The organism is Microbacterium sp. NPDC089987 (assembly GCF_044748505.1).
GTDB lineage: Bacteria > Actinomycetota > Actinomycetes > Actinomycetales > Microbacteriaceae > Microbacterium.
In genome coordinates, this window is the sequence record NZ_JBIVGE010000002.1 from 391,223 (window position 1) to 446,957 (window position 55,735).

At 69.1% G+C, this 55,735-nt stretch carries 55 protein-coding genes, 1 tRNA gene and 1 pseudogene (2 of these 57 cut by a window edge); 39 read left to right on the plus strand and 18 right to left on the minus strand.

Translation table 11 applies throughout. The annotated features are described in order from the left end of the window. The 3 genes in view from ACIPV2_RS09580 to ACIPV2_RS09590 are tightly spaced (at most 58 nt apart) and all read left to right on the plus strand, a layout consistent with a single transcriptional unit that may run on beyond the window. Positions 1–723 carry the 3' portion of a thiamine pyrophosphate-dependent enzyme gene (locus tag ACIPV2_RS09580; protein WP_400840655.1) on the plus strand. Its footprint begins 405 nt before the window's first position, so the window shows 723 of its 1,128 coding nt (coding positions 406–1,128); its start codon lies beyond the left edge, outside the window; it ends in the stop codon at positions 721–723. Beyond that, the gene (locus tag ACIPV2_RS09585; protein ID WP_400840657.1) at positions 723–1,703 is read left to right on the plus strand and encodes an alpha-ketoacid dehydrogenase subunit beta; all 981 of its coding nucleotides are present in this window, start codon (positions 723–725) and stop codon (positions 1,701–1,703) included. The genes ACIPV2_RS09580 and ACIPV2_RS09585 overlap by 1 nt, the downstream gene beginning before the upstream one ends. Positions 1,704–1,761: 58 nt before the next feature. Further along, positions 1,762–3,117, plus strand: a complete 1,356-nt coding sequence (locus tag ACIPV2_RS09590) for a dihydrolipoamide acetyltransferase family protein (RefSeq protein WP_400840659.1) — start codon at positions 1,762–1,764, stop codon at positions 3,115–3,117. A 190-nt stretch (positions 3,118–3,307) separates the two neighbouring features. On the opposite strand, the gene ACIPV2_RS09595 is transcribed toward ACIPV2_RS09590, so the two are convergent. Continuing rightward, positions 3,308–4,528 (minus strand): ROK family protein, encoded by a 1,221-nt coding sequence (locus tag ACIPV2_RS09595; RefSeq protein ID WP_400840661.1) that lies wholly within the window; start codon positions 4,526–4,528, stop codon positions 3,308–3,310. 147 nt (positions 4,529–4,675) lie between these two features. Between ACIPV2_RS09595 and ACIPV2_RS09600 the strand changes: the two genes are divergently transcribed. The 12 genes from ACIPV2_RS09600 to ACIPV2_RS09655 all read left to right on the plus strand — a co-directional run bounded on the left by ACIPV2_RS09600 (position 4,676) and on the right by ACIPV2_RS09655 (position 16,866). Next, a complete protein-coding gene (locus ACIPV2_RS09600; protein ID WP_400841796.1) occupies positions 4,676–5,932 on the plus strand; it encodes an ABC transporter substrate-binding protein in 1,257 nt (418 codons plus the stop codon). Further along, complete coding sequence (locus ACIPV2_RS09605) at positions 5,929–6,837, plus strand: carbohydrate ABC transporter permease (protein ID WP_400840663.1); 909 nt, start codon at positions 5,929–5,931, stop codon at positions 6,835–6,837. The genes ACIPV2_RS09600 and ACIPV2_RS09605 overlap by 4 nt, the downstream gene beginning before the upstream one ends. Continuing rightward, the gene (locus tag ACIPV2_RS09610) at positions 6,837–7,739 is read left to right on the plus strand and encodes a carbohydrate ABC transporter permease (protein ID WP_400840665.1); all 903 of its coding nucleotides are present in this window, start codon (positions 6,837–6,839) and stop codon (positions 7,737–7,739) included. The genes ACIPV2_RS09605 and ACIPV2_RS09610 overlap by 1 nt, the downstream gene beginning before the upstream one ends. 83 nt (positions 7,740–7,822) lie before the next feature. Then, the gene (locus ACIPV2_RS09615) at positions 7,823–9,496 is read left to right on the plus strand and encodes a glycoside hydrolase family 13 protein (RefSeq protein ID WP_400840667.1); all 1,674 of its coding nucleotides are present in this window, start codon (positions 7,823–7,825) and stop codon (positions 9,494–9,496) included. A gap of 152 nt (positions 9,497–9,648) precedes the next feature. Then, positions 9,649–10,623 carry a metal ABC transporter solute-binding protein, Zn/Mn family gene (locus tag ACIPV2_RS09620; RefSeq protein ID WP_400840669.1) on the plus strand — a complete coding sequence of 325 codons (975 nt, stop codon included), beginning with the start codon at positions 9,649–9,651 and terminating at the stop codon, positions 10,621–10,623. An 11-nt stretch (positions 10,624–10,634) separates the two neighbouring features. Then, a complete protein-coding gene (locus tag ACIPV2_RS09625) occupies positions 10,635–11,486 on the plus strand; it encodes a metal ABC transporter ATP-binding protein (RefSeq protein ID WP_400840671.1) in 852 nt (283 codons plus the stop codon). Next, positions 11,483–12,343, plus strand: a complete 861-nt coding sequence (locus ACIPV2_RS09630) for a metal ABC transporter permease (protein WP_400840673.1) — start codon at positions 11,483–11,485, stop codon at positions 12,341–12,343. Before ACIPV2_RS09625 ends, ACIPV2_RS09630 begins: the two co-directional genes overlap by 4 nt. 50 nt (positions 12,344–12,393) lie before the next feature. Beyond that, on the plus strand, positions 12,394–12,810 hold the full coding sequence (locus ACIPV2_RS09635) for a Fur family transcriptional regulator (RefSeq protein WP_400840675.1): 417 nt from the start codon (positions 12,394–12,396) through the stop codon (positions 12,808–12,810). Then, positions 12,807–13,841: a permease gene (locus ACIPV2_RS09640; protein WP_400840677.1), complete on the plus strand. Its 1,035-nt coding sequence runs from the start codon at positions 12,807–12,809 to the stop codon at positions 13,839–13,841. The genes ACIPV2_RS09635 and ACIPV2_RS09640 overlap by 4 nt, the downstream gene beginning before the upstream one ends. Continuing rightward, positions 13,834–14,616: a TIGR03943 family putative permease subunit gene (locus ACIPV2_RS09645; RefSeq protein ID WP_400840679.1), complete on the plus strand. Its 783-nt coding sequence runs from the start codon at positions 13,834–13,836 to the stop codon at positions 14,614–14,616. Before ACIPV2_RS09640 ends, ACIPV2_RS09645 begins: the two co-directional genes overlap by 8 nt. Further along, positions 14,606–16,198 carry a hypothetical protein gene (locus ACIPV2_RS09650; RefSeq protein ID WP_400840681.1) on the plus strand — a complete coding sequence of 531 codons (1,593 nt, stop codon included), beginning with the start codon at positions 14,606–14,608 and terminating at the stop codon, positions 16,196–16,198. The genes ACIPV2_RS09645 and ACIPV2_RS09650 overlap by 11 nt, the downstream gene beginning before the upstream one ends. Continuing rightward, entirely contained in the window at positions 16,195–16,866 is a 672-nt protein-coding gene (locus ACIPV2_RS09655) for a DNA-3-methyladenine glycosylase (RefSeq protein WP_400840683.1), read from the plus strand. Before ACIPV2_RS09650 ends, ACIPV2_RS09655 begins: the two co-directional genes overlap by 4 nt. A gap of 63 nt (positions 16,867–16,929) precedes the next feature. Here ACIPV2_RS09655 and ACIPV2_RS09660 read toward each other — a convergent pair whose 3' ends face one another. Continuing rightward, positions 16,930–17,904 (minus strand): LacI family DNA-binding transcriptional regulator, encoded by a 975-nt coding sequence (locus tag ACIPV2_RS09660; RefSeq protein ID WP_400840686.1) that lies wholly within the window; start codon positions 17,902–17,904, stop codon positions 16,930–16,932. A gap of 16 nt (positions 17,905–17,920) precedes the next feature. Beyond that, on the minus strand, positions 17,921–19,129 hold the full coding sequence (locus ACIPV2_RS09665) for a Gfo/Idh/MocA family protein (protein ID WP_400840688.1): 1,209 nt from the start codon (positions 19,127–19,129) through the stop codon (positions 17,921–17,923). On the opposite strand from ACIPV2_RS09665, the gene ACIPV2_RS09670 reads away from it, so the two are divergent. The 7 genes from ACIPV2_RS09670 to ACIPV2_RS09700 all read left to right on the plus strand — a co-directional run bounded on the left by ACIPV2_RS09670 (position 19,116) and on the right by ACIPV2_RS09700 (position 23,966). After that, positions 19,116–19,232, plus strand: coding sequence for a hypothetical protein (locus tag ACIPV2_RS09670; RefSeq protein ID WP_400840690.1), 117 nt, complete (start codon positions 19,116–19,118; stop codon positions 19,230–19,232). The genes ACIPV2_RS09665 and ACIPV2_RS09670 overlap by 14 nt on opposite strands. A gap of 260 nt (positions 19,233–19,492) precedes the next feature. Beyond that, positions 19,493–19,729, plus strand: coding sequence for a 50S ribosomal protein L28 (rpmB, locus tag ACIPV2_RS09675; protein WP_071645079.1), 237 nt, complete (start codon positions 19,493–19,495; stop codon positions 19,727–19,729). Next, positions 19,729–19,899 (plus strand): 50S ribosomal protein L33, encoded by a 171-nt coding sequence (rpmG, locus tag ACIPV2_RS09680; RefSeq protein ID WP_045250846.1) that lies wholly within the window; start codon positions 19,729–19,731, stop codon positions 19,897–19,899. The genes rpmB and rpmG overlap by 1 nt, the downstream gene beginning before the upstream one ends. A 2-nt stretch (positions 19,900–19,901) precedes the next feature. Continuing rightward, entirely contained in the window at positions 19,902–20,207 is a 306-nt protein-coding gene (gene rpsN / locus ACIPV2_RS09685; RefSeq protein WP_101187557.1) for a 30S ribosomal protein S14, read from the plus strand. A 256-nt stretch (positions 20,208–20,463) separates the two neighbouring features. After that, on the plus strand, positions 20,464–21,291 hold the full coding sequence (locus tag ACIPV2_RS09690) for a DUF559 domain-containing protein (RefSeq protein ID WP_400840694.1): 828 nt from the start codon (positions 20,464–20,466) through the stop codon (positions 21,289–21,291). Positions 21,292–21,603: 312 nt separating this feature from the next. Next, positions 21,604–21,891 (plus strand): HU family DNA-binding protein, encoded by a 288-nt coding sequence (locus tag ACIPV2_RS09695; RefSeq protein ID WP_101187559.1) that lies wholly within the window; start codon positions 21,604–21,606, stop codon positions 21,889–21,891. 71 nt (positions 21,892–21,962) lie between these two features. Further along, positions 21,963–23,966 carry a cytochrome c oxidase assembly protein gene (locus ACIPV2_RS09700; protein ID WP_400840696.1) on the plus strand — a complete coding sequence of 668 codons (2,004 nt, stop codon included), beginning with the start codon at positions 21,963–21,965 and terminating at the stop codon, positions 23,964–23,966. 4 nt (positions 23,967–23,970) lie between these two features. Here ACIPV2_RS09700 and ACIPV2_RS09705 read toward each other — a convergent pair whose 3' ends face one another. Continuing rightward, entirely contained in the window at positions 23,971–25,071 is a 1,101-nt protein-coding gene (locus ACIPV2_RS09705) for a hypothetical protein (protein WP_400840698.1), read from the minus strand. Positions 25,072–25,139: 68 nt separating this feature from the next. On the opposite strand from ACIPV2_RS09705, the gene ACIPV2_RS09710 reads away from it, so the two are divergent. From ACIPV2_RS09710 to ACIPV2_RS09740, 7 genes are all read left to right on the plus strand, one after another. After that, positions 25,140–26,558 carry an ATP-dependent RecD-like DNA helicase gene (locus ACIPV2_RS09710; protein WP_400840700.1) on the plus strand — a complete coding sequence of 473 codons (1,419 nt, stop codon included), beginning with the start codon at positions 25,140–25,142 and terminating at the stop codon, positions 26,556–26,558. Positions 26,559–26,618: 60 nt separating this feature from the next. Then, the gene (locus ACIPV2_RS09715) at positions 26,619–27,905 is read left to right on the plus strand and encodes a serine hydrolase domain-containing protein (RefSeq protein ID WP_400840702.1); all 1,287 of its coding nucleotides are present in this window, start codon (positions 26,619–26,621) and stop codon (positions 27,903–27,905) included. Further along, the gene (locus ACIPV2_RS09720) at positions 27,902–28,810 is read left to right on the plus strand and encodes an EamA family transporter (protein WP_400840704.1); all 909 of its coding nucleotides are present in this window, start codon (positions 27,902–27,904) and stop codon (positions 28,808–28,810) included. The genes ACIPV2_RS09715 and ACIPV2_RS09720 overlap by 4 nt, the downstream gene beginning before the upstream one ends. A 12-nt stretch (positions 28,811–28,822) precedes the next feature. Beyond that, positions 28,823–29,410: a hypothetical protein gene (locus ACIPV2_RS09725; protein WP_400840706.1), complete on the plus strand. Its 588-nt coding sequence runs from the start codon at positions 28,823–28,825 to the stop codon at positions 29,408–29,410. Between the two features lie 88 nt (positions 29,411–29,498). Beyond that, entirely contained in the window at positions 29,499–30,074 is a 576-nt protein-coding gene (locus ACIPV2_RS09730; protein ID WP_400840709.1) for a copper resistance protein CopC, read from the plus strand. 97 nt (positions 30,075–30,171) lie between these two features. Beyond that, positions 30,172–31,188, plus strand: a complete 1,017-nt coding sequence (corA, locus tag ACIPV2_RS09735) for a magnesium/cobalt transporter CorA (RefSeq protein ID WP_400840711.1) — start codon at positions 30,172–30,174, stop codon at positions 31,186–31,188. A gap of 63 nt (positions 31,189–31,251) precedes the next feature. After that, entirely contained in the window at positions 31,252–32,448 is a 1,197-nt protein-coding gene (locus tag ACIPV2_RS09740; protein WP_400840714.1) for a MalY/PatB family protein, read from the plus strand. Positions 32,449–32,472: 24 nt separating this feature from the next. Here the strand turns inward: ACIPV2_RS09740 and ACIPV2_RS09745 are convergent, their stop codons facing one another. After that, positions 32,473–32,940 (minus strand): MarR family winged helix-turn-helix transcriptional regulator, encoded by a 468-nt coding sequence (locus tag ACIPV2_RS09745; protein ID WP_400840716.1) that lies wholly within the window; start codon positions 32,938–32,940, stop codon positions 32,473–32,475. 120 nt (positions 32,941–33,060) lie between these two features. Here ACIPV2_RS09745 and ACIPV2_RS09750 point away from each other — a divergent pair, with 120 nt between their 5' ends. Next, on the plus strand, positions 33,061–33,420 hold the full coding sequence (locus ACIPV2_RS09750) for a hypothetical protein (protein ID WP_101187568.1): 360 nt from the start codon (positions 33,061–33,063) through the stop codon (positions 33,418–33,420). Beyond that, positions 33,417–33,815, plus strand: coding sequence for a peptide ABC transporter permease (locus ACIPV2_RS09755; RefSeq protein ID WP_400840718.1), 399 nt, complete (start codon positions 33,417–33,419; stop codon positions 33,813–33,815). Before ACIPV2_RS09750 ends, ACIPV2_RS09755 begins: the two co-directional genes overlap by 4 nt. Positions 33,816–33,858: 43 nt before the next feature. Here ACIPV2_RS09755 and ACIPV2_RS09760 read toward each other — a convergent pair whose 3' ends face one another. The 3 genes from ACIPV2_RS09760 to ACIPV2_RS09770 all read right to left on the minus strand — a co-directional run bounded on the left by ACIPV2_RS09760 (position 33,859) and on the right by ACIPV2_RS09770 (position 37,591). Beyond that, entirely contained in the window at positions 33,859–34,116 is a 258-nt protein-coding gene (locus ACIPV2_RS09760) for a hypothetical protein (protein ID WP_400840720.1), read from the minus strand. A gap of 227 nt (positions 34,117–34,343) precedes the next feature. Next, the gene (gene ppsA, locus ACIPV2_RS09765; protein ID WP_400840722.1) at positions 34,344–36,728 is read right to left on the minus strand and encodes a phosphoenolpyruvate synthase; all 2,385 of its coding nucleotides are present in this window, start codon (positions 36,726–36,728) and stop codon (positions 34,344–34,346) included. Next, the gene (locus ACIPV2_RS09770; RefSeq protein ID WP_400840724.1) at positions 36,725–37,591 is read right to left on the minus strand and encodes a pyruvate, water dikinase regulatory protein; all 867 of its coding nucleotides are present in this window, start codon (positions 37,589–37,591) and stop codon (positions 36,725–36,727) included. The genes ppsA and ACIPV2_RS09770 overlap by 4 nt, the downstream gene beginning before the upstream one ends. 131 nt (positions 37,592–37,722) lie before the next feature. On the opposite strand from ACIPV2_RS09770, the gene ACIPV2_RS09775 reads away from it, so the two are divergent. Further along, positions 37,723–37,917: a hypothetical protein gene (locus tag ACIPV2_RS09775; protein WP_101187572.1), complete on the plus strand. Its 195-nt coding sequence runs from the start codon at positions 37,723–37,725 to the stop codon at positions 37,915–37,917. Positions 37,918–37,935: 18 nt separating this feature from the next. Here ACIPV2_RS09775 and murQ read toward each other — a convergent pair whose 3' ends face one another. The 4 genes from murQ to ACIPV2_RS09795 form a co-directional block, all read right to left on the minus strand. Further along, positions 37,936–38,871: an N-acetylmuramic acid 6-phosphate etherase gene (gene murQ, locus ACIPV2_RS09780; protein ID WP_400840728.1), complete on the minus strand. Its 936-nt coding sequence runs from the start codon at positions 38,869–38,871 to the stop codon at positions 37,936–37,938. Next, positions 38,861–39,760 carry an N-acetylglucosamine kinase gene (locus tag ACIPV2_RS09785; protein WP_400840730.1) on the minus strand — a complete coding sequence of 300 codons (900 nt, stop codon included), beginning with the start codon at positions 39,758–39,760 and terminating at the stop codon, positions 38,861–38,863. The genes murQ and ACIPV2_RS09785 overlap by 11 nt, the downstream gene beginning before the upstream one ends. A 42-nt stretch (positions 39,761–39,802) precedes the next feature. Beyond that, positions 39,803–39,876, minus strand: a tRNA-Gly gene (locus ACIPV2_RS09790). Positions 39,877–39,928: 52 nt separating this feature from the next. Continuing rightward, positions 39,929–40,474, minus strand: a complete 546-nt coding sequence (locus ACIPV2_RS09795; protein WP_400840732.1) for a 2'-5' RNA ligase family protein — start codon at positions 40,472–40,474, stop codon at positions 39,929–39,931. Between the two features lie 51 nt (positions 40,475–40,525). Here ACIPV2_RS09795 and dcd point away from each other — a divergent pair, with 51 nt between their 5' ends. The 3 genes from dcd to ACIPV2_RS09810 all read left to right on the plus strand — a co-directional run bounded on the left by dcd (position 40,526) and on the right by ACIPV2_RS09810 (position 43,379). Further along, on the plus strand, positions 40,526–41,131 hold the full coding sequence (dcd, locus tag ACIPV2_RS09800) for a dCTP deaminase (RefSeq protein WP_400840734.1): 606 nt from the start codon (positions 40,526–40,528) through the stop codon (positions 41,129–41,131). A gap of 1 nt (position 41,132) precedes the next feature. After that, on the plus strand, positions 41,133–41,621 hold the full coding sequence (locus ACIPV2_RS09805) for a hypothetical protein (protein WP_400840736.1): 489 nt from the start codon (positions 41,133–41,135) through the stop codon (positions 41,619–41,621). A 543-nt stretch (positions 41,622–42,164) separates the two neighbouring features. Further along, positions 42,165–43,379, plus strand: coding sequence for an NAD(P)/FAD-dependent oxidoreductase (locus ACIPV2_RS09810; RefSeq protein ID WP_400840738.1), 1,215 nt, complete (start codon positions 42,165–42,167; stop codon positions 43,377–43,379). Between the two features lie 7 nt (positions 43,380–43,386). On the opposite strand, the gene ACIPV2_RS09815 is transcribed toward ACIPV2_RS09810, so the two are convergent. Next, on the minus strand, positions 43,387–45,762 hold the full coding sequence (locus tag ACIPV2_RS09815; RefSeq protein WP_400840741.1) for a glycoside hydrolase family 65 protein: 2,376 nt from the start codon (positions 45,760–45,762) through the stop codon (positions 43,387–43,389). Positions 45,763–45,799: 37 nt separating this feature from the next. Next, positions 45,800–47,236, minus strand: a complete 1,437-nt coding sequence (locus ACIPV2_RS09820) for an MFS transporter (protein ID WP_400840743.1) — start codon at positions 47,234–47,236, stop codon at positions 45,800–45,802. A 119-nt stretch (positions 47,237–47,355) separates the two neighbouring features. Here ACIPV2_RS09820 and ACIPV2_RS09825 point away from each other — a divergent pair, with 119 nt between their 5' ends. From ACIPV2_RS09825 to ACIPV2_RS09840, 4 genes are all read left to right on the plus strand, one after another. Next, positions 47,356–48,627, plus strand: a complete 1,272-nt coding sequence (locus ACIPV2_RS09825; protein ID WP_400840745.1) for a DUF222 domain-containing protein — start codon at positions 47,356–47,358, stop codon at positions 48,625–48,627. Between the two features lie 150 nt (positions 48,628–48,777). Further along, positions 48,778–49,239: a DUF3817 domain-containing protein gene (locus tag ACIPV2_RS09830; protein ID WP_400840747.1), complete on the plus strand. Its 462-nt coding sequence runs from the start codon at positions 48,778–48,780 to the stop codon at positions 49,237–49,239. Between the two features lie 131 nt (positions 49,240–49,370). Further along, positions 49,371–51,134 carry a maltose alpha-D-glucosyltransferase gene (gene treS / locus ACIPV2_RS09835; RefSeq protein ID WP_400840749.1) on the plus strand — a complete coding sequence of 588 codons (1,764 nt, stop codon included), beginning with the start codon at positions 49,371–49,373 and terminating at the stop codon, positions 51,132–51,134. Beyond that, positions 51,131–52,567 carry a phosphotransferase gene (locus ACIPV2_RS09840; RefSeq protein ID WP_400840751.1) on the plus strand — a complete coding sequence of 479 codons (1,437 nt, stop codon included), beginning with the start codon at positions 51,131–51,133 and terminating at the stop codon, positions 52,565–52,567. The genes treS and ACIPV2_RS09840 overlap by 4 nt, the downstream gene beginning before the upstream one ends. 14 nt (positions 52,568–52,581) lie before the next feature. Here the strand turns inward: ACIPV2_RS09840 and ACIPV2_RS09845 are convergent, their stop codons facing one another. From ACIPV2_RS09845 to cobA, 4 genes and pseudogenes are all read right to left on the minus strand, one after another. After that, positions 52,582–53,502, minus strand: a complete 921-nt coding sequence (locus ACIPV2_RS09845) for an NAD(P)/FAD-dependent oxidoreductase (RefSeq protein WP_400840754.1) — start codon at positions 53,500–53,502, stop codon at positions 52,582–52,584. Between the two features lie 122 nt (positions 53,503–53,624). After that, positions 53,625–53,936: pseudogene (gene fdxA / locus ACIPV2_RS09850) on the minus strand (ferredoxin); the annotation flags it as partial. Further along, positions 53,933–55,429, minus strand: coding sequence for an FAD-dependent oxidoreductase (locus ACIPV2_RS09855; protein WP_400840756.1), 1,497 nt, complete (start codon positions 55,427–55,429; stop codon positions 53,933–53,935). The pseudogene fdxA and the gene ACIPV2_RS09855, both read right to left, overlap by 4 nt. Then, positions 55,426–55,735, minus strand: partial view of a uroporphyrinogen-III C-methyltransferase gene (gene cobA, locus ACIPV2_RS09860; protein WP_400840758.1) — the 3' portion only. The gene runs 620 nt beyond the window's last position; only the last 310 of its 930 coding nucleotides appear in the window; its start codon lies off the right edge, out of view — the gene reads right to left on this strand; its stop codon occupies positions 55,426–55,428. Before cobA ends, ACIPV2_RS09855 begins: the two co-directional genes overlap by 4 nt.

The window sequence follows — 55,735 nt, forward strand, 5'->3', positions numbered from 1 at the left end:
TACACGCTGGTGCTCGGATCGCAGACCCTGCACGCCGCCGGTTATGCGATGGGCCTCACCTTCGACGGCCGCACCGGCACCGGTGATGTCGAGCGCGACGAGGCCGTCGTCGTCTACTACGGAGACGGTGCCTCCAGTCAGGGCGATGTGCACGAGGCGATGGTCTTCGCCGCCAGCTACGACGCTCCCGTGCTGTTCTTCCTGCAGAACAACCACTGGGCCATCTCGGTGCCCGTCGAGACCCAGTCGAAGGTGCCGCTGGTCGGCCGTGGCGCGGGGTACGGCATCCCGTCGGTGCGCGTCGACGGCAACGACGTGCTCGCCAGCTACGCCGTCTCGCGCACCCTGCTCGACGAGTCGCGCAGCGGCCTCGGCCCGCGTGCGATCGAGGCGGTCACCTACCGCATGGGCGCGCACACGACCAGCGACGACCCCACCAAGTACCGCCACTCCGACGAGGAGCAGCAGTGGGCGCAGCGCGACCCGATCGCGCGCATGCGCGCGTTCCTCGAGGGTCGGGGCGCGCCGGCATCCCTGTTCGAGGAGACGGATGCCGAAGCGGCGGACGCCGCCGAAGACCTGCGCAGCCGCGCCGTCACCCTCACCTCACCCGAGCGGCCGCTGATCTTCGACCACGTGTACAGCGATCCGCACCCGCTGATGGTCGAGCAGAAGGCGTGGCTGAACGCGTACGAGGCCTCGTACGAAGGAGGGGCGCACTGATGACCATCGAGTCGATGCCCATGTCGAAGGCGCTCAACGCCGGTCTGCGCAAGGCGATGGAGGACGACCCGCGCGTGCTGCTGATGGGGGAGGACATCGGTCGCCTGGGCGGCGTCTTCCGCATCACCGAGCACCTGCAGCGCGACTTCGGCGCTCGCCGCGTGCTGGACACCCCGCTCGCCGAGTCCGGCATCGTCGGCACCGCGATCGGGCTCGCCATGGCGGGATTCCGACCGGTGGTCGAGATCCAGTTCGACGGCTTCGTGTTCCCCGCCTTCGACCAGATCACCTCGCAGCTGGCGAAGATCACGAACAGGCACGAGGGTGCGCTGTCGATGCCCATCGTCATCCGCATCCCGTACGGAGGGCACATCGGCGCCGTCGAGCACCACCAGGAGAGCCCGGAGGCGTACTTCAGCCACACTCCCGGCCTGCGGGTGGTCGCGCCGTCGACGTCGAACGACGCGTACTGGATGATCCAGGAGGCGATCCGCTCGAACGACCCGGTCATCTTCCTCGAGCCGAAGAGCCGCTACTGGCAGAAGGGCGAGGTCGAGCTCGAGGCATCCGCTCTGCCCCTGCATGCCTCGCGCGTGGTGCGCCGCGGCCGCGACGTGACCCTTGTGGGTCACGGCGCCATGGTCACCACGCTGCTGCAGGCGGCAGCCCTCGCCGAGGCCGAGGGCACCAGCTGCGAGGTCGTCGACGTGCGATCGCTCTCGCCGGTCGACTACGGCCCGATCCTCGACTCGGTGCGCTCCACCGGCCGCATGATCTATGCGCAGGAGGCGCCGGGTCACACCAGCGTCGGCAGCGAGATCGCCGCGACCGTCATGGAGCGTGCGTTCTATGCCCTCGAGGCGCCGGTGCTGCGGGTGTCGGGCTTCGATACGCCGTTCCCGCCCGCCAAGCTCGAGGGCACCTACCTGCCGGATGCCGACCGCATCCTCGAAGCCGTCGACCGCTCGCTCGCCTACTGACACAACCCGGTCGTTGAGCGAGCGCAGCGAGACGAAACGCACAGCCGAAGGAGTTCTCATGACCACCGAAACCTTCACCCTTCCCGACGTCGGCGAGGGCCTCACCGAAGCCGAGCTCGTCGCGTGGAAGGTCGCCCCCGGCGATGCCGTGGCGATCAACGACGTCATCTGCGAGATCGAGACCGCCAAGTCGCTGGTCGAGCTGCCCTCGCCGCATGCGGGTGTCGTCGGCGAGCTGCTGGTCGCCGAGGGCGTGACGGTGGAGGTCGGGTCGCCGATCATCACCTTCGTGTCCGAGTCCGAGGCGGCGGATGCGGGTGTCGCGGCGAACCCGAAGGATCCCGCTGCTCCGCCCGCGACGGACGAGGGCGGCGGTTCAGTGCTCGTCGGATATGGAACCGGGGGAGGGGCGACCTCGCGCCGGCGCACCTCTCGACAGGCTCAGGGACCGAGTGGCAGGGTTCAGGGACCGAGCGGACAGGGTCTGGTGCGCTCGTCGGTCGGCGTGATCGCGAAGCCGCCGATTCGCAAGCTCGCGCGTGACCTGAACGTCGAGCTCACCGAGGTCACGCCCACGGGCGCCGACGGCGAGGTCACCCGCGACGATGTCGTGAAGCACGCGGAGCAGGCGAGCGTGTTCCGCAACATCGAGACTCCGGCGTGGGGCGCGGTCCGCGAGGAGAAGCTGCCGGTCCAGCCGCAGGTCGATGACGGGCGCTCCGAGTCGATTCCGGTGAAGGGCGTGCGCAAGGCGACCTCGTCAGCGATGGTGCAGAGCGCGTACTCGGCGCCGCATGTGACGGTGTGGAAGGAGATCGACGCGACCCGCACGATGGATCTCGTGAAGCGTCTGAAGGCGTCGCCGGACTACGCCGACATCCGCGTCTCGCCGCTGCTGGTCATGGCCCGTGCGGTGATCTGGGCCGCTCGCCGCACCCCGATGGTCAACGCCGCCTGGGTCGACACCGACTCGGGCGCCGAGATCGCGGTGCGTCACTACGTGAACCTCGGCATCGCGGCCGCCACTCCCCGCGGGCTGCTGGTGCCGAACATCAAGGACGCGCAGGACCTGAGCATGAAGGACCTCGCCCGCGCGCTGAACCGCCTGACGCTCACGGCGCGCGAGGGCAAGACGAGCCCCGCCGACCAGCAGGGCGGCACCATCACGATCACGAACATCGGCGTCTTCGGCATGGACGCCGGCACTCCGATCATCAATCCCGGCGAGGCCGGTATCGTCGCCATGGGCACGATCGCCCAGAAGCCGTGGGTCGTCGATGGCGAGGTGCGCCCCCGCTGGGTCACGACGGTGTCGGGCTCGTTCGATCACCGCGTGATCGACGGCGACGGCATGAGCCGCTTCATCGCCGACGTCGCCTCGATCCTCGAAGAGCCCGCCCTGCTCGTGGACTGACGCACCCCGCTGGTGCGGGGTCACTTGCGTACGCGAGAGTCCCCGTTTCCGTACGTTCCTGACCGCGCACGCTCCGGCGCTGCTCCGCGGGGGTCGCCCGTGGCAGGTGCACGTGTGCGGGGTCAGAAACGCACGCCATCAGGGCTGTGTCCGCACCCAACTGGCCTCGCAGGCGCGTCGGTGCTCGACGTCACGCCCGGGCGGTGAGCCTGCGCTCCGCCAGCAGGGGCACGGCCCGCTCGCGCGCTGCGCGCCGCGCGGTCGCCACCGCGCCGAGCGAGACGACCTCCGCACCCAGCGACGACGCGAGCAGCTCGGGCGCGGGCAGGTGCAGCTGAGTGGGCAGCACGGTGCGCGCAGCGGCCAGCACGGGCTCGATGCTCTCGGCGATCGCCCCGCACACGATGACGCGGGCGGGGTCGTACATGCTGCCCAGCACCCCGACCACGCGAGCGAGCGTGTCGCCGAGCCGGCTGGCGACGAGCAGTGCGTGGGGATCACCGGCTGCGGCGAGCTCGAGCATCAGACGGGTGTCGATGCGGTCGGTGTCGACCAGGCGTCCCACCCGGCTACCGGCATCGATCTCGCCCGACTCCACGGCGGCCAGCAGCTGATGGTGCAGTGTCGGGCCGAGCCCGAAAGCACCTGCCACCCCGATGATGTGGTCGAACACGATCCCCTCGCCCACGCCGCCGTGCGCACCGTGCAGCAGGTGCCCGTCGACGACGACCCCGCCGCCGAAGCGCTCGCCCGCGAGCAGCGCGACGTAGTCGCGGCATCCGACGGCAGCGCCCAGGCTGCCCTCCGCGACGGCGGCGAGCACCGAGTCGTTCTTCACGTCGACGATGGGCGCCCACCCGTGGAGTGCTGCGGCCAGGCCGGGATTGGTTCTCTCCCAGAATCCCTCCGGATGCGGCGGCGAGACGCCGTCGCGGTTGACGGGAGCGGCGACGCCCGCGCAGATCGCCAGCAGATCCTCACGAGTCCGACCGGCATCGCGCAGCGCCTGCTGCAGCTGCTCGACGATGATCGCCCGGCGCTCGGCCGGGGTCTCCTCCGGATCGATCTCGGTGCGGCGCTCGGCGAGCGTCGTCTCGAGCGGGTCTGCGATCGTCACGGCCAGGTGCGTGTCGCCCGCGTCGATTCCCGCGACCACGCCGAGGTCGGGGGAGAGTGTGAAGCGTCGTGCCGGCCGCCCGGCGCGATACGCTCCGGCGGCTCTCGCGTTGGGCAGCTCCGTCAGGATCTCTGCGCTGACCAGCGTCGCCAGCGCCTCTATCGCGGTCGACCGGGTGATGGCGGTGGATGCCATGGCATCCGTCGCCGTGAACTCTCCTGCCGTCCAGGCATAGTCGAGGACTGCTCCGACACTGGCCCTGCCCGTGCCGAGGTCTGCGGGGATATCGCTCACAGCTCTTGACCTCGTCCCTTCCCTCTGAGAGAGTACCGGCAAGCGATTAAATCTAGTCACTAGATTTACTCTCCGGATGTTCAGATCGGAAGGACGACGGTGTCTGTGAAATCTTCCCGCGCGGTGCGCTTGGCGGCGAGCACCGCGATGCTCGCGCTGCTCGGCTCCGCCCTCGTCGGCTGCTCGTCAGACGGCCGCGAGACCATCCGCTTCACGTTCAGCAAACGCGAGGCGATCGAGTTCATGACGGACCTCGTCGCCGACTACAACGCGTCGCAGGACGACGTTCGCGTCGAGATCGACACCTCGGGTGTCGACGTCGTCTCCGCGAGCTTCGTGCGGGGCAACCCGCCCGACATCATGCTCGCCAACTACAACTACGAGGTCGCGCGGTTCGTGCAGCGCTGCGCGCTCAGCGACCTCGGCGGCACCGACGCCGCGAAGAACGTGCGCGACGACCTGCAGCCGCTCATGGCGCAGTACGGGTCGTGCGAGGGGCGCACCAGCGCACTGCCCTACTCGGTGATGGCCGCCTCGGTCATCTACAACAAGCAGATCTTCGCCGATCAGGGACTCGAAGTGCCGCGCACCTGGGACGAACTGCTGCAGGTGGGCGATCAGTTGAAAGAGGCCGGGATCACTCCGTTCTACGCGACGTTCAAAGACGACTGGACCGTGGGCCAGGGCTGGTACGACTACTCAGCCGGCGGGTCGCTCGACGTCATCGACTTCTTCGACGCGCTGGCGAAAGAGGGCGCCGAGGTCGGCCCCGATTCGAAGGTCTCGTTCGAGAAGGACTTCGCCGAGCCGATGGAGCGGATGCTGCAGCTCGCGCAGAACTACACGAACGACGACGCTCCCAGCCGCGGCTACGGCGATGGCAACCTCGCCTTCGCGAAGGGCGAGGCGGCCATGTACCTGCAGGGCCCGTGGGCGTTCAGCGAGATCGCCAAGACCTCGCCCGACCTGGAGCTCGGCACCTTCCCGCTTCCGATGACCGATGACCCCGACGACCTCGCTGTGCGCGTCAACATGGACCTCGCGGTGATGATCCCTGAGGAGTCAAGTCACAAGAAGGCTGCTCGGGACTTCCTCGAGTTCCTCTACGAGCCCGAGAACATCGAGTCCTACAACGCCTCCCAGCTGGGGTTCACCCCGCTCACGGATGCCCCGGCACCCGATGATCCACGCGTGGAGGGCATGATCGAGTACTACGACGAGGGCCGCATCTACCAGGGCCCGTCGGTGCTGGTGCCCCGCGTCATCCCGACCAACGGCTACGCGCAGTCCATGGTGCTCGGAGCCGAGCCGGCAGGCGTGCTGCGCACCATGGACGCCGACTGGGCTCGCATCGCCTTCCGCGCCCCGGCGCCCACCAGTCAGACGAAGGAGTCGGCAGAATGAGCACCTCGAACGTCGTCACCGCGGGCGACGGCACCCGCCGGCGCAGCTCGCGCCGTGTCGAGCCCATCTACTACTTCTTCCTCGTCCCCACCCTCGTGCTGTTCACTCTGGCGATCACCGTTCCCGGCGTGATCGGCATCTTCTTCAGCTTCACCGACTCGATCGGGCTCGGCGAGTGGAACTTCAACGGACTGACGAACTACATCGCCATGTTCAGCGACCCGGCGATCCTGCAGAGCTACCTGTTCACCTTCGGCTTCTCGATCGCGACGGTCATCCTCGTCAACATCACGGCGTTCCTGCTCGCGGTGGGGCTCACCTCGCGCATCCGGTTCAAGACCGGCCTGCGCACGATCTTCGTCATCCCGATGGTGATCTCGGGCATCATCATCGCGTACGTCTTCAACTTCCTGTTCTCGAACTCCATCCCTGCGGCGGGAGCTGCGACGGGCATCGAATGGCTGCAGACGAGTCTGCTCGCGAACCCCGACCTCGCGTGGGTCGCGATCGTCATCGTCACGGCGTGGCAGGCCATCCCCGGCACCATGCTCATCTACGTCGCCGGCCTGCTGTCCGTGCCGGGCGACGTGTACGAGGCGGCGTCGATCGACGGCGCGACCAAGTCTCAGCAGCTCACGCGCATCACTATTCCGCTGGTCGCGGGCTACGTGGTGATCAACATCATCCTCGGCTTCAAGGGCTTCCTGAACGCCTACGACATCATCGTCGGCCTCACCAACGGCGGACCCGGCACCTCCACCCGCAGCGTCGCGATGACGATCATCGCGGGCTTCAACGGCGGCGACTACGCCTACCAGATGGCCAACGCGACGATCTTCTTCATCGTCGCGGTGCTCATCTCCCTCCTCCAGCTCTCGCTGACGCGCGGAAGGAATGCGCTCTGATGACCACTCAGCCCGCCATCACCACGGCATCCACCACCGCCATCGTCCTCGGCCCGACCGGCCGCCGGCCCCGTCAGAAGATGGAGCGCGTCAACTGGTCGGGAACGATCATCCTCATCCTGTGCGCGGTCACCGTGCTGCTGCCGCTCTACGTCACGATCTCGATGGCGTTCAAGACCACCGGGCAGGCCGTCGACGGCAACGCGTTCTCGCTGCCGGCGCCGTTCAGCATCGACGGCTTCGTGCAGGCCTGGACCCTCACGAAGTTCCCGGTCGGTGCGGCCATCTCGATGCTCGTCACCGCAGGCACGGTGATCGCGACCATCGTGCTGGCGGCCTTCGCCTCCTACGCGATCGTGCGCAACTGGGACCGCCGGTTCTTCCGGTACTCCTTCTTCTACCTGCTCGCGGCGATGTTCATCCCGTTCCCGGTGGTGGCGCTGCCGCAGATCCAGCTGACCGGCCGGGTAGGGCTCGACAACCCTCTCGGCGTGATCATCCTCGCCACGATGTTCCAGCTCAGCTTCAGCGTGCTGCTGTTCACCGCGTTCCTGCGCTCGATCCCCATCGAGCTCGAGGAGAGCGCGCGCATCGACGGCGCGTCCACCTGGCAGACCTTCTGGAAGCTGATCTTCCCGCTGCTCGCGCCGATGAGCGCCACGGTCGGGATCTTCGCGTTCCTCTACGCCTGGAACGACTTCATGATGCCGTCGCTGATCATCTCGGACCCCAACCTGCAGACTCTTCCGGTGCGGCAGAACCTGTTCCAGAACCAGTTCAGCAACAACTACAACGTCGCCTTCGCCTCGTACCTCATGGCCATGGCACCCGCGATCGTCGCCTACCTGTTCACGCAGCGCTGGGTGATGGAGGGCGTCACGCAGGGCGCCGTCAAGGGCTGATGCTTCGGCAGGCTCAGCAACCCAGGGGGCAGGCTCAGCACCCCATGAGACCGACCACGACCACCCGCAAGACAAGGAGCTTCATGACCGACCCGTCCCTCGCCGAGCAGAACGCCATCGACCCCGCGGCCTGGTGGCGCCAGGCCGCCGTCTACCAGATCTACCCGCGCAGCTTCGCCGACGCCAACGGCGACGGGATCGGCGACATCGCCGGCATCCTCTCCCGTGTCGACTACCTGGCCGAGCTGAGCATCGATGCGGTCTGGCTCAGCCCCTTCTACCCCTCGGCGCTCGCCGACGGCGGCTACGACGTGGCCGACTACCGTGACGTCGACCCTCGCATCGGCACCCTCGAGGAGTTCGATCGGATGGTGACGGCGCTGCACGAGCGCGGCATCCACGTGATCGTCGACATCGTCCCGAACCACTCCTCCAACCTGCACGAATGGTTCCAGGAGGCGCTGTCCGCCGGACGCGGCTCGGCCGCCCGGGAACGGTACATCTTCCGCGAGGGCACCGGTCCCGACGGCAGCGAGCCGCCCACCGACTGGGTGTCGGTGTTCGGCGGGGGAGCCTGGGAGCGCGTGGAGGACGGGCAGTGGTACTTCCACCACTTCGCCGTCGAGCAGCCCGACCTGAACTGGTCGCACCCCGAGGTGCGCGCCGACTTCCTGAAGACGCTGCGGTTCTGGTCGGATCGCGGCGTCGACGGCTTCCGCATCGACGTCGCCCACATGCTCACCAAGGACCTCACCGAGCCGCTGCCCAGCCGCGCCGAGCTGGAGGCTATCGACACCACCACCGGGCAGCATCCCATCACCGATCGTGATGACGTGCACGAGGTGTACGCCGAATGGCGCCAGGTGTTCAACGAGTACGACCCGCCGCGCACCGCGGTCGCCGAGGCCTGGGTGCAGACGCCTGAGCGGCGAGCCCGATACGCCTCGGCGGAGGGTCTCGGTCAGGCGTTCAACTTCGATCTGCTGGAAGCCGACTTCGACGCCGAGCAGTTCCGCAGCCTCATCACGGTGAACCTCGCGCAGAGCGAGCTGACCGGCTCGTCGACGACGTGGGTGCTCTCGAACCACGACGTCACGCGGCACGCCACGCGCTACGGGCTGCCGCCGCTGAACGGCCGCCACGTCAAGCAGGGCACCGAGTGGGTGGCCGCGGGCGGCCCGGAAGACCAGCTCGACCGCGAGCAGGGACGCCGGCGCGCAGAGGCCGCCACCCTGCTGCTGCTCGGTCTGCCCGGCAGCACCTACCTCTACCAGGGGGAGGAGCTGGGCCTGCACGAGGTCGCCGACATCACGCCCGAGCAGCGTCAGGACCCCGCCTTCTTCCGTGGCGCGGAGTTCGACGGCCTCGGCCGCGACGGATGCCGGGTGCCGCTGCCGTGGAGCGCCGAGGGGTCGTCGTTCGGCTTCGGCTCCGACGGCGCCCACCTGCCCCAGCCGTCGTGGTTCGCCCAGTACGCGGTGGATGTGGAGGAGGCGGATCCGGCATCCACCCTCGCGCTCTACCGGAAGGCGCTCGGCCTGCGTCGTCAGCTGCAGACCGAGGAGAAGCTCGACTGGCGCGAGACGGGGCGCGCCGACGTGCTGCACTTCGTGCGCCCGAACGGCTGGCAGGTGGTGACGAACTTCGGCACGGAGCCGTTCGATCTCGGTGCCGACGCGGATGCCATGGTGCTGAGCAGCCAGCCGCTTCGCGATGGCGCCCTGCCGGCGGAGGCGACGGCCTGGCTGAAGGCCTGACGCGCACCGCAGCTGCGTGAGTGGTCAGAAACGTACGCGAACCGTCCCGTTCGCGTACGTTTCTGACCTCCGAGCGGCTCACGGCACGGCTTGGCGGCAGGCCGACCGTCGTCGAGTTGAGAATGGTTCTCATTAGCAATTAGAGTGGACGCATGCACAAGCGCCTCTCCGCCCTCGCCCTCGCCGCAGCATCTGCTCTCGTCCTCAGTGGATGCACGACTTCGGCCGATGACGGTGAGACCGGCGCACTGCGGGTGGTGGCCTCGACCAATGTCTACGGTCAGCTGGCGACCGAGATCGGCGGCGACCGGGTGGAGGTCACCAGCCTGATCGACTCCGCCGCGAAGGACCCCCACGGATACGAAGCCTCCGCCCGTGACCGTCTCGCTGTGCAGAAGGCCGACCTCGTGATCGAGAACGGCGGCGGCTACGACGCGTTCATGGACGAGCTGATCGACGGGTCGGATGCCGTCGTCATCACCGCCGCGGAGTTCTCCCATGATTATCCGGATGCCGTGGTCGACGACCACGACGAAGACGACGCGCACGACGAGCACGCGGACGACCACGCGGCCGACCACGACGGCCACTCGCACATCAACGGTTTCAACGAGCACGTCTGGTTCGACGTGCACACCGTGTCGCACGTCGCCGAGCAGATCGCGGCCGACCTCACCGAGCTCGACCCCGCGGGTAAGGCGCAGTACGTCGCCGCCGCGGAGAAGCTCGCCGGTGAGCTCGAGGCGATCGAGGGCGAACTCGACGCCCTGCACGCGACGCTCGAGGGCACGCCGGTATTCATCACCGAACCGCTGCCCGGCGCGCTCGCCGCGGCGGCGGGTCTCGACGACGTCGCACCCGAAGGCTTCGCATCCGCGGTCGAAGAGGGCAACGAAGTCGCCCCCGCGATCCTGCTCGAGTCGCTGTCGCTCGTCGAAGACGGCGGAGTGCGCGCGGTGCTCGCCAACGCGCAGACGGGCGGAGCCGAGACGAGCCGCATCGAAGACGCCGCGAAGGACGCGGGCATCCCGGTCATCACCTTCCACGAGCTGCTGAGCGCCGACCAGTCGTACGCTGAGTGGATGCGCTCCGCGATCTCCGACCTCGCCGCGGCTCTTCGCGGATGAGCGCGGCCCCGATGAGCGACGCCGGATCGAGCGTGCTCGAGATCCGCGGGGCGGCTCTGCATCGCTCGGGCCGCGAGCTGTGGTCGGGACTCGACCTCGATGTCGCGCCGGGGGAGTTCCTCGCCGTGCTCGGCCCATCCGGATCGGGCAAGACGACGCTGCTGCGCAGCATCCTGGGCCTGCAGCCCCTCTCGGCCGGAAGCATCCGGGTCGGGGGCGGCCTTCGACAGGCTCAGGCACCCAGAAGGGGCGACCGCCGGATCGGCTACGTGCCGCAGCAGCGACCGCTGCCCCCCGACACCAGCATGCGCGCACGCGACCTCGTCGCGCTCGGCGTGAACGGCAGCCGCTTCGGCCTGCCCATCCCGCACCGCGGCGATCGCGCGCGCGTGGACTCCCTGCTCGAGGGCGTCGGCGCCGCACACTACGCCGACCGCCCGGTCGGACTGCTCTCGGGCGGCGAGCAGCAGCGCCTGCGCGTCGGCCAGGCTCTCGCCGACGACCCCACGCTGCTGCTCTGCGACGAGCCGCTCTCGGGTCTCGACCTCGCCAACCAGCGCGGCATCACCGGCATCATCGACCGTCAGCGACGCCAGGGCGCCGGAGTGCTGTTCGTCACCCACGACGTCAATCCGATCCTGGGCCTCGTCGACCGCATCCTGTACATCGCCGGCGGCCGCTTCGTGCTCGGCACCCCAGACGAGGTGCTGCAGAGCCGCGTGCTCACCGAGCTGTACGGCACGGCCGTGTTCGTGCTGCGCGCCGGCGACCGGCTGGTGGTCGTCGGAGCGCCGGATGCCGAGGGCACGCACGCCCACGAGCACTCCGACGACGGCCCCTCGCACCAGGGAGCGCACGCATGAGGCCGCTGCTCGACTGGGGCGACGTCTTCTCGTTCCAGGACTACGGCGAGCTGCTCGCCCTGCTCTCGAACTCGCTCATCGCGGGCGCCGTCCTCGGCATCGTCGGCGGGCTGATCGGCGTCTTCGTCATGCAGCGCGATCTCGCCTTCGCCGTGCACGGTGTGAGCGAGCTGTCGTTCGCCGGCGCCGCGGCCGCGCTGCTGTTCGGCGGCAGCGTGGTCGTGGGCTCACTCGGCGGGGCGCTGGTGGCCGCGATCCTCATCGGCGTGCTGGGCGCGAAGGCGCGCGACCGCAACTCCATCGTGGGCGTGCTGATGCCGTTCGGGCTGGGCCTGGGCATCCTGTTCCTCTCACTCGTCGACGGGCGCACGGCCAACCGCTTCGGTCTGCTGACCGGTCAGATCGTGTCGGTCTCGAACCCGGATCTCGGCTGGCTGATCGGCATCTGCGCGGTCGTCCTGATCGGACTGCTGCTGATGTGGCATCCGCTGCGCTTCGACTCGCTCGACGCGGAATCCGCGGCGGCGCGCGGTGTGCCGGTGCGCGCGGTCAGCCTCGTCTTCATGGTGCTGCTCGGACTGATCGTCGCGGTGAGCGTGCACATCATCGGTGCGCTGCTGGTGATGGCTCTGCTGGTCACCCCGGCAGCGGCGGCGATGCGCCTGTCGAGCGGGCCGGTCGCGGTGCCGCTGCTGTCAGCGCTCTTCGGATTCACGGCTGCGGTCGGGGGCATCCTGCTCGCGCTCGCCGGAACGCTTCCGGTGAGCCCGTACATCACCACCATCTCGTTCCTGATCTATGCGGGCTGCTGGATCACGCAGCGGGTCAGGTCGCGGGTTCGCCGAGTGGGTCGCTAAGCGAGATACCCGCTGACCGCCTGCACAGGCGCCCGGCCTAGACTCGAGGCATGGCTCAGCGGAACACCTGGCAGCGCGAACGCGTGCGCGATGCGCTCGCCGACGCGCGCGGTTTCGTGAGCGCACAGTCGCTGCACGCCGAGCTGCGTCAGGCGAACACCGGCATCGGGCTCGCCACCGTGTACCGCGCGCTCGCCGGGCTCGCCGCCTCGGGTGAGGCGGACTCGCTGCAGAGCCCCGAGGGCGAGGCGCTCTACCGGGCCTGCTCGACGGAAGGGCACCACCACCACCTCATCTGCCGGTCATGCGGTCTGACCGTCGAGATCGAGGCGAAGGATGTCGAGCAGTGGGCTCAGCGCACGGCAACCCTGCACGGGTTCCGCGACGCTGAGCACGTCGTCGACATCTTCGGTCTCTGCGCCAGCTGCGCCAACAGGCAGGATGCCTCGCCCGAGGCGGCGCAGTGACATCCACGGCCACGCCGACGGTGCCGCACGCGCATCGCCAGCCGCCTCGTCGGGTGCCCACCGGGAAGGCCGTCGTGGCAGGCGCCGGTGTCGTCGCCGTGCTGGTGCTCATCGACCTGTTCGCGCCCGCGCTCTTCTCCGACGCCCTGCCCGCCCGCGCTCAGGACGGACTGACCCTCGCGCTCAGCGTGCTGATCGAGGCGCTGCCCTGGGTGATCCTCGGTGTCGTGCTGTCGATCGTCGTGCAGGTGTGGCTGCCGTCGGACGCCGTGCAGCGGTGGCTGCCGCGGAATCCGTGGGCGCGGCGCGCTGTGCTGTCGCTGCTGGGCATGTTCATCCCGGTCTGCGAGTGCGGCAACGTGCCCTTCGCCCGTGGGCTGATGATGCGCGGCCTGGCGCCGGCCGAGGCGATGACCTTCCTCATCGCCGCTCCGATCGTGAATCCCATCGTGATCCTCACCACCCATGCCGCGTTCGGCTGGGACGGCGGGATCCTCGTCGCGCGTCTGCTCGGCGGCTTCGTCATCGCGAATCTCATCGGGTGGATCTTCAGTCTGCGCCGCGACCAGCAGGCGCTGCTCACCGAGAGATTCGTCGACACCTGCGCGCACGTGGCGCATGAACCGGGCAGTCCCGCACGTCGCAGCCTCGTGCAGTTCCTCATCGAGCTGCGCGCCGTCATGCCGGCTCTCGTGATCGGATCCGCGCTCGCCGGCGCCGTCCAGGTGCTCGTGCCGCGGGACGTGCTGCTGGCGATCGGCTCGAACCCCGTGCTGTCGATCGTCGCCATGGTCGTGCTCGCGATGACCGTCGCGATCTGCTCGAACGTCGACGCCTTCTTCGCCCTGTCGTTCGCCTCGACCTTCTCATCGGGTGCGATCATCGCGTTCCTCATCGTCGGCCCGCTGGTCGATGTGAAGATGCTCGCGCTGCTGCGCACCACCTTCACCGGTCGCGTGCTGGCCGCCGTGGTCGGGGTGGTCGTGCTGTCGGCGTGCGTGATCGGAATCGGGGTGAACGTCCTTGGCTGAGATCGCGAGCGCACGACGCGACCTCTGGCGCGCTGTCGCCACCCGCTGGCTGGGCGTCGGCCTCGCCGTCATCATCTCGGTGGTCACGCTGGTGCTCGCCGTGACCGGCCGGCTCACCCTGTACATCAGCCCCGAGACGGTCTGGTTCGCGGGGGCCGCGGCCGTGCTCACGCTGGTCCTGGCCGTCTGGTCGTGCACCCTCCCGCTGGGCGCGGAGGGTGAGCACGACCACGCGCACGATGCACCGGATGCCCGGGCGCAACGTCGACGCCGGATGCAGACGGTCGCCGCGGTGAGCGGAGGAGTGATCGCCTCGGCGGTCGTGCTCGCGGGACTCGTGCTGCCTCCGGCCTCCCTCTCAGCGCAGATCGCGCTGTCGCGCGCCGGCGAATCGCCGACGCTGTTCGCCGGTGCCGATGACGTCACGCTGGGCGTCGCCGACACCACCAGCTTCGGAGTCGGCGACTGGTCGATGGCGTTCGCCAACTCCACCCGCCCCGAGAAGTACGACGGTGCGGCCGTCACCCTCACCGGCTTCGTCACCCCTGCGGAGGACGGCGACGTGAACCTCACCCGCATGGTGATCTCGCATTGCGTGATCGATGCTCAGCCGGCATCCGTCCCCATGAGCGGTGGCGGACTCGACGGCGACTACGAGACCGGGCAGTGGGTCGAGGTGACGGGCACCGTTCGCGCCGGCGACGGCGGCGCGCTGAGCATCGAGTCGGCGACGGTGAAGAGGATCGACGAGCCGAAGGACCCGTATGAGTACTGACGGTCCGGACGCCGGCGGCTCGGGCGAGCAGCCGCTCACCCGCGCCCAGCTGCGCGCGCTGCGAGCTGCGGAGACCCATGACGAAACGGAGGCCGCGCTCGAGGCGCCCCCCGCGCCGGACGCGCCCCCCGCGCCGGACGCGGCCCCCGCGCCGGACGCGGCCCCCGCCCTCGACGCCGCACCCCGCACTCCGGACCCCGCGGCCGCGCCACCGCGCGAGCGCCGGTTCACCCTCACTCTGCTGTCGGTCCTCGGCATCCTGACGCTGGTCGCCGGTGCACTCGCGGTCGTCAGTCTCGTGCAGGGGCCCCGTCTCAGTCAGGTGCAGGTCGATCCCGCACAGGCGATCGAGGCATCCGGCAGCAGACTCATCCTCACCGCCAACCAGAGCCTCGACGCCGTCGACGCGGAACAGATCTCCGTCGAGCCGGCCGTGCCGTTCACGGTGGATGCCAGCGGACGCAGCATCGGCATCCGATTCACCGTTCCGCTGCACGACGACACGACCTACCGGGTCGCCGTCGCCGGTGTCACCGCCTCCGGCGGGGGCACCGAAGCCGACCTCGAGACGAGCTTCCGCACGCCCGCGTCGAGCATCATGCTGCTGCAGCGCTCGGCCGACGGCGCCGACAAGATCTTCCTCTCCGACCTGAGCGGCGAGAAGGCCGCGCCGGTGTTCGAGCATCCGCGCATCAGCGACTACCGCGCCACGAGCGACGTGCTCGTCGTCGCGGTCGAGGAAGAGGAGGGCTCGCATCTGCTCGTGATGAACCGCGACGGCTCCGATCAGCGCGAGCTGCCGCTGCCGGGCGAGGGGTACGTCTCGTCGGTGCAGGTGTCCGACCGCGCCGGCCTGGTCGGCTACAGCTACTCCGACCGCGATCTCACCGAGACGACCGGCCGCGCGAGCGTGCTCGTGACCCAGGCTCTCAGCGGCACGGACGAGCCGCGCATCGTGCAGATCGATGGCAAGGACGCGAATGTCGCCGAGTGGCGCTTCGTGCCCGATTCGACATCGCTGCTGTTCATCGACTTCAACGGCTCGCTCACGGTCGAGGACCCCACCGGCGACGCAGGAGCGCAGCCCATGGGCACCGCGGCGAGCATCCTCGGTGTGAACCGCGGCACGTACACCGCGCTCATCGAGCGCGCCGACGGCAGCTTCGTCGTGCTCGACCTCACCGACGGCGCCGAGCAGCCGCTGCCGGCTTCCGACCCCGACTACGGCGACGCTGTCGGCATCGAGGCGTTCCCCGGCGGCACCCTGCGGCACGTCGTGCAGCGCGATGAACTCGGCATGCCGACCGGCCAGGCGGTCGTGCGGGTCGACGACCAGGGCGTTGCCTCCATGATCGCGGAGGTGAGCGGCGAGGACTCGATCCTGCAGACCTGCGTGTCACCGAGCGGCCAGTACGCCGCCGTCACCATCGCCCCCGACCTCGCGAGCAACGACTACGACGACCTGCTGCTGCCACTTCCCGTCACCCTGCACACCAGCCTCATCGACCTCGTCGGCGATCGCGAGCTGCCCACCCTGAGCGGCTTCGACATCTCGTGGTGCCGCACGGCTCCGCTGCCATGACGATCGACCGCGAAGACCTGCTCGGGCTGCCGATCGACGTGGCCCCGCGCCTGCTCGGCGCCGAGCTGCGGACGATCGTCGCCGGCGTCGAGACAGCCCTGCGCATCACCGAGGTCGAGGCGTACCACGGTCGTGGCACGGGCGATGTGCCCGACCCCGGCTCGCACGCGCGCATGGGCCCGACAGCGCGCAACGCCACGATGTGGGGCGAACCCGGGCACCTGTACGTGTACCTCAGCCATGGCATCCACTCGTGCATCAACGTCGTCTGCGGGCCGGAGGGAACGGCCGGCGGGGTGCTGCTGCGCGCCGGCGAGATGGTCGATGGAGTGGATGCTGCGGCGCACCGCCGCGGCATCGCGACCCCGCTCTCGCGCATCGCGCTGCGTGACCTCGCCCGGGGGCCGGGGCGGCTCGGACAGGCGCTCGGTCTGCGTCACGCGCTGCACGACGGCATCGACTTCGTCTCGGGCGAGGAGCAGAACGGCGCCATCGCACGGCTGACCTGGGGTGAGCCGGTGGCCGGAGTCTCAGCCGGCCCGCGCGTCGGAGTCGCAGGAACGGCGGGCACGATGGCGTTTCCCTGGCGGTTCTGGATCACCGGCGACCCGACCGTGTCGCCGTTCCGCTGGGGGCGCGGCGCTCGCGAGGCGGCCGAGCAGGGCTGAGCCTCGGCAGGGGCGAGACCGGGCAGGGGGCGACCGAGGGGAGGGCGTCCCGTCGTGGGTCCGTCAGACGACGGTGCACCCGCAGGACTCGCGCACCCGCAGCTCTGTGGAGAACTCATGGTGGCGGCGCTGGTCGCCTGCCTTGAGCAGGATGCTCACCGCTGCATGCGCCATCTCCTCCAGCGGCTGCACGGCCGTCGTCAGGCGCGGCCACACGAAATCGGCCGAGACGGTGCCGTCGAACGACGCGACGGCGATGTCGTGAGGCACCCGCACGCCGTGCTGACCGAAGGCGGCGAGCATGCCGATCGCGATCTGGTCCGATGCCGCCATCACCGCGCGCGGTCGACGTGGACCCCGCATCAGCTGCATCCCTGCCTCATAGCCGCCCTGATGGGTGAACGGCACGTGCACGAGCGGCCCGAGCGGCAGCCCGGCAGCGCTCAGCGCATCGCGCCAGCCCCGCTCACGCTCGTCGTACCGTGCGGCGCTTCCCGCGAACGCGATATCGCGGTAGCCGTGGCCGATGAGATGCGCGGCCGCACCGCGGGCCCCGACGGCGAAGTCCACTCCGACACTGTGCAGACCGTCCGTCTCGCCGAATTGGCCGATCACGACAGTGGGGATGCCGAGCGCCTCGACCAGTGACTGCTCGCGCGCGGTCAGCACGTCGGCGATGATCAGACCGCCGATCTGGCGCGAGACGAGATCGCGGATCTGCTCGGAGGTCGACACCTGCTCGCGGTCGGAGTTCACGATCAGCAGCGAGCGGCCGTTGTCGGCACTGGCCTGATCGAGGGCATGGCAGAGCTCGGCGAAGAACGGGCTGCGATTGTCATGCACGAGCAGGCCGAACATGTCGGCGGAGCCCATCGACAGCGCCCGTGCCGCCGCGTTCGGGCGGTAGCCGAGCACGCGCACCGCGTCGAGCACTCGTTCCCGGGTGAGCGGCGCGACCGCCTTCGGCCCGTCGTTGAGCACGTAGCTGACGACGGCGGTGCTCACCCCGGCGTAGCGGGCGACGTCAGCCCGGGTCACAGACCGCGGTCGGCGGTCAGCGTGCATGCGGTTGTCCCATATCGGGAATCATAAGCCGCTCGCCGCCTCGACGCGCGGACTCGTGCGCCATCACGCCGGGAAGCGTGAACCTCGCCGCTTGCCAGGCGTTCACCGGCGGCAGGGTCTGATCGGTCACCGCGCGCACGAAGTCGTCCACGAGGAAGTGGTGGCTGCCCTCGTGCCCGTTCGGCAGCTTCTGCAGCTCAGCCGGGATGCGCGCGCGCTCCTGCTCATGGATCGCCGCGTACCCCGAGATGAAGGCGTCGCGCAGCGCCGGTGCGACCGTCGACAGGGCGGGGTCGTCGGCGGATGCCGAGGGATCGGTGTCGATGAGGTGCGAGATGTCCTCGACGCCCTGACGGGTCTGCCAGACGGTGGTGCGGGCGAGCTGCTCGAACGAGCCCTCGGTCCCGAACCAGCGGAAGCGCGACTCGCGCAGGTGCGTCGGGTAGCCCACGCGGCGGAACTCGTTGATGCGCATCGAGCCTCCGCCAGCCACCTCGAACAAGGCGGTGGCGTTCGAGAAGTCGTTGTCGAACTGGCTGACTCCCCGCTCGAACACCCCGTCTCCTCGCTGGTCGGTCACGCCGATCGCCGACACCGCGACGGCGTGCGTCGGCCATGCGCCCAGCACGCCGCCGATCGAGTGGGTGGGATACAGCAGCGGCGGATAGCTGGCGGTGCTCTTCCAGCCCGCACCGCCGGAGTACTGGTAGGCCTCGTAGAAGCCGAGGTCCATGTCGTGGATGTAGTCGCCCTCGCCGTAGAACAGCCGGCCGAACTCGCCGGACGCGAGCTTCTGCCTGGCGTAGACCGTGGCCGGGTTGTAGAAGCTCGTCTCGCCCATCATGTAGGTGAGGCCGGTCTCGCGGACGGCATCGATGATCGCACCGATCTCGTCGACGGTGATCGCCATGGGCACCGCGGAGTAGACGTGCTTGCCGGCGCGCAGCGCCTCGACGACGAGCGGGCCGTGCATCCAGCGCTGGGTGAAGATCGCGATCGAGTCGACAGCCGGCGACGCGATCATCTCGTCGAAGCTGTCGAAGGTGCCGGCGAGGCCGGCGGATGCCACGAGCTCAGCCGCACGAGACGGCACGACGTCCGTGACATGGACGGCCGAGATCCCGGGGTGGTGGTGGAAGAGGGTGGCGAACTGACCCGCGAACTGGCCCGCGCCGACGAGCCCCATGCTGAACGCCATATGCCGCAGTCTTCCATCGGTCGTCAACGGGTGTCAACAAAGGGAGGGGGCCTCGGAACCGTGCCCCTCAGTACGGCTCCGAGACCCCACGGTTCCCCAGTGATCTACGCGGGTAGAGTATCACGATTCCCGCACTTCTGCACTGATTTGTTCGTCCTGGTTCGCGGGTGCCGCGGTTGCAGTGTTCGCGCCGTGCTAAACTGACTCCTTGTCTGTGCACACTCCTGTGCGCAGTTCGTATCCCACTTCCCTCTCCTCGGTCTCGAGTCCTGTTATGGGGCCCTGAGCCTGTCGAAGGGTGGGATGCAGACAAGGGATCTTGGGTGAGGCCGTCCGGTCTCACGGTAATGAAGGAGTCACAACATGGCAGCAGTGTGCCAGGTGACCGGAGCTGTTCCCGGCTTCGGTCACAACATCTCGCACTCGCACCGCCGGACGAAGCGCCGCTTCGACCCGAACGTGCAGAAGAAGACCTACTACGTGCCGTCGCTCGGTCGTAAGGTCACCCTGAACGTGTCCGCCAAGGGCATCAAGGTGATCGACGCTCGCGGTATCGAGAAGGTCGTCGCGGACCTCAAGGCGAAGGGTGTGAAGCTCTAATGGCCAAGAAGGCTCAGGACATCCGTCCGATCATCAAGCTGCGCTCGACGGCGGGCACCGGTTACACCTACGTGACCAAGAAGAACCGCCGCAACACCCCGGACCGGCTCGTGCTGAAGAAGTACGACCCGGTCGTTCGCAAGCACGTCGAATTCCGCGAGGAGCGTTAAACATGGCGAAGAAGAGCAAGATCGCTCGCAACGAGCAGCGCAAGGTCATCGTCGAGCGCTACGCCGAGCGTCGCGCCGAGCTGAAGAAGACCCTGGTCGACCCGACCGCCACCGACGAGGCCCGCGAGGCCGCTCGCGTCGGCCTGCAGAAGCTGCCGCGCAACGCGTCGCCGATCCGCGTGCGTTCGCGTGACGCCATCGACGGCCGCCCCCGTGGCGTGCTCACGAAGTTCGGCATCTCGCGTGTCCGCTTCCGTGACATGGCTCACCGTGGCGAGCTGCCCGGCATCACCAAGTCGAGCTGGTAAGCATCCCTGAGCTCGTCGAAGGGTTGTGAGGGGCGAGGATCTTCGGATCCTCGCCCCTTTCGCATCCCCGTCCCCTGGCCTCGCTTGATACGCAGGAATTCGCTCGAAACGCAGGATGCCTCCCCGCAGTCGCTCCTGTGATCCGTGAGAATTCCTGCGTTCCGGATGCCCTGCACAGACTCGCTTTTCACGACTGTGTCCCCAGATGCCGGGCGCGAGGACCGCCGGCCGCCGTGCGGCGGTGGAAGCTCCTCACATGGATCTGTTCGAGGAGCTGCGTCGTCGCGGCGGGATCGCTCGTACGCGCACTCTGCGTGACGCGGGAGTATCGGAGCACGCCATCCGCCGAGCGAAAGCTGACGGCTCTGTCATCAGGCCGCGCAACGGCTGGATCGCACTGCCGGATGCGGACTGGTTCGCGCTGGCGGTCGTACGCAGAGGACTCGTGATCAGCTGCGTCAGCCTCGCGGAACGTCGGGGGCTCTGGGTTCCCGAGCCGCATCAACGGCACGTCGTGGCGTCGCCGCACTCCTCTCGCTTCTCCGTACCCGAGCACGCCGTCGTCCATTGGACGCAGCCGGTCATCCCTCGAGAACCGGATGCCGTGGAAGACGACCTGCGCAACGCGCTGGTCCTCGTCGCGCGCTGCCAGCCATTCGAGACGGCATTGATCATCTGGGAGTCCGCGCTGAACAAGGGGCTGGTCGACAGGGCATCCATGGCCCGGCTCGGGCTTCCCGCTGCGGCCCGGGCGGTGCTCGACCGGGCTCGTCCCTACGCCGACTCCGGTCTCGAGACGATCATCATCCACCGGCTGGGCTGGCTGCGGTTGCCGATGCTCCCTCAGGCGTGGGTGTACGGGCATCGAGTCGACCTGCTGATCGGGAAGCGCCTGGTGATCCAGCTGGATGGCGCCACGCACACCGGTCCGCAGCGCACGAGTGACATCGCACACGACGCACTGCTCGCGCTCCACGGCTTCCACGTGCTGAGGTTCAGCTACGAGCAGGTGATGGAGCACTGGGAGCAGGTGCAGGCAGTCATCACCGAGGCCGTCGCCCAGGGTCTGCATCTCGCCGACTGATGACCGCGCAGATCGCAGGAGATCACATGAATTGCAGGAGCGAACATGGCATCCGCTCCTGCGTTTCGTGAGAACTCCTGTATTCGCGGCGCCCGAGCGCCGCGCAAGCGCTGCGCGCAGGGCATCCGCACCACTCGAATCTGTGACTGAAGTGACCAAAGTGACCGAACTCGCCGGGTAATCCGGCCAAAACCCGCGAAATGACGCGGAATCACACGCTCCGGTTGGTACATTCAAGGCGGTCGAACGACCGACGGGGGTCTCCCTCGAAATCAACACGATGCGACGGACCTTCGTCGCTGGAGGAGTGACATGGCTGACAAGTCCATCACCAAGACCGAGCTCGTCGCGAGCATGGCTTCCGCCACCGGCGAGAGCCAGGCCACCGTCTCGCGCGTGCTCGACTCGCTGTTCACCACCGTCTCGGACGCCGTTGCCAAGGGCAGCAAGGTCTCGATCCCGGGCTGGATCGCGTTCGAGCAGGTCGACACCGCCGCTCGCACCGGCCGCAACCCGCAGACCGGCGCCGAGATCAAGATCCCGGCCGGCAAGCGCGTCAAGGTCACCGCTGGCTCCAAGCTGAAGGCAGCAGTCAAGTAAGACCGCTCGCCATGAGTGAAGGCCGTCCCTCCGGGGGCGGCCTTCACTCGTATCGGCCGTAGGCTGGAAGGGTGAATCCGTACCGTCTCGCTGGCCTGGCGATCCTCGTCATCAGCGGGGCCGCTGGCCTCATCGCGGCTCTGGTCGTCGGCGGCGGCGCGGTGCCTCCGAAGCTGCTCGACCCCGGTCCCATCGTCATGTGGGGGCTGCCAGCCGCGAAGCTCATCGCCAACCTCGGCGCCGCCGCGATGCTCGGCTCGCTCGTGCTGGCGCTCTTCGGCCTGCGCAGCGAGACCCGGCCTTTCGACCTCGCGATCGACACGGCATCCGTCGGCGCCGCCATCTTCACCATCGGCTCGGGAGTCACCGCCTTCCTCACGTTCATGGCGGCCTTCAACCCCAAGCTCACCGCAGACCGCGGCTTCGGCGAGCAGTTCGGCCGCTACCTGCTCGAGCTGCCCCTCGGCCAGGCTTGGCTGATCACCACCGTGATGGGTGCCGTGGTCACGCTGCTGCTGTTCGGCTGGCGCAGCTGGACCGGCATCATGCTCACGGCAGTGCTCGCCGCGGCATCCTTCCTGCCGATGGCCACTCAGGGCCACTCCGGCGACGTCGCCGGCCACACGGTCGCGGTCAACGCGATCCTGCTGCACACGATCGGCGCCGCGGTGTGGGTGGGCGGCGTGATGCTGCTCGTCATCCTCCGTCACGTCGGCACCCGACAGACAGGGCAGGCGAAGACGAAGAAGACGGATGCCCGCATCGACCTCCCCGTGCTCGTCGCACGCTACTCGTCGCTGGCGCTGGCCTCGTTCGCCGTCGTGGCGTTCTCGGGCATCGCGCGCACCGTCGTGGCTCTGGGGGAGTGGAGCGAGCTGCTCTCGCCGTACGGCCTGATCGTCATCGCCAAGGCGGTCGCACTGGTCGGCCTCGGCCTGTTCGGCGCCTGGTACCGCCGACGGCTCATCCCGCGCCTCGGCGGCGACCGCGAGAAGCGCGCCTTCTGGTCGCTGATCCTCGGCGAGCTCGCCCTGATGGGCCTCGCCTCGGGTGCCGCCGCCGCGCTCGCCCGCACCCCTCCGCCGCTCGGCGAGCAGGCACCGGCCGTGCAGACGCCCGCGGAGCGCCTCACCCGTGAGCCGCTGCCACCCGAGCTGACGCTGGACCGCTGGTTCACGTCGTTCGACATCGACGTGCTGTGGATCGCAGCCGTCGGCTTCGGGGTCTTCCTCTACGTCGTGGGGATCGTCCGGCTGCGCCGCCGCGGGGATGCCTGGCCGGTGCATCGCACGATCTTCTGGATGCTCGGCCTGGCGCTGCTGCTGTGGGTCACGAGCGGTCCGATCAACGCGTACCAGGACTACCTGTTCAGCGTGCACATGGCAGGGCACATGCTGCTCAGCATGGCGATCCCCGTGCTGCTCGTCGCGGGCGCTCCGATCACGCTGGCGCTGCGCAGCATCCACAAGCGCGATGACGGCACCCGCGGCGGACGCGAGTGGATCCTGTGGGCGGTGCACTCGCCGTACTCGCGGTTCATCACGCATCCGTTCGTCGCCGCCGGCATCTTCGCCGTGTCGCTGTGGGCGTTCTACTTCACCGACCTGGTGCGCTGGGCGATGTACGACCACTTGGGTCACGAGTGGATGATCATCCACTTCCTCATCTCGGGCTACCTGTTCGCGATGACGCTGATCGGCGTCGATCCGATCCCGTACCGGCTGCCGTACGCGGGCCGGCTCATCACCCTCATCGCGGTGATGGCCACGCACGCGTTCTTCGGCATGGCGATCATGATGCAGGAGGGCCTGTTCGTCGCCGACTGGTTCGGTGCGATGGGCCGCACCTGGGGCGCGACCCCGATGGAGGATCAGTACATCGGCGGCGGCATCGCGTGGTCGGTCGGCGAGATCCCGACGCTGATCCTGGCGATCACGGTCGCGATCCAGTGGTCGAGATCGGATGCCAGGCTGCAGCGTCGCCGTGATCGGCATGCCGACCGCACCGGGGATGCCGAGCTCGAGGAGTACAACGCCCGGCTCGCGCGCATGGCAGAGCGCGACAGCGTGCGCTGAGCGGTCAGTCCTCGAGCGTCGGCTGATCGCCGTCAGGCGAGCCGACCCGGATCGACACCGATCCATCCGGGAGGACGGTCGCGGTGCCGTTCACCTGGAACGGCACGTCCTGCGAGACCTTGCGCACCGAGCCGTCGAAGAGCGACTGAATCCGCACCTCGATGTGCGCCATGGCATCGGCGGGCGGCAGCGCCCAGGCGGCGCCGTCGGGCACGAGGCTGATGACGGGCTGCGCGGTGATCGACCACTTCGGCACCGTGTCGGGGGCGAGCCGGTTGTGCAGCTGCAGCCCGAACGGGCAGCGAGTGGGCTGCAGCACCTCCTGCGTCGCGCAGTCGGCGAGGAACTGCTCGACCTGCTGCTGCACGACCTCGACGAACTTCTCGGTCGGCTGCGCCTGCACGTCGACCGGGGTTCGGGCGAGTGCGGTGTCGGCGAGCACGCTCACGCCCGGTGACGACGAGATGGCCGTGTCGACGGTGACCGAGTACCGGCCCGGAGTGAAGACCAGCAGGTGAAGCGGGTCGAGGGGAGCGGCCTCCGCGCCGTCGACGGACACCTGACGCCGGTCGATCGCGAAGCCGTTCACGGCGAACACGTCGGCTCCGCGCACGGTGAGCTCGATTTCAGCCAGCGGGCTGGCGGTGAAGCGCCAGTTCGGCGTGACCCCGACCCAGCCGTCCTGCGCGACGGTGAAGGTCGAGGTGCCTTCGACGCCGCCGGCACGGTAGTCGACGACGATCTCGTGCACGCCGTCCCTCGAATCCTTCTCGGTGACCGTCACGTCGGTGAGCGGGGCGAGGGCGGCGCGGCGCAGCAGCGCCTCGGAGGCGGCCGCGTCGATCCCGGCGTCCTGCAGCACCGCGAGGTCGAGCGAGACGCCCGGCACCTGCAGCGCCTCGACGGCGTGACCGCTCGAGAGCAGATCCATGTACCGCTGCACGAAGGCGGAGGGGCTGTAGAACGACTGGTACAGCGACATCCCTCCGGCGCCGATCGCGGCGAACAGCAGCACGCCGATGACGGCCAGAAGAGTGAGGTCGGACCGCAGGCTGGAGCGCGCGCGCGGGCGCGCTCGCCCCGGTGATACCCGCCCCTGCATCATGGCGCAAGTCTAGGCAGTCGGCGCTGGGACGATGCCGTACGAACCCGACGTGGACTTAACATAGGGTCGTGTCCGTCACCCTCTCCGAAGAACAGCACGCGCTGTTCCGACTCATCGAGGACACCGACGAGCACGTCTTCATCACCGGTCGCGCCGGCACGGGGAAGTCCACCCTGCTGCAGCACTTCGCGTGGAACACGAAGAAGCAGATCGCGATCTGCGCACCCACCGGCGTCGCCGCGCTCAACGTCGAGGGGCAGACGATCCACTCGCTCTTCCGCCTGCCGATCGGCCTCGTCGCCGAGAGCGAGATAGAGCAGTCGGACGCGACCCGGCGCATCCTCAACGCGATCGAGACGCTCGTCATCGACGAGATCTCGATGGTCAACGCCGATCTGATGGATGCCATCGATCGGTCGCTGCGGCAGGCGCGCGGCAAGCGCGGCATCCCGTTCGGCGGGGTGCAGGTCGTCATGTTCGGCGACCCGTACCAGCTCGCGCCGGTGCCGCCGCGCGGTGATGAGCTGCGCTACGTCCAGGATCACTACCGCTCGTTCTGGTTCTTCGACGCCAAGGTGTGGACCGGCGGGAGCGACGGCGCCGGGGGGATGCTGGACATCGGCACCTATGGCGCGACGCTGCACGTGCACGAGCTGGTGCACATCCATCGTCAATCCGATGACGGGTTCAAGGCGATGCTGAACGCCGTGCGGTACGGACGCGTCACCGCCGACATCGCCGGCGTGCTGAACGAGAAGGGCGCGCGCACTCCGCCCGAGCCGGAGCCGGGCGAGGTTCCGATCATCACGCTCGCCACGCGCAACGACATCGTGAACAGCATCAACCGGCGCCATCTCGCAGCCCTTCCCGGCCGGGAGCAGACCGCGCACGCGGAGGTCTCGGGCGACTTCGGCCGCGGCGAGGCGAACTACCCCGCCGACGCCGAGCTGAAGCTCAAGGTGGGTGCCCAGGTGATGTTCCTGCGCAACGACGTCTCGATGCAGGGCGAGCCGCCGCGATGGGTGAACGGGTCCATCGGCACGGTCACGCGCATCCTCGGCGAGACGGTGCGCGTCGATGTCGACGGCGACGAGTTCGATGTCGAGCCGGCGGTGTGGGAGAGGTTCCGCTACGCCTACAACCCGGGCACCAAGACCCTGACCCGCGAGGTCGCCGCGGAGTTCACGCAGTTCCCTCTGCGCCTGGCCTGGGCGGTCACCATCCACAAGTCCCAGGGGAAGACCTACGACCGCGCGGTCGTCGACCTCGGATCCGGCGCCTTCGCGCCCGGTCAGACGTACGTCGCGCTGTCGCGGCTCACCTCGCTCGACGGGCTGTACCTGTCGCGGCCGCTGCGGCCGAGCGACATCCGCGTCGACGAGGATGTGCGCCGCTTCATGCGCGAGGCGTGGGAAGCCCGTCAGGCCGAGCGAGCCGAGAGCGCCGGAGCAGACGAGAAGAAGGAAAAGGGCATCCGGATGCCATGACGGGCGGCCTTTCAGTCTCGTCGCCCTAGACTCGGAGAGTCCATCCCCGGGGAGTCTTCTATGCATCTTCGTTCGTCGCGCCGTGTGCGCGCAGCCGTGGGCGGCGCACTCGTCCTGGCCCTCGCACTGACCGGCTGCACAGGGTCGGATTCCGAGTTCAGCTACACGCCGCCGAAGCAGGTCGACGCGAAGCTGCCCGACGACGTGACCGGGCAGCTGCAGGCGGCTGTCGAGCAGGCGATCGTCGCGAGCGGATCATCGGGCGCGATCGTCGGCGTCTGGGTGCCGTGGAGCGGCGAGTGGATCACGGGCCTCGGCACGCAGGGCCCGGGTGGCGATGCGGTGACGACCGACATGTCGTTCCGCGTCGCGGACGTGACCCGGCTGATGACCTGCGATGCGCTCTACGGCATGGCCGACGACGGCAAGCTCGAGCTGGACGCGCCCGTGCCGAAGTACGTCTCGGGCGTCGCCGACCTCTCCGACATCACCCTGCTCGACCTCTGCAACGGCACGAGCGGAGTCGGCTCCTCCGAGGCCGTCGTGAAGCCGTACTGGTTGAACACGCCGGGGCGGGAATGGGCCCCCATGCAGCTGGCGAGCTTCGGGCTGGGCACCGGCCGCACCCCCGCGCACACCGAGTACCGGGAGTCGGACGCCGGGTACCTCATACTCGGCATGGCCCTCGAGCGGATCTCCGGACGCAGCGCCTCCGAGCTGATCGCGAAGTACGTGACCGAGCCGCTCGAGCTCTCGTCCACCTCGCTTCCGCCGCGCGAGTCGGCTGCACCCGCTCCATCGCCCGCGCTCAAGGGCACCTTCCTGCCCGCAGCCGAGGGCGGCGGCTACGACTGCGCGGCTCCCATCGACATCACGAAGAGCTCGTCGAGCATCGGCTTCACCGACGCGGGTGTCGTGTCGACCATCGCCGATCTCGGGCGCTACGCCCAGGCCGAGGCTCGCCAGGCGCTGCGTGAGAAGAACGCCGAGCCTGCGCGCTTCGGGGCGCCTCTGCCGGTCAGCGCGGACGCGCCGAGCTGGTACCAGGCGACGGGCGGCGGCTACCTGGTGGGATCGCTCGTCGGGCAGCACGGGTGGGTTCCCGGGTACGCGACCGCGGCGTACTCCGACCCGGCCACCGGCTTCACCGTGGCGGTCACCCTGAACGGCTCGTCCGCGGGCGGTTCGATGGCGGCATACCTCGCCTGGGAGCTCGCGGCGATCGCCTCGAAGGCCCCCGCGGCCGAGGGGCAGTCCGCTCCGGAGTTCGGACTGCCGTTCACGGCTGAGCAGTACGCGCAGAGCATCGCCGATGCGGCCATCTGCGCGCCGCCCGCCGGGGAGTGAGCCGCGCGGCCATCAGAGGTGACCTGGCGTCATCCGGTCTCAGCGCAGTCGGGCTGGTCGCGGTCGGCCTGATCTGCCAGGAGGTCGGGGCGTCCGTCGCCGTCCTGCTCTTCCCGCAGGTGGGCGCGCTCGGCATGGTCATGCTGCGACTGGTGTTCTCGGCGCTGATCCTGCTGCTCATCACCCGGCCTGCGATGCGCGGCCACTCGGCTGCGGCGTGGCGCTCCGCTCTCATGCTCGGTGGCATCCTCGCTCTCATGAACGGGCTGTTCTACCTCGCGCTGCGTGAGCTGCCTCTCGGGGTGACCGTGACGATCGAGGTGCTCGGCCCGCTCGCGCTCGCCGTCATCGTCGCACGCACCCGCACGGCATGGCTGTGGGCGGCCGTGGCCCTCGTCGGCATCGCAGCCCTGGGCGGCGGCGGGTGGGATCGCCTGACGGTGACCGGCGTGCTGTTCGCCCTCGGCGCGGCGGCCAGCTGGGCGGCGTATATCCTGTCGTCGGCACGAGTGGGGCGGGACTTCGCCGGTCTCGACGGCCTCGCGCTCGCGATGGCGTTCGGCGCGCTGCTGTCGCTGCCGTTCGGCATCGTGGATGCCGGCGCCGCGCTGCTGCGTGTCGAGCTGATCGCCCTGGGTGCCGCGGTCGCCGTGCTGAGCTCGACCATTCCGTATGCCCTCGAGCTCATCGCGCTGCGCCGGCTGTCACCGGCGGTCTTCGGCATCCTGATGAGCCTGGGTCCTGCGACGGCGAGCGTCGCAGGGTTCGTGCTGCTCGGCCAGCACCTCTCGCCACTGGAGGTCGCGGGCGTCGTGCTCGTCGTGCTCGCGAGCGCCGGCGCCGTGTGGGCGGGGCGAAAGCGGCGCTCTCGCGGGATCGACGCCGACGTTCCGCCCACGCCATGAAAGAATCGATGGGTGCGCTCGTCTGGTAGATCTCGGCTCCTCCGCGGCTTCGCGGGCGCCTCGATCTCGACCTTCGTCGCCCTCGCCTCCCATGTCTGGGTCGGCGGTGATCTGCCGGGGATGCTCGGCATCGCCGTCCCGTGGCTGCTGTCGTTCATGGTGTGCACACTGCTCTCCGGCATCCGGCTGTCGGCCATCCGCCTGACGCTCTCGGTGCTGGCATCGCAGGCGCTGTTCCACGCGCTGTTCGTGCTCGGTGCGATCACGCCACGCGGCGGCATCGCGCCCCACGTCCACGGACCCCTCACGCTCTCCGCCGGAAGCGCCGTGATCGTGCCCCAGGACGCGGGGATGTGGGCCGCACACGGCGTCGCAGCGGTGATCACGGCGGTCGCGCTGCATCGCGGTGAACGGCTGATCCAGGCGCTCGCGGCCCTGGCATCCTCCGTCGTGCGGTGGCTGACCCGCACCGTCGCCGGCGCGCCCTGCCTCCCGGCGATTCCAGCCCGGCCGCGCTGGGCGGTGCTGTCGGCGCCGTCTTGCACCGAGCTGCACCTGTCGTCCGTGCACCGGCGCGGGCCGCCTCTTCGAGTCGTCTGATCCATCGCAGCCGAGAGGCCGCGCGGGCGCTCGTGCGCCCCTTGAAGATGACTCGCCGCTCCGCGGCATCCAGAGAAAGAGGTTTCCCATGTTCCGCATCCGCATCACCCTCGCCGCCGTCGCCGTGGCGACCATCGCCGCGCTCGCCGTCGCCGCACCTGCATCGGCGCACGACGAGATCGTCTCGAGCACGCCGGCCGCCGACGCGCAGCTGACCGACGCTCCGAGCGAGGTCGTCCTGACGTTCTCGAACACCCTGCTCTCGCTGGACGAGAACAGCGGAACCGCCATGACCGTCGTCGACGACTCGGGCGAGGACTGGGTCGCCGGGCCGCCCGCGGTCGCCGCTGACACGGTCACGGTCCCGCTGGCCGACGGGATGCCCGGGGGCGCCTACACGGTCACCTGGCAGGTCGTCTCCAGCGACGGCCACCCGACGTCGGGGGAGTACTCGTTCTCGCTGACCGCGGCCGAGGAGTCCGCAGCGCCCAGCGCCACACCCGCCGAGACGGCTGCGGCGGAGCCGACCGACCAGCCCTCCGACGCGGCGCAGCCGGCTGAGCAGTCGGATTCGATGCCCTGGCCGCTGCTGATCGGACTCGGAGTCGTGCTGCTCGTCGCGATCGTCACGGCCATCGTGATCGTCGTGCGCCGCAAGCGCTGACATCGGCTGTGGACGGGCCTCGCCGTGCACCGGCGGGGCCCGTTCCCGGTGATACGTTCGGCGACAGCGTGCATTGCACGCGTTCAGGAGGCATGGCATGGCGATCGTCGACAACGGCATCTACGTGGGCGGCGCGCGCACGGCGAATCCCGACAGCATCGACGAGACGTTCGAGCTGATGCGCGAGCGCGGCGGGATGGGCTGGATCGGTCTGTACCGGCCGGATGCCGAGGAGCTGCAGGCGGTCGCCGCGGAGTTCGGACTGCACGAGCTCGCCGTCGAAGACGCCCTCCGCGGCCATCAGCGCCCCAAGCTCGAGCAGTACGAGGATCATCGCTTCGTCGTGCTGCGACCCGCCCGCTACCTCGACGCCGAGGAGGAGGTCGAGTTCGGCGAGGTGCACGTGTTCGTCGGACGTGACTTCGTGGTCACCGTCCGACATGCCGAAGAACCCGACCTCGGCCGCGTGCGCCGTCGCCTCGAGGGAGAGCCGGCGCTGCTCGCCCACGGCCCCGAGGCGGTGCTGTACGCCATCCTCGACGAGGTCGTCGACCGGTACGCGCCGGTGCTCGCCGGACTCGAGAACGACATCGACGAGATCGAGAACCAGCTGTTCGTCGACGACGTCGACGCCACGCAGCGGATCTACGAGCTGTCCCGCGAGGTCCTCGAGTTCCAGCGGGCGGCGCAGCCGCTGACGGAGATCGTCGGCGGACTGCTGCGCGAGGGCTCCAGGCAGGGCGCGGATGCCGAGCTGCAGCGCCGCCTGAGGGACGTGCACGACCACTCCATCCGGGTCGCCGAGCGGGCCGCGACATTTCGGGCAGTGCTCGAGAACGCGCTGACCGTCGAGTCGACGATCGTCGCGCGCCGGCAGAACGAGGCGATGCGGCGGATGACCGAGGAGAGCATCCGGCAGGGCGACCAGATGAAGCGCATCTCGGCCTGGGCGGCGATCCTGTTCGCGCCGACGCTGATCGGATCGATCTACGGGATGAACTTCCGCGACATGCCCGAGCTGGACTGGGCGTACGGGTATCCGCTCTCCATCGGGGCGATGGTCGCGCTCGGCGGTGGCCTCTACCTCGCCTTCAAGCGCAAGGGCTGGCTGTAGCGTCGTGTGACGCTGCACGGCACGGGTGCCCCGGATGCGGGGCGCGCACACCAGAATGGATGCATGAGCCCCGCCGACCTCACCGCCACGCACCCGTACGACGCGATCACCGAGGACGATCTGCGGACGGCCGGCAGCGTGAAGTGGACGCGCTTCCCCGGGACCATCGGCACGTTCATCGCCGAGATGGACTTCGGGGTGGCTCCTGCGATCTCGGATGCCATCGCCGACGCGCTGCGCGCCGGCTTCACCGGCTACCTGCCCGTGCCGACGGCGCGCGCTCTGCAGGAGGCGGTCGCGGACTGGCATGCCGACAGGTACGGCTGGGCGGTGCCGAGCGACGACGTGCGGCTGGTCGCCGACGTGATCGCCGCATACGAGTTCGCGATCACCACCTACACGAAGCCGGGAGATGCGGTCATCGTCACCACCCCGGCCTACATGCCGTTCCTCGACGTGCCGCTTCGGCACGGACGCCGAGTGATCGAGGTGCCCAGCCTCGAGGTGGACGGCCGCTGGACCATGGATCTCGCGACGGTGGCATCCGCGTTCGCCGACGGCGGGGAGCTGCTCGTGCTCTGCAACCCGCACAACCCACTGGGAACCGTCGCCACGCGAGAAGAGCTGCTGGCGATCGAACAGACGGTGTCGGATGCCGGTGGCCGCGTGTTCTCCGATGAGATCCACGCCCCGCTCGTGTACGCACCCGCCAGGCACATCCCCTACGCGTCGGTGTCGGATACCGCCGCCGCGCACACGCTGACGGCGACGTCGGCGTCGAAGGCCTGGAACCTGGCGGGCTTCAAGTGCGCCCAGCTGATCCTCTCGAACGACGAGACGCGTGCCGCGTGGGATGCCGACGGCGGCTGGGCCGGGCACGGCACGGCGACGATCGGCGTGATCGCGCAGCTCGCGGCCTACACCGGAGGCGCCGAGTGGCTGGCCGAGGTCACCGACTACCTCGACGGCAGCCGGCGGCTGCTCGCAGAGCTGGTGGCCGAGCACCTCCCCGGCGTGCGGGTGACCGTGCCGGAGGGGACGTACATCGCTCTGCTCGACTTCCGCGCCACGCGGCTGTCGGACGATCTCGGCGCGGACGCCGATCTCGGCGCCTGGTTCCGCGAGAACGCCGGCGTCTCGATGACCGACGGTGCGCTGTGCGGCCAGGCGGCGATCGGATGCACGCGATTCGTGTTCGCCACCCCGCGGCCGATCATCCGCGAAGCCGTGCTGCGGATCGCGGAGGCGCTGAAGAGCTGAGGATCGGCGACCGACAGGACGGGATCAGCGCAGAGCGGGCACGCCGGCGTCATCCATCGCGCCGGTGAGCCTGTCGAGGAAGCGGACCACGGCAGCGTGCTCGACATCTGTGAGATCCGCTGCGATCTCGCGGGTGGCCTGCTGGAAGGCGAGCACCGGGGCGCCCACCGTCTGCTCGGCGAGTGGTGTGGCGCTGATCACGAGACTGCGACGGTCGGAGGGGTGTCGTACGCGCTCGATGGCGCCTGCTCGTTCCAGACGGTCCAGCAGTGCAGTCATCGACGCCGACGTGACGCCGAGATGCTTTGACAGTGCGGTGGGGGTGACGGTGTGGCCATTCCCTGCTGCCGTCAGCAGGAACTGGATGATCCTGATCTCGTTGTCAGACATCGATGACGAATCGCGAGCACGTGCGTGCATCGCATCGTCCGCCTCCTGATATCGGCGAAGTGCGTCGATGATCTGGTTCGCGGAATCCACCTCAACGGTCATGGACACCTCCTTGCTCCGATCATAGCCCAACATGAAGTGTGACAGATATGTAGTTTGACAAACTACTTTTGACCTGAGTAAGTTTTCTCACATCGGATACCCCCGACCTGAGGAGTTGAAATGGGCACGCTGCACTACGGAGCCACCGGCGAAGCGATCGAGATGCCGGACCGCATCCTCGCTCACCTGAAGGTTCTCGTCTCTACCAAGCTGCGCCGCAACGAGAGCTTCTCGCTCTCGTGGGACCGCCTCACCGACGGCACGGTCGAGCGGTCCAGCATCTGGCTGCACTGCTCCATCCCGCTGCAGTTCAAGATGGACGCCGAGGCTGCCAAGCAGCTCGACCGCGGCTACCTGCAGCAGCTCGCCGACCAGGCGAACTCGTCGGCAGGTGTCGTCATCGATCTCTGCGACCAGGTCGCCGAGCGCGAGATCTCCGAGCTCGACATCCGCACCCCGGCACTGGCGCGTGTGGCATGACCATCGCCGAGCACCCCGCAGGTCGCCTGTACGTTCCCGGAGCAACCGCCACCGCTGAGCCGCTCACGCCGACGGTCACCGTCATGCCGCGTGCGGTGACGTGGAGCAAGGTGGACACCGGCTTCTACGTCGCCTCGAAGGCGGGCGAGTACGTCGGCTCTGTCGACACGACCCCGGACGGCCACTTCGTGGCCTTCGACGCGACGAGCGCCCCCATCGGCCGCTACACCGAGCTCTCCACCGCGAAGAGCGCTGTGCTGTCGTGGAAGCCCGAGCGTACTCGCATGCGCGATCGCCGCGTCGGCCGGATCGTGCACCCCATCGCCGCATCGGCGGGACTGGTCGCCGGTGTGACCGCCGCCTTCGGCGCGCTGCTCACCGTCTTCCCGGCTTGACGCCCCGTCCGAGGCTCGTCAGGCCGAGGCAGGTGGGCCGAGGTCAGTGGGCTAGAACGACCGCGTCCGTCTTCTCCTGCAGGAATGAGCGGAGTTCGGCGAGGGCCGTGACGTCCTGTGCGAGCTGGCGAAGGGCGACGTCATCGAGGTCGAGCGTCTCGCTGCGGCCCTCGAAGGTGACCACCCAGGTGGGCTGGCCCTGGCGGATCTCGGGGTGCACGAACGTGATCGTGCTGACAGAGCGCAGCGTGACGACCACTATTCCGGAGTTGGGTCCGGCCTCGAAATTCTTGTCCAACACAGCGACATCCAGCGAATCCGCGCTGTGCGACGCGATGTACTCGTTGACCCAGCTTTCCACCCTGGTCCGGTCGCGATATGGCATTAAGGCACCTGCATTCGTTCGATGAGCGCACACGCGCTCTCTCTGAACCGTAGTCGACTGTTCTGACCGAGGGGCACAACGCCCCCCGGCAGTACATATTACGCATCCTTGTTTCGCCACTTGTCAGAAGCGGCGGGGTAGAATCACGCGTTCACGGGTTCCCTCCGCGCCAGTCGCAGCCAGGTCTCGATGACGGTGTCGGGATTCAGCGAGAGGGATTCGATGCCCTGCTCGACCAGCCATTCTGCGAACTCGGGGTGGTCGCTCGGTCCCTGGCCGCAGATTCCGATGTACTTGCCATGGCGTCGGCACGCCTCGATCGCCATCGACAGCAGCTTGAGCACCGCGGGGTCGCGCTCATCGAAGGTCTCTGCCACAAGCGAACTGTCGCGGTCGAGTCCCAGAGTCAGCTGGGTCATGTCGTTCGAGCCGATCGAGAAGCCGTCGAAGTGCTCGAGGTAGTCGTCGGCCAGCAGGGCGTTGGTGGGCACCTCGCACATCATCACGACCTTCAGATCGTTCTCGCCGCGCTGCAGGCCGTTCTGGGCCAGCAGCTCGACGACTGCCTCTCCTTCTGCGACCGTTCGCACGAACGGCACCATCACCTGCACGTTGGTGAAGCCCATCTCGTCGCGGACGAATCTCAGCGCCTCGCACTCCATCTCGAAGCACTCGCGGAAGTCGGGTGAGATGTAGCGGGAGGCGCCGCGGTACCCGATCATCGGGTTCTCCTCATGCGGCTCGTAGCGCTCACCGCCGATGAGATTCGCGTACTCGTTGGATTTGAAGTCGCTCATCCGCACGATCACCGGTTCAGGGGCGAACGCGGCGGCCAGCATCGAGACGCCCTCGACGACCCGCTGCACGAAGTAGTCCCTCGGCGACGGGTACGCGGCGATCCGAGCATCCACCTGCCGGCGCAGGTCGTCGGGCAGCGAGTCGTGCTCGAGCAGGGCGCGGGGGTGGATGCCGATCTGGCGGTTGATGATGAACTCGAGCCGCGCGAGGCCGACGCCTCGGTGCGGCAGGCGAGAGAACGAGAAGGCCTGATCAGGGGTCCCCACGTTCATCATGATCTTGACCGGCGCCTCCGGCATGCTGTCGAGCGCCGTCTCCTCCTCGGCGAACGGCAGGATGCCTTCGTAGACGACACCGGTGTCTCCCTCGGCGCACGAGACGGTGACCGGCTGTCCGTCGGTCAGCACGCGAGTCGCGTCGCCGGTGCCGACGACAGCGGGGATGCCGAGTTCGCGGGCGATGATCGCCGCGTGGCAGGTGCGACCGCCGCGGTTGGTGACGATGGCCGACGCGCGCTTCATGATCGGCTCCCAGTCGGGATCGGTCATATCGGCCACCAGCACGTCGCCGGTCTGGAACTCGCTCATCTGCGTGGCATCCCGCAGCACGCGAACCGGGCCTGCGCCGATGCGCTGACCGATCGCACGACCCTCGACGGCGACGGGGCCCTTCTCCTGCAGGCGGAAGCGGCGCATGACGTTCGCCGACGCCCGGGACACGACCGTCTCAGGGCGGGCCTGCAGGATGTACAGCTGACCGTCGACGCCGTCCTTGCCCCACTCGATGTCCATCGGTCGGCCGTAGTGCGTCTCGATCACGAGCGCGTGCTCGGCGAGTTCGGTGATCTCGGCATCGGTGATCGAGAACAGGGGGCGGTCTTCGGCAGGCACGTCGACGAAGGCGGTGCTGGCGCCTGCTTCTCTGCTCTCGGTGTAGCGCATGGCGATCGCCTTCTCGCCAACCGAGCGCTTGAGGATCGCCGGACGGCCGGCGCGCAGCGCCGGCTTCGACACGTAGAACTCGTCGGGGTTCACGGCGCCCTGCACGACGGCCTCGCCGAGCCCGTACGAGCTGGTGATGAACACGGCCTGATCGAAGCCGGACTCGGTGTCGACCGTGAACATCACGCCCGACGAGCCGACGTCCGAGCGCACCATGCGCTGCACGCCGGCCGAGAGCGCGACCTCGTCGTGGTCGAAGCCGTGGTGCACGCGGTACGCGATCGCGCGGTCGTTGTACAGCGAGGCGTACACGCTTCGGACCGCGGTGAGAACGTTCTCGATCCCGCCGACGTTGAGGAAGGTCTCCTGCTGGCCGGCGAACGAGGCATCCGGAAGATCCTCCGCCGTCGCAGACGAGCGGACGGCCCACGTGACGCCATCGGGATCGGCGTCCTTCGCCACGAGCCGGTCGTAGGCGTCACGGACATCGCGCTCGAGATCAGCGGGCAGCGGGTGCTCGATGATCCACGCGCGGATCTCGGTGCCCACCAGGGCGAGACGCGTGACATCGTCGGTGTCCAGCCTCGCGATCGCGTCGCGGATGCGCTCGCGAAGCCCGTCGTGAGCGAGGAAGCGACGGTAGGCATCCGCCGTCGTGGCGAAGCCACCCGGCACCCGCACGCCGAGCTCGGCGAGATTCGAGATCATCTCGCCGAGCGACGCGTTCTTGCCGCCGACCTGGGGGAGGTCGGCCATTCCGATCTGATCGAACCAGAGGATGTTGGTCACGAGGAGCTCTTTCGTCTTGGTGAGCGGCGAAGGCCGAGGGCGTGCAGGATCACTGCGGACATCTCCTCGACGCTCTTCGTCGAGGAGTTGAGGAACGGGATGCCGTTGCGCGCGTAGAGCCTCTCGGCGCGGCGCAACTCGGTGGTGCACTGCGCGAGGCTCGAGTAGCGCGAGTCGGGGCGGCGCTCATGGCGCACCTGGCTGAGGCGCAGCGCGGTGGTGGTCAGGCCGAAGCAGCGCGAGGTGTACTTCCTGATGAGCGGTGGCAGCTCGTCGGTGGGGAAGTCGTCGTCGGTGAGCGGATAGTTGGCTACCAGCAGGCCGTACTGCAGGGCGAGGTACATGGTGGTGGGCGTCTTGCCGCAGCGGCTCGGGGCGACGATGATCACGTCAGCCAGGTCGAGGGCGCGGCTGCTCTGGCCGTCGTCATGCTCGATCGCGTACTCGACGGCCCGCATGCGGGCGAAGTACTCCGTCGCATCTCCCAGGGTGTGGAACTGGCCGAGCTGCTCGGACGGGGGTGTGCCGAGAGCTTCGGCGAGTTCGCTCAGGTGGCCGCTGAGCAGGTCGATATGCGTGGCGGGCACGGCGGTGAGCACCGTGCGGACAGCGGGATTCTTGGCGGTGGTGAACACGAGCGGCTCGAGCCCGTTGGCCGCATCCTGTGCGATCTGCTCGGCGACCGTCGTGGCGGCATCGACCGAGTCGACGAACGGCACCGTGTGCTTGACGAAGACCATGCCGGGGAAGTTCGCCAGCAGGGCGTTGCCCAGTGTCTCGGCGGTGATGCCGGTGCTGTCCGACACGAAGTACGCGGCGCGCACGCTGCGCGTCGTCATGTCGGTGATGGTCGTCTCGGCCATGAGGCGACTCTATGGGGAGGAAGTGCCGAACCTTCAGGGGCTGTGCCCGCAAAGATCGCAGGAACTTAACTCTCCCGCAAGAGTGGTGCTCCGCTCTCGGATTCACCTGCGGCGGTCGCTAGAGTGCGGATATGAGCGAGCAGAACGCGGAAGACCTGGACGGCCTGGACGAGGCGCTCATCGAGCGGCTGCGCGACGGCACCGCCACCCGAGCCGACGAGATCGCCAAGCTGCAGCACCTGCGGCGTCTCGCGCTCGAGCGCGACGACGCGGATCGCATCGAGGAGCTCGACATGCGACTGAGCGTGCTGCGCGTCGGCGAATAGCGGTTCCGACCCGGGATCTCAGCTCAGCGCGGCGATGGCCTCTCGCAGGATGCCGCCGGTGCGCTGCAGTGCGTCGGCAGCGGATTCTGCAGAAGCGCCGGTCAAGAGCGTGAGCAGCGCCAGCTTCACCGAGCCGCCCGCCGCCTCGAGCGCGGACGCCGCTTCGTCGACCTCAACCCCGGCGAGCCCGGAGACCGTGCGGATCGAGCGGGCATGCAGCTTCTCGTTCGTCGCGACGAGGTCGACCATGACGCCTCGGTAGGTCTTGCCCAGCTTGATCATCGAGAGCGTGCTGAGCATGTTCACCACGAGCTTCTGCGCGGTGCCGGCCTTCAGGCGCGTGGATCCTGAGACGAACTCCGGCCCGGTGACGACCTCGATCGCGATCTCGGCCGCTGCACCGATAGCCGAACCGGCGTTCGAGGCGATCGCCACGGTGAGCGCTCCTGCTGCTCGCGCGAAGGTCAGGCCGCCGACGACGTAGGGGGTGCGACCGGATGCCGAGATGCCCACCACCGTGTCGTCCGCCGAGAGCTCCAGCTGGCGCAGCGACGCCTCCGCGGCCTGGTCGTCGTCCTCGGCGTTCTCCACTGCCGAGCGGATGGCGGTCTCGCCTCCCGCGATCAGTCCGACGACCATCGACGGGTCGGTGCCGAACGTCGGCGGGCACTCGCTGGCATCCAGCACGCCGATGCGCCCTGCTGTTCCCGCCCCGATGTAGATGAGCCGGCCGCCCCGCCGGAAGCGGTCGACGATGCCGTCGACCGCTGCGGCGATCTCGGGCGCCTTCGCGGCTACCGCGTCGGGCACCCGGCGATCCTCCGCGTTCATGCTGCGTACGAGCTCTTCGGTGGCGAGCAGGTCGAGGTCACCGCGCTCGGGCGTCGAGGCCTCGGTGTCGAGGCTCGAGAGCACCCCGAGAAGGGCGGCGAGGGAGCTGTCGTCATTCGGCACGGTGCACGAACCTTTCGTGAGGCAGATCGCGGCGGGTCATCAGAAGCTGGGCTCCGGTCAGGGCATCCCCGACCGCAGGCGCGACGCGGCGATCGGCGCTCGAGAGAGCGTCGGTGAGCCGCTCGCGGAACCACGGGTGCTCGGTGAGGCCGCCGTGCAGGGCAACCTCACGGGCTGATGCGGAGGCAGCGACGGCGGATGCCGTGAGCAGGCGGACTGCTTCGAAGGCGATTTCGAGGGCGACAGCGTCACCCTGTTCCGCGCAATAGAGAACCAGCGGCGCGAGGGTTGCCAGCGCTCGCGGGAGTGGATGTTGAGCGAGGGTCCACGACAGAGGGTCAGAGGCCGGCGCGATGTGCGCGGCGACGGCATCCTCGAGCGCGGTCGACGGTCCGAGCCCGACCGCGGCGCGCTGCACGGCGCGGATGGCTTCCCGGCCAAGCCACGACCCGCTGCCGAAGTCGCCGATGTCGGGTCCCCATCCGTCGACGAGGCGGATGCCGTCGGAGTCGACGCCCAGTGCGACGGCGCCCGTGCCCGCGATCAGCAGCACGCCTGGAGCGCCATCCAGCGCACCGATGTGCGCCGTGACCACGTCCGATGCGACGGCGACTGCCGCGCCGGTCGCCGCGGCCAGCGTCTCGGCGAGCTCTCTCGCGGCAGCCGGGGCGGTCCAGGCGCCGGCGGCACCGACTCCCAGGGAGTGGGGCATGGGCCCGGGGTCGAGCAGCGCGAGGATCGACTCTGCGGCGGCTTCGACGCCGTCTGGCGCTGCGAGGCCGGGGGTTCCGTCTCCCGCACGAGTGACGTGTCCTGACTCGTCGCTCACCAGAAGGCGGCATCGGGTCTTGCCCAGGTCGATCGCTGCGATCGCGCCCGCAGTGCTCATCTTTCCCCTTGGCCCGTGGCTCATTCAGGAAGACTCTATCGATGGAGGGGCTGACGGGAATCGAACCCGCGCTGTCTGCTTGGGAAGCAGAAGTTCTGCCATTGAACTACAGCCCCGCACGCCTCACGGCGCGTGGCAAGCATAACAAACCCGCGGCGAGTGCCCGCGCTACGTCTGCGACCCGCCGAGCTCGCCGATCTCGGTGACCGTGCGGGTCGCGGCATCCCAACGGCGGATGGCGCGTGCGGTGCCTCGGATCTCGCCGCCGACGAGGCCGAGCGCCCTTTCGAGGTCTTTCGTGCGGACGCGGCGGGCGAGGGTGACGTGCGGCGTCCACGCGCCGGGAGCCGTGTGAGCGCCGTCGTCCGCTTCTGCGGCCGCCGATCCGATCGCCGCGTGCACGTCGCGGTGCAAGCTGAGCAGGTCGTGCGACGGGACGACACTGCGCGCGAGCACCCGTCGGTCGCCGGTGCCGAACAGCAGGGGAGCACCCAGGCGCACCTCGAATGCCGTGCGTCCGGCGAACGCGCGCGGGTCGAGCGCCGGCAGGTCCACGCCCACGAGCAGCGTGATGTGCGGCCGGTTGGTGGCGGACCGGTGTGCGGCGAGACTCGACAGTCCGGCGGCGGCGAGCGCCTCCCACTCCGTGCGCACCGCCGACTCGGTCGGGCCGTCGAGCAGCAGTTCGATCGAGACCACCGGCGCCTGCCTCATGAGCAGAGAATAGTGCGGCTGCACGGACGACAGCACCGTTACGCTGAACACGTGCTTCTCAGCGACCGCGACATCAGAGCAGAACTCGCAACGGGCCGCATCGGACTGGCTCCCTACGACGAGCAGATGGTGCAGCCGTCGAGTGTCGACGTGCGCCTCGACCGCTACTTCCGGCTGTTCGACAACCACAAGTACCCGTTCATCGATCCCTCCGAGGATCAGCCCGAGCTGACCCGCCTGATCGAGGTCGCTCCCGACGAGCCGTTCATACTGCACCCGGGCGAGTTCGCCCTCGGTGCGACGTTCGAGCAGGTCACCCTGCCCGACGACGTCGCCGCGCGGCTCGAGGGCAAGTCGTCGCTCGGACGCCTCGGCCTCATCACGCACTCGACAGCCGGGTTCATCGATCCGGGATTCAGCGGGCACGTCACGCTCGAGCTGGCGAACGTCGCGACCCTTCCCATCAAGCTGTGGCCCGGAATGAAGATCGGCCAGTTCTGCTTCTTCCGCCTCACCTCGCCCGCCGAGAACGCGTACGGCTCCGGCCCGTATGGCAATCGGTATCAGGGGCAGCGCGGGCCGACGGCATCCCGCTCCTTCCAGAACTTCCACCGCACCGACGTCGGCACCACCGACGCAGGATCACTAGGAGGCTGATGTGAGCGACCCGTCGAGAGACGCCGAAGACACGGCGCGGGCGATGCCGGCGCAGGTCGTGCCGGAGCCCGTCGCGACGGACTCGACCGCGCCGGAGCACGATGCACCCGAACCGGTCGTCCCTGAGCTCGATGAGCCGGAATCGGTCGTGCCCGACCTCGACGTGCCCGAGGCGTCGATTCCGGATGCGGTGATCCCAGAGGTCGCCCTGACCGAGCCGGTGATCCCGCCCGCGCCGCCTGAGGAGCCGCTGACGCGCGCCACCCGCCGCCCACCGGTGGCCGAGAAGCTCGCCGCGTCGGCGTCCGCGTCTGCCTCGGCGCCGACATCCGACCCTCGACGGACCGCCCCGCCGCCCGATCCGGCCGTCGTGCCGCCCGCGGCGGGAGCGACGCCAAGCGACTACCGCGGCTGGACCGTCGCGATCTTCAGCTTCCTGGCGCTGCTCTTCGCCGGCGCCGTCGTCACGATCGGCGTGCTGCTCAGCTGATTCGTCGCTGCGGACCTGATCGCTGAGCGCAGCGCAGACGGAAAACTCCGGTGAGCGGCAGCCGCCGCCAGCGTTTCCCCCCTCATCGCACGCTGCCAGGTCAGTTGTGTACGGCCACCGGCTCCGGCGCGTACATAACTGACCCGCGGGGGTGGCGGATGCCGGACCAACCGCCGGTTCCCGTCGCCCGGCACGGTGCCGCGGTCGAATACGTACGCCTACGGGCTCCGCGGCGTACGTAAGTGACCCCGCAGCGGAGGAGGGATGCCCACCGTCCAGCCCGTACGTCGTCCAGGGCGGTGCCGGGTCAAGTACGTACGTCTACTGGCCCCGTTGCGTACGTGAGTGACCCCGCACGGGGGATGGGCGCGCCGGCCAGCCGCTTCCCGCCGCCCGAGGCAGTGCCGGGTCAACTGCGTACGTCTACCCGGCCCGCGGCGTACGCAACTGACCCCGGACGAGGTGCGCCGGACGACGGACCTCATCGCCGGGCGCTGTCAAGGCCGTCGTCTCGCCCGGCAGGGCCGCCTACGGTCGGCTTCCATGAGCGCCGAGCACACATCCACACCTGACGGACACGAGCGGACACACCAGGTTCTCGTCGTCGGCGGCGGCAACGGCGGACTGTCGGTCTCGGGGCGACTGCGCCGTACCGGGGTCACCGACATCGCCGTCGTCGAACCGTCGCAGACCCACTACTACAAGCCGCTCTTCTCGCACATCGCCGGCGGCACCGCCCGCGCGAGTGAGGCGGTGCGTCCGCAGGCAGATGTCTTCCCCGACGGGGTGGAGTGGATTCCGGATGCCGTGAGTGCCGTCGATCCTGAGAACAGACGGGCGCACCTGGCATCCGGTGACACCGTCTGGTACGACCAACTGATCCTCGCCCCGGGCATCCGGAACGACTGGGATGCCGTGCCCGGCCTCGACGAGGCGATGAACTCGCCGCACGGCGCCTCGAACTACGAGTTCGGGCTCGCGCAGAAGGCATCCGGGCTGCTGCGCTCGGTGCGCTCGGGCACCGTCGTCTTCGTGCAGGCGCCCGGACCGGCCTCCTGCGCGGGAGCTGCTCAGAAGCCGATGTACCAGGCCTGCGCGTACTGGCGCGCGACGAACGTGCTGCACGACATCCACGTGGTGCTGCTCGTGCCCACGCCGACGATCTTCGGCATCCCCGAGATCGATGCCGAGCTGCAGCGCAGCATCGACGAGTACGACATCGACGTGCGCACCGGCGCGCGGCTGCACGAGGTCGACCCTGAGAGCCGCACGGTCGTGTTCGATGCCGACGACGGCGATCGGCAGCAGCTGCGCTACGACCTGCTCATGGTCGAGCCGCCGCAGAAGGCTCCCGAGTGGATTCGCGCCAGCGGCCTCGCCGATGATGACGGCTTCGTCGCCGTCGACCCGCACATTCTGCGATCCACCCTGCACCCCGAGATCTGGGCGCTGGGCGACGCGGCGGGCACGACGAACTCGAAGTCGGGCGGTGCGCTGCGCAAGCAGGCGAAGGTGCTCGCCGAGAACGTCGGCGCCGTGCTCGAGGCTCGCGACCCGGCATCCGCCTACGACGGCTATGGCGTCTGCCCGTTCACCGTCTCGCGCTCGACGGCGGTGTTCGCCGAGTTCGACGACCAGCTCCGTCTGAAGCCCACGCTGTGGCGCAGCTCGTACCGCGAGAGCCGGATGAACTGGATCATCGACCGGCAGATCTTCCCGGAGGTCTACTGGCGCCTGATCCTGCAGGGCCGGGCCTGAGGCGCAGTCAGGTCTCGGCGCCTGCTCGCCGCGGCTCGCGTCCCCGCGGCTGCGACGGGCGCGGTCCGGGATCGGGCAGGGCCGGGATGTCCAGGCGGCGGGGCTGTCCGGCTTCCAGCGTGATCTCCTCGTCGAAGTGCCGGATGCCCAGCGCGGGGCCGTCTGCGAGCCGGTAGGTGACCGCATCACGCTGCACCTCGACCCGGAGGGTGCGGCCGCGCACCAGCATCCCGAACGAGAACGCGGTCATCGGCGGCGCGACCCGCGGCGCGAAACGCAGCATCTCGCCGTCGTCGCGCATGCCGCCGAAACCGCACACGAGCGCGTTCCACACACCGGCGTGCGCGGCGACGTGCAGCCCCTCGTCGACGTCGTCCTGCAGATCGTCGAGGTCGATGGTGGCCGCCTCGGCGAAGTAGTCCATCGCCAGGTCGAGCTGACCGACGCGGGCGGCGACGGTGGACTGCACCGATGCCGACAGTGACGAGTCGCGCACCGTCAGCTCGTCGTAGTAGGCGAAGGCGCGCGCCGTCTCCTCCGGCGTGAACGCGTCCGGTGCGATCTGCAGGGCGAGCACGAGGTCGGCCTGCTTCACGACCTGCTTGCGATACAGGTCGAAATAGGGGAAATGACTCTGCAGCGGATACTGGTCGTCGCGGGTGCCCTCGAAGTCCCACCGTTCCTTCGCGTTGAATCCGGCGGACTGCTCCGGGATGCCGCGGGCCGCGTCCCAAGGGAAGGCCATGGCGTCGGCGGTGGTCGTCCACCGGGCGATCTCCTCCGGTGTGACGCCGAGAGCGGATGCCGGATCGCGGTGCCGCCGCGAGGCGTCCGCCGCCGCGCGGAGGTTGCGCTGCGCCATGAGATTGGTGAAGAAGTTGTCGTCGACCAGGGCGGAGTACTCGTCGGGCCCGGTCACGCCGTCGATGTGGAAAGCTCCGTCGTCGTCCCAGCGCCCGAGGGTGCACCACAGTCGCGCGGTCTCGATGAGGATCTCCACACCCTTCTCCCGCTCGAAGTCCTCATCGCCGGTCGCCCGCACGTAGCGCACGACGGCAGCCGCGATGTCGGCGTTGACGTGGAAGGCGACGGTTCCTGCCGGCCAGTAGCCCGAGCACTCCCGGCCGTCGATCGTGCGCCAGGGGAACGCGGCCCCGGCGAGGTGCAGCTGCTCGGCTCTGCTGCGGGCATGGTCGAGAGTGGAATGCCGCCAGAGCAGCGCGTCTCGCGCCGCATGCGGCGCGGTGTAGGTGAGCACGGGCAGCACGAAGGTCTCGGCGTCCCAGAAGGTGTGGCCCTCGTATCCGACACCGGTGAGCCCCTTGCCGGGGATCGAACGCACCTCGGCGCGCGCGGCGGACTGCAGCACCTGGAAGAGCGAGAAGCGAGCGCTCTGCTGCAGCCGCTCGGCACCCTCGATCATCACATCGGCCCGGCCCCAGAACTCGTCGAGGTACTGCCGCTGCTCGTCGACCAGCCCGTCCCAGCCGATCTCGATGGCCGACTGGACAGCCGCCTCCGCGCGGTCCCGCAGGGCGACGTCGTCGAGCGCGGGCGACCATTCGTGACCGACGCACTTCACCAGCCCGATGCTCTCACCGGGCTCGAGCCTGGCCCGCATGGTGGTGCGGGCGAGATCGGCGGTGACCTCGGTGTGCGGCTCGGGTGCGTTCGCCTGCGACGCCGTGACGAGGTGATCGGCCGCGACCGCGACGGCGATGCGGCTGCGCCTGGTGCGCTGCACGAGGGTGGCACGGCCACCGGCCCCGTGATGCGAGACGGGCTCGAAGGGGTCACGCAGAGCATCCATCACCCGAGGATCGGAGTGCACCTCGGGCAGCGGCTCATCCGCGATGATCTCGGACAGCAGCGTCACCTCGACGGCGGCGTCGCCCGCGGTGACCTCGTACCGCACGGCCGCGATTGAGCGGTGGGTGAACGACACCAGGCGCTGCGACGCGATGGTCACCGTGCGGCCGGCGGGAGAGGTCCAGGTGGCCTCGCGATGCAGGATGCCCGTGCGCAGGTCGAGGTGCTGCCGGTGCTCGACGAGCGCTCCGGTGCGGATGTCGAAGGGCTCGTCATCGACGATCAGGCGGATGACCTTGCCGTCGGGCACGTGCATCACCGTCTGGCCGTGCTCGGGGTATCCGTAGCCGTCTTCGGCGTAGGGCATCGGATGCTCTTCGAAGACGCCATTGAGGTAGCTGCCCGCAGCCGCGCTCGGATCTCCCTCGTCGAGAGTGCCGCGCCACCCGATGTGCCCGTTCGACAGCGAGAAGACCGACTCCCGATGAGCCTGTCCGCGCTCCTCCCAGCCGCTGTTCTGCACGCAGGACCAGCCGATGCCCCACGGGTGCACGTCGAAGCGGTGGGTAGTCATATCGCTCCTGTCCTCGCCTCGACCGACGCCGGCGCGTTCAGGCTCCGACGTCCTTCGGGAACCGCACGCACAGCAGCAGCACGAGTCCGATCAGCAGCACCACGGCGATGCCCAGCACGCCGTAGACGATGCCGCCGAACCAGGCGAGGAAGAGCGACCAGGCCAGCGGCGACAGGAACGACGCCACGCGACCGGTCGTCGCGTACAGACCGAAGATGGTGCCCTGCTGGCTCGGCGGGGTGAGGCGGGTGAGCAGGCTGCGGCTGGATGCCTGGGTCGGGCCGACGAAGGCGCACAGCAGCAGGCCGCAGATCCAGAACACGATGGTGCCGTAGTCACGCAGCGCGTAGACCACGAACGCCATCACGACCAGACCGGACAGGGCGAAGATGATGAGGCGGCGCGGGCCGATGGCGTCGTCGATGCGCCCGGCGAGCAGCGTCGAGACGCCCGCGACGAGGTTCGCCGCGAGCCCGAAGATGATCACCTCGAGGAACGAGAAGCCGAAGCCCTGCGCGGCGAGCACCGCACCGAACGCGAACACCCCCGCGAGGCCGTCGCGGTAGACGGCCGCGGCGAGCATGAACCAGAACGTCGGGCGGTTGGTGCGGTAGAGCCCGGCGATGCTGTGGGCGAGCACGACGTACGAGCGCAGGAAGCCGACCTTCTCGGCCGTGTCGTACGACGGGGACTCGGGCACGTTGCGGAACATCGGGATCGAGAACACGATCGTCCACACCGCGCAGATCACCGCGACGAGTTTGAACGAGAGCGCGTTGTCCTGCCCGACGAGGAAGAGCACCGGGATGCACACGACCAGCGCGACGACGCCGCCGATGTACCCGAGCCCCCAGCCGAGGCCGGATACGCGGCCCACGTTCTTCGGCGTCGACACCTCCGAGAGCATCGCGTAGTAGCTGACGTTGCCGATCTCGCTGACGACGGCCGCGATCGCGACGGCGAACGCGCCGAACCAGAAGAACTTCGGGTCGGCCTCGACGAAGAAGAGCGAGAACTGGATGAGCGCGATCGCGATGGTCGCCCCGATGACCCACTTCTTCTTGCTCCCGCGCGCGTCGGCCTGCTGACCGAGCACCGGTGCGAGCAGCAGGATCAGGATGCCGGCAGCGAAGTTCGCCCAGCCCCACCACTCCGACAGGTCGGTGAGCCCGTGGCAGTACTCGGATGCCGCGTACTCCGACTTGTTGCAGTTCATGTACGAGCCGTCGGACAGCATCCCGGATTCGCGCACGGACGGCTCGAGGAACATGCGCGAGGTCAGGTACAGCGCGATCCAGACGAAGGTGAGGATGACGGTGTTGAACGGCTGCAGCGCCCAGTCCCACATCGCCCACGAGACGACCTGCTTCTTGGTGGCTTGGTGCGCCGAGCCATCATGCTCTCGGCCGAACGCCGCGACGGCTCCCGTTCTGGCGGTCGGCGGGGGTACGGCGGCGGCATCACGACCGGTCATGGCCGTCACGCTACCGGATGCCGGTGTCGCGTCCATCTCTGAGCCTCGGTGCGGCGGGCCGGGTCAGCCGATGCGTGACCGGGCGTTCGAATGTCGGTGGCCAGCGCGATACTCGACATATGAACGGAATGTCGATGGCGACCAGCGAGGACATGGCGAATCTCGACGCGATGGTGTCCTCCCTGCAGGCCGTCGAGAAGACTCTGCAGGGCGTGCTGGCCGCACGAGACGGGCTGCTCGCGATAGCGAACCGGCTGGCCATGTCGATCGCCGAGCGGGGCGGCGGCATCGAGGACTCCGATCTCACCCTGCGCGCCGTGGCCGCCGAACTCGCGACGGCGCTGCGCGTGAGCGACCGCACCGTGCAGCGGCGCATGGTCGCGGCCGAGGTGCTCGTCGAGCGGTTTCCGCAGGTGTGGCAGGCACAGGGCGCGGGGCTGATCACGGCCGGGCATGCGCGCGTGATCGTCGACGCCGGTTCGCACATCGACGACGACGCGGCGCGTGCCGCCTACGCCGCGCGCGTGCTGGAGTTCGCGCAGGACGAGTCGCCGAACCGGGTGCGAGTGATCGCCGAGCGGATCGCCCAGCAGTATCAGTCGCGCACGCTCGATGAGCGACACGAGGATGCGCGCGGGCGTCGTGACGTGTGGGTGACCGATGGTCCGGATGCCATGTCCGAGCTGCATATCTATGGCCCGTCGGTGTTGATCCACGGCACCCACGAGCGATTGACCGAGATGGCGAAGGAGCTCGCTCGCGCTGCCGGTGCGGCATCCGGCGGCGATGCGACCGACCGGCGCACGCTCGGACAGCGTCGGTTCGACCTGGCGATGGATCTGCTGCTCAGCGGCGCTCCCACCGGTCACGACACCGTGGATGGGCTGCTCGGGTCGATCAGCGCGCAGGTCGCCATCACCGTGCCGGTGACCACGCTCATGGGCGCCGGCGGTCCCGCCGCAGAGCTGTCCGGCCGGGCTCCGATGGATCTCGCCTCCGCGAGGGCGCTGGCCGGGGCTGCCGCCGGCTGGGATCGGATCCTCACGCATCCGGTGAACGGCGGGGTGCTGTCCGTCGACAGGTACCGACCTCCGGAATCGCTGCGCCGTCGCCTGCAGTCTCGGGATCAGCGATGTCGCTTCCCGGGATGCGGGATGCCGGCCCGCGACAGCGACCTCGATCACACCCGTGACGCTGCTTTCGGCGGCGAGACCAGCGAGGAGAACCTCGCCGCTCTCTGCCGCCGACATCATGTCCTCAAGCATCAGACGCCGTGGCACGTCGTTCAGCTCGGCGACGGCCTTCTGGAGTGGACGAGTCCCACCGGGCGCACCTATGTCGACCGGCCGCCGCCTCCGAACACCGTCACCTTCACGGAGCCTCCGTTCTGAGGACGGTCGCGACCCAGAGCCGGTACTGCATCGCAGGCGTGTCAGCCTTTCGATTGATCTTTGGCCCTTCAGGCGCGGATCGGTGCGCACCTCGGGCATCCGCATAGGCGCGCTCACCTACCGTGGAAGCACACCCACCGTAGGAGACCCGTGTTCACCACTCCCGCCCGCCTGTTCCGCGTGCTCGCGATCGCCGAGGCGATCACCTGGACCCTGCTCATCAGCGCGCTCATCCTGCGCGCCGTCGGGCAGCCCTCGGTGCTCGTCACGATCGCCGGCGGCATCCACGGCTTCGTCTTTCTCGCGTACGGCGCGACCGCTGTGCTCCTCGCCTTCCACCAGCGCTGGCACGCCGGTGTCGCCGCGGCCACGATCCCCAGCGCGATCGTGCCCTACGCCACCATCCCGGTCGAGATCTGGCTGCACCGCAGCGGACGACTCGAGGGGCAGTGGCGTCTCACCGAGACCGACGACCCGCGCGACCGCACCTGGTACGACCGCACGATGCGCTGGTTCCTGCACCGCCCCTGGGTGCTGGCCGTGCTGATCGCGGTAGCCATCATCGCGATCTTCAGCATCCTGCTGCTGATCGGACCTCCCGGCGGTCGCTGAGCCTGCCGGCGTGAGGCTCCTTGCACTCCGACGCGCTCAGGTCAAGAGGCGCACAAGCCCCTAGCCAGCGCCCGTCTCGTGTGACAGGTTGGGCGCATGCTCGGACGAAATCCGATGGTGAGGGAGCCCGTATGACCGATGAGCCCGCCCCGTGCACCGCGTCGATCCCTGTGCTCACGCAGGAGCCGTTCCCCGACACCCCGGGCAGCCCTGCGCCCGAGTGGTTCAAGACGGCAGTCTTCTACGAGGTCCTCGTCCGCTCGTTCAAGGACGGCGACGGCGACGGTGTAGGCGATTTCCGCGGCCTCATCGACAAACTCGACTACCTGCAGTGGCTGGGCGTCGACTGCCTGTGGATCCCGCCGTTCTTCCCGTCGCCGCTGCGGGACGGCGGATACGACGTCGCCGACTACACCGGCGTGCAGTCCGACCTCGGCACGACCGACGACTTCCAGGAGTTCCTCGACGCCGCGCACGCGCGCGGCATCAAGGTGATCATCGACTTCGTCATGAATCACACCAGCGATGAGCATCCGTGGTTCCAGGCCAGTCGCAACGATCCCGACGGACCCTACGGCGACTTCTACGTGTGGAGCGACACCGACCAACTCTACGAGGACGCGCGCATCATCTTCGTCGACACCGAGCCGAGCAACTGGACGTGGGACCCGGTGCGCAAGCAGTACTTCTGGCACCGCTTCTTCAGCCACCAGCCCGACCTGAACTTCGACAACCCGAAGGTGCACGAGGCGATGCTCGACGCCATGCGCTTCTGGCTCGACATGGGCCTGGACGGGTTCCGCCTCGACGCCGTCCCCTACCTCTACGAGCGGCCGGGGACGAACGGCGAGAACCTGCCCGAGACGCACGAGTTCCTGAGAAAGGTGCGTCGCTTCGTCGACGAGAACTACCCGGGCCGGGTGCTGCTGGCCGAGGCGAACCAGTGGCCGGCCGACGTGGTGGACTACTTCGGCGACCCCGAGGTGGGCGGCGACGAGTGTCACATGTGCTTCCACTTCCCGGTGATGCCGCGCATCTTCATGGCCGTGCGCCGCGAGTCGCGGTACCCGATCAGCGAGATCCTCGCCGACACCCCCACCATCCCGGCCGGATGCCAGTGGGGCATCTTCCTGCGCAACCACGACGAGCTGACGCTCGAGATGGTCACCGACGAAGACCGCGACTACATGTGGAACGAGTACGCGCAGGATCCGCGCATGAAGGCGAACATCGGCATCCGGCGCCGCCTCGCTCCGCTGCTCGAGAACGACATCGACCGCATCGAGCTGTTCACCGCCCTGCTGCTGTCGCTGCCCGGCTCGCCGGTGCTGTACTACGGCGACGAGATCGGGATGGGCGACAACATCTGGCTCGGCGACCGCGACGGCGTGCGCACGCCGATGCAGTGGACCTCCGACCGCAACGCCGGCTTCTCGACCGCGAACCCGGGCAAGCTCAGCAAGCCGGTCGTGCAGGACCCTGTCTACGGCTACCTCGCCGTGAACGTCGAGGCGCAGCAGGAGGACCGCTCGTCGCTGCTGCACTGGACCCGGCAGATGATCCAGGCCCGCAAGCGGCATCCGGCATTCGGCCTGGGCGGCTTCAACGACCTCGGCGGCTCGAACCCCTCGGTGCTGTCGTACACCCGTGAGCACACGAATGACGACGGGACGTCCGACGTCATCCTGTGCGTCAACAACCTGTCGCAGTTCCCTCAGCCGGTCGAGCTGGATCTGCGGCGCTTCGAGGGGATGATCCCGGTGGAGCTGGTCGGCGGTGTGCCGTTCCCGCGCATCGGCGAGCTGCCGTACCTGCTGACGCTGGGCGGGCACGGCTTCTACTGGTTCCAGCTGCATGCGCCGGCGGAGGATTCGGAGGAGGTGGGGTTGCTGTGACCTCGATCGATCATGCCCTTCTGGAGGGCTACCTGGTGCGCACGCGCTGGTTCGCCGGCAAGGGCCGCCCGTTCCACGTCTCCCAGGCGCGCCGGCTCGCCGAGTTGCGCGGGCCCGGGGACGATCCGCGCGTGATCGTCTACCTCGTCACCGTCGACTACGGCGATGACGAGGGCGGCAGCGAGCTGTACCAGGTGCCGCTGTCGGGGTACGACGAGTTCGACGACCGGCACAGCTACGCCTACGTCGGCGCGATCGACGTCGACGGGCGGGAGCGACACCTGTACGACGCCGTGCACGACCGTGACGCCATGGCGGTCTGGCTGGAGAGCTTCGTCGCCGCCGAGGCCGACGGGAACGTGGATGTCGGCGGCCTCCGCTTCCGCCGGATGCCGGACAGCCCCGCGCTGGACCCGAAGCTGCGCTCCTCGCCTCTCACCGGCGAGCAGTCGAACTCGTCGCTGCGCTTCGACGACACCGCGATCATGAAGCTGTTCCGCAAGGTCAGCCCTGGAGTGAACCCCGACATCGAGATCCACGAGGAGCTCACCAGCGCCGGCTCGGAGCACATCGCCGAGCTGTACGGCTGGATCGAGACCGAGCTCGACGGAGAGGTGCTGCACCTGGGGATGCTGCAGGAGTTCCTCAGCACGGCCGCCGACGGCTTCGAGCTCGCGACCGGGAGCGTGCGCACCGCGCTCGCTGACCCTGAGCTGACGGTTCCCGAATCCGGCGGCGACTTCGGCGGCGAGGCCGCCCGGCTCGGCGAGGCGCTCGCTGAAGTCCATTCGGCGCTGCGCGAGAGGTTCCCGTCGGAGCGCCGCGGCCACGAGGCCACTGCCCAGCTGGCCAGCGCCATGTCGGAGCGGCTGGAGAGGGCGTTGCCCGTCGTCCCCGAGATCCAGCCCTACGCGGACCGCCTGCGTGCGCTCTACGATGCGGTGGCTCAGCTGGACGGGTTCGACGTGCAGCGCGTGCATGGTGACCTGCACCTCGGCCAGACGCTGCGCACCTCGCACGGCTGGCGGATCGTCGACTTCGAGGGCGAGCCGGGGCGGCCCTTCGCCGAGCGGGCGCTGCCCGACTCGCCGTGGCGCGACGTAGCGGGAATGCTGCGCTCGTTCGGCTACGCCCCAGGCGTCGTGGAGATGTCTCTGGCGGGCCGACCGGCCGAGGACGATCAGCAGGAGCTGCGCGGCGAACGCGCGAGGGAGTGGTCGGCGATCGCCCGGGAGCACTTCCTGCACGCGTACGCGGGGGCTCTCGATCCCGACTCGGAGATCGCCGAGGCGGAGCTGAGCCCGCCGCTGCAGACCCTGCTCGACGCCTACGAGGCCGACAAGGCGGTGTACGAGGCGATCTACGAGAAGCGCAACCGTCCATCGTGGGTCGCGATCCCGCTGCTGGCACTGGAGCGCATCGCAGCGAGGTGAGCCCGCTGGCGTGATCAGTGCGCGGTGGCGACTCCGATCGCGTCGTGCGTGATCACCGCCGCCACGCGTGCGCCGGCACCGGCCGCGACGATCAGCTGCTGCGGTCCGGGAGCCGCGACATCGCCCGCCGCGTACAGACCGCGGATGCTCGTGCGACCCGACCTGTCGGTGACCAGATGTCCATACGCATCGCGCTCGGGCAGGATCCCGTCGAGGAACGACAGATCCGCCTCCCACTCCGGCCGCACGAACCCGCCGTCGATCGCGTGCTCATCCCCGTCGACGGTGCGCACCGCCTCGATGCGGCCCCGCTCGCCGATCAGCTCGGCGATGGGCGAGCGGACGACCGTCGCGCCGGCAGCCGCGAGCTCCGCCTCCTCGGCGGTGCTCAGCGTGTCGGAGCCGTTCGTGAACACGGTGAGCCGCGGCGTCCAGTGCGCGATCAGCCGCGCGCGGTCGGCGAGGTCGGCGGATTCGCCGATCAGCGCCAGGCTGCGCCCGCGCAGCTCCCACGCGTCGCAGGCCGCGCAGCTGAACAGGCTCATGCCGTAGAAGCCGCGCAGGTTGGGGACGTCGGGCAGCGTCTCGCGCAGCCCGGTCGCGAGCAGCACCGAGCGCGCGGTCACGTGCTCGAACGGTTCGCGTCGTCCGATGCCGGCGGTGAAACCGGCATCCGTCGTCGTCAGCCCGCCCACTCGCACTCGCGAGCGGATCTCGACGTTCGAGTATGCGGCGAGCTCTTCGCGGGCGATGCGCCGCAGCTCGAAAGGCGGCACCCCGTCACGCGTGAGGAAGCCGTGCGAGTTCAGCGTCGCCGCGTTGCGCGGCCGGTCGGCGTCGACCACGAGCACGCGAGCCAATGAGCGCCCGAGGTTCAGCGCGGCCGACAGCCCCGCCGGCCCGCCGCCGACGACGAGCACGTCGTAGTCAGTCATTCACGAGCCCCCGAGCTTGTCTGGGCCCCTGAGCTTTCCTGGGCCCCTGAGCTTGCCGAAGTGCCCTGCGCTTGTTCCTGGGTCCCTGCGCTTTCCTGGGCCCCTGAGCTTGCCGAAGGGCCCTGCGGCGCGAGCGCGGCCACGAGCGGGTGATCGAAGTCGTAGACGCCGACCTTCGATGCGCCGCCCGGCGAGCCGATCTCGTCGAAGAACTCCACATTCGCCCTGTAGTAGTCGGCCCATTCCTCGGGCAGGTCGTCTTCGTAGTAGATCGCCTCGACGGGGCAGACCGGCTCGCACGCCCCGCAGTCGACGCACTCGTCGGGCTGGATGTACAGGGATCGCTCGCCCTCGTAGATGCAGTCGACCGGACACTCGTCGATGCAGGCGCGGTCCTTGACGTCTACGCACGGAAGTGCGATCACATAGGTCATCGGGCCAGCACCCCCGGCCGCGAGATCTCGACCTGCTCGTCGCGCGCGACGACCTTGACGCGCTCGCGCACGTGCTCGTGGTTCTCGCCGAGGGCGCGCTCGTGGGCATCCAGCGCCTGCCAGCCGTCCCAGGTCGTGTACGCCGTCTCGCGCTCATCGAGCAGGTCGAGCACATCGCCCTGCGACCCGCTCCGGAACCCCGGTGCGGAAGGCGCGGTCAGCACACCCGCCTGCGCATCGGCGACGAGGTGACCGATGGTCTCGAGGGCGTCCGACTTCGTGTGGCCGATGAGCCCGACCGGGCCGCGCTTGATCCATCCGGTGGCGTAGAGCCCGGTCTGGCCGAGCACCCGGCCCTCGTCGTTCGGCACGACGCCGCGGCGCTCGTCGAAGTCCGCACCGTCGACGCGGGTGCCGAAGTAGCCGACCGCGCGGTACACGGCCTGCACGTCGTACTCGCGCACCTCGCCGGTCGGCACCGGGGCGCCGGCGGCGTCGGGGGCCGTGCGGGCGAACCGGATGCCCTCGACGCGGCCGTCGCCGGTGATCTCGATCGGCGCGTGCCAGAAGTGCAGGTGCAGACGGCGCGACGCCCCCGTCGACTCCTGACCGCGCCACGAGTTCAGGGTGCGCAGCATGACCTTCAGCTGGTTGTTCGACGCGGTCGTCGGATCGACGCCATCGAAATCCTCGTCGTACAGCACGATGTCGACGTCGCGCACCTCCCCGAGCTCGCGCAGCTCGATCGGGGTGAACTTGATGTCGGCAGGGCCCCGTCGGCCGAACACGTGCACATCGGTGACCGCCGACGACTCGAGGCCCGCGAGCACGTTGTCGGGCACCTCGGTGGTGCGCAGGTCGACCGCGTGCTTGGCGAGCACCCGCGCCACGTCGAGCGCGACGTTGCCGTTGCCGATCACGGCGACCGACGTCGCGTCGAGCGGCCAGGTGCGCGGCACGTCGGGATGCCCGTCGTACCAGGCGACGAAGTCGGCCGCGCCATACGAGCCGGGCAGGTCCACGCCGGGGATGTCGAGGACCGCATCACGCAGCGCACCGGTGGCGAGGATCACCCCGTGGTACCGCTCGCGCAGCTCATCGAGAGCGATGTCGCGCCCCACCTCGACGTTGCCGATGAACCGGATGGTGCGGCGATCCTTCGGCAGGCCCAGGGACCCAGGCTGAGGAGCGTCGAGCATCTCGTGCAGCGACGTGACGATCCCCTTGATGCGCGGGTGGTCGGGGGCGACGCCGTACCGGATCAGCCCGTAGGGGGCGGGCAGTGACTCGAACAGGTCGATCTCGACCGCGTCGATGGAATCGGTTCCTTGAGCCGGGGCCACGCGGCCCCGAGGCTCGACGCAGTGCGAAGCGATGCGTCGAGTGGGTCGTGGGGATCGAAGGGTTTTGACGGCCTGGGCGAGCAGGTTGCCCGCATAGATGCCGGCAGGTCCGGCGCCGACGATCGCGACACGCAGCGTGGAGAGGGTCATGACAGGGAGGCCTTTCGAGACGAAGAGGAGTGGGAGGAGCGGATGCTCGTGTCGATCGCCCGCACCAGCCCGGTGTCGACCGCGAGTCCGGCGTCCAGCGCGGCGGCCAGGCGGGAGCGGCCCCGCCTGCGCGGCGCTGCGGATGCCGGAGGCGTGGCGTCTCCAGCATCCGCCGATGCGGGCGCGAGCGACACGGCGAACGGACTCAGCCGCACCACCTCGCCGATCACGACGACGGCGGGGGAGCGCACCTGCGCTGCAGCTGCGAGCTGCGCGATCGTGCCGAGCGTTCCGACGGTCACGCGC

What these genes read in the sequence shown, in the direction of transcription:
- ACIPV2_RS09585 (WP_400840657.1), top strand. Translation starts at nt 723, where the DNA reads ATGACCATCGAGTCGATGCCCATGTCGAAGGCGCTCAACGCCGGTCTG.
- ACIPV2_RS09590 (WP_400840659.1), top strand. Translation starts at nt 1,762, where the DNA reads ATGACCACCGAAACCTTCACCCTTCCCGACGTCGGCGAGGGCCTCACC.
- ACIPV2_RS09600 (WP_400841796.1), top strand. Translation starts at nt 4,676, where the DNA reads ATGCTCGCGCTGCTCGGCTCCGCCCTCGTCGGCTGCTCGTCAGACGGC.
- ACIPV2_RS09605 (WP_400840663.1), top strand. Translation starts at nt 5,929, where the DNA reads ATGAGCACCTCGAACGTCGTCACCGCGGGCGACGGCACCCGCCGGCGC.
- ACIPV2_RS09610 (WP_400840665.1), top strand. Translation starts at nt 6,837, where the DNA reads ATGACCACTCAGCCCGCCATCACCACGGCATCCACCACCGCCATCGTC.
- ACIPV2_RS09615 (WP_400840667.1), top strand. Translation starts at nt 7,823, where the DNA reads ATGACCGACCCGTCCCTCGCCGAGCAGAACGCCATCGACCCCGCGGCC.
- ACIPV2_RS09620 (WP_400840669.1), top strand. Translation starts at nt 9,649, where the DNA reads ATGCACAAGCGCCTCTCCGCCCTCGCCCTCGCCGCAGCATCTGCTCTC.
- ACIPV2_RS09625 (WP_400840671.1), top strand. Translation starts at nt 10,635, where the DNA reads ATGAGCGACGCCGGATCGAGCGTGCTCGAGATCCGCGGGGCGGCTCTG.
- ACIPV2_RS09630 (WP_400840673.1), top strand. Translation starts at nt 11,483, where the DNA reads ATGAGGCCGCTGCTCGACTGGGGCGACGTCTTCTCGTTCCAGGACTAC.
- ACIPV2_RS09635 (WP_400840675.1), top strand. Translation starts at nt 12,394, where the DNA reads ATGGCTCAGCGGAACACCTGGCAGCGCGAACGCGTGCGCGATGCGCTC.
- ACIPV2_RS09650 (WP_400840681.1), top strand. Translation starts at nt 14,606, where the DNA reads ATGAGTACTGACGGTCCGGACGCCGGCGGCTCGGGCGAGCAGCCGCTC.
- ACIPV2_RS09655 (WP_400840683.1), top strand. Translation starts at nt 16,195, where the DNA reads ATGACGATCGACCGCGAAGACCTGCTCGGGCTGCCGATCGACGTGGCC.
- ACIPV2_RS09670 (WP_400840690.1), top strand. Translation starts at nt 19,116, where the DNA reads ATGCTGAACGCCATATGCCGCAGTCTTCCATCGGTCGTCAACGGGTGT.
- ACIPV2_RS09665 (WP_400840688.1), bottom strand. Translation starts at nt 19,129, where the DNA reads ATGGCGTTCAGCATGGGGCTCGTCGGCGCGGGCCAGTTCGCGGGTCAG.
- rpmB (WP_071645079.1), top strand. Translation starts at nt 19,493, where the DNA reads ATGGCAGCAGTGTGCCAGGTGACCGGAGCTGTTCCCGGCTTCGGTCAC.
- rpmG (WP_045250846.1), top strand. Translation starts at nt 19,729, where the DNA reads ATGGCCAAGAAGGCTCAGGACATCCGTCCGATCATCAAGCTGCGCTCG.
- rpsN (WP_101187557.1), top strand. Translation starts at nt 19,902, where the DNA reads ATGGCGAAGAAGAGCAAGATCGCTCGCAACGAGCAGCGCAAGGTCATC.
- ACIPV2_RS09690 (WP_400840694.1), top strand. Translation starts at nt 20,464, where the DNA reads ATGGATCTGTTCGAGGAGCTGCGTCGTCGCGGCGGGATCGCTCGTACG.
- ACIPV2_RS09695 (WP_101187559.1), top strand. Translation starts at nt 21,604, where the DNA reads ATGGCTGACAAGTCCATCACCAAGACCGAGCTCGTCGCGAGCATGGCT.
- ACIPV2_RS09705 (WP_400840698.1), bottom strand. Translation starts at nt 25,071, where the DNA reads ATGATGCAGGGGCGGGTATCACCGGGGCGAGCGCGCCCGCGCGCGCGC.
- ACIPV2_RS09715 (WP_400840702.1), top strand. Translation starts at nt 26,619, where the DNA reads ATGCATCTTCGTTCGTCGCGCCGTGTGCGCGCAGCCGTGGGCGGCGCA.
- ACIPV2_RS09730 (WP_400840709.1), top strand. Translation starts at nt 29,499, where the DNA reads ATGTTCCGCATCCGCATCACCCTCGCCGCCGTCGCCGTGGCGACCATC.
- corA (WP_400840711.1), top strand. Translation starts at nt 30,172, where the DNA reads ATGGCGATCGTCGACAACGGCATCTACGTGGGCGGCGCGCGCACGGCG.
- ACIPV2_RS09740 (WP_400840714.1), top strand. Translation starts at nt 31,252, where the DNA reads ATGAGCCCCGCCGACCTCACCGCCACGCACCCGTACGACGCGATCACC.
- ACIPV2_RS09745 (WP_400840716.1), bottom strand. Translation starts at nt 32,940, where the DNA reads ATGACCGTTGAGGTGGATTCCGCGAACCAGATCATCGACGCACTTCGC.
- ACIPV2_RS09750 (WP_101187568.1), top strand. Translation starts at nt 33,061, where the DNA reads ATGGGCACGCTGCACTACGGAGCCACCGGCGAAGCGATCGAGATGCCG.
- ACIPV2_RS09755 (WP_400840718.1), top strand. Translation starts at nt 33,417, where the DNA reads ATGACCATCGCCGAGCACCCCGCAGGTCGCCTGTACGTTCCCGGAGCA.
- ACIPV2_RS09770 (WP_400840724.1), bottom strand. Translation starts at nt 37,591, where the DNA reads ATGGCCGAGACGACCATCACCGACATGACGACGCGCAGCGTGCGCGCC.
- ACIPV2_RS09775 (WP_101187572.1), top strand. Translation starts at nt 37,723, where the DNA reads ATGAGCGAGCAGAACGCGGAAGACCTGGACGGCCTGGACGAGGCGCTC.
- ACIPV2_RS09785 (WP_400840730.1), bottom strand. Translation starts at nt 39,760, where the DNA reads ATGAGCACTGCGGGCGCGATCGCAGCGATCGACCTGGGCAAGACCCGA.
- ACIPV2_RS09795 (WP_400840732.1), bottom strand. Translation starts at nt 40,474, where the DNA reads ATGAGGCAGGCGCCGGTGGTCTCGATCGAACTGCTGCTCGACGGCCCG.
- ACIPV2_RS09810 (WP_400840738.1), top strand. Translation starts at nt 42,165, where the DNA reads ATGAGCGCCGAGCACACATCCACACCTGACGGACACGAGCGGACACAC.
- ACIPV2_RS09815 (WP_400840741.1), bottom strand. Translation starts at nt 45,762, where the DNA reads ATGACTACCCACCGCTTCGACGTGCACCCGTGGGGCATCGGCTGGTCC.
- ACIPV2_RS09820 (WP_400840743.1), bottom strand. Translation starts at nt 47,236, where the DNA reads ATGACCGGTCGTGATGCCGCCGCCGTACCCCCGCCGACCGCCAGAACG.
- ACIPV2_RS09825 (WP_400840745.1), top strand. Translation starts at nt 47,356, where the DNA reads ATGAACGGAATGTCGATGGCGACCAGCGAGGACATGGCGAATCTCGAC.
- treS (WP_400840749.1), top strand. Translation starts at nt 49,371, where the DNA reads ATGACCGATGAGCCCGCCCCGTGCACCGCGTCGATCCCTGTGCTCACG.
- ACIPV2_RS09845 (WP_400840754.1), bottom strand. Translation starts at nt 53,502, where the DNA reads ATGACTGACTACGACGTGCTCGTCGTCGGCGGCGGGCCGGCGGGGCTG.
- ACIPV2_RS09855 (WP_400840756.1), bottom strand. Translation starts at nt 55,429, where the DNA reads ATGACCCTCTCCACGCTGCGTGTCGCGATCGTCGGCGCCGGACCTGCC.